The sequence below is a fragment of the Photobacterium sp. WH77 genome (assembly GCF_022014395.1).
Lineage (GTDB): Bacteria > Pseudomonadota > Gammaproteobacteria > Enterobacterales > Vibrionaceae > Photobacterium > Photobacterium arenosum.
On record NZ_JAKLTE010000025.1, the window covers coordinates 1 to 57,671 of the forward strand.

54 protein-coding genes and 1 pseudogene (1 of these 55 running past the window's edge) are annotated in these 57,671 nt (G+C 52.2%); 15 read left to right on the forward strand and 40 right to left on the reverse strand.

The annotated features are described in order from the left end of the window. Positions 1–533 precede the first annotated feature (533 nt). The 6 genes from cysQ to cysG are packed head-to-tail and all read right to left on the reverse strand — an operon-like array spanning position 534 to position 7,438. On the reverse strand, positions 534–1,277 hold the full coding sequence (cysQ, locus tag L6J37_RS18900; protein ID WP_192017799.1) for a 3'(2'),5'-bisphosphate nucleotidase CysQ: 744 nt from the start codon (positions 1,275–1,277) through the stop codon (positions 534–536). 15 nt (positions 1,278–1,292) lie between these two features. Beyond that, positions 1,293–1,910, reverse strand: a complete 618-nt coding sequence (cysC, locus tag L6J37_RS18905) for an adenylyl-sulfate kinase (RefSeq protein ID WP_192017798.1) — start codon at positions 1,908–1,910, stop codon at positions 1,293–1,295. Positions 1,911–1,934: 24 nt separating this feature from the next. Then, positions 1,935–3,662 carry an SLC13 family permease gene (locus L6J37_RS18910; protein ID WP_237796204.1) on the reverse strand — a complete coding sequence of 576 codons (1,728 nt, stop codon included), beginning with the start codon at positions 3,660–3,662 and terminating at the stop codon, positions 1,935–1,937. A gap of 5 nt (positions 3,663–3,667) precedes the next feature. Further along, the gene (gene cysN, locus L6J37_RS18915) at positions 3,668–5,092 is read right to left on the reverse strand and encodes a sulfate adenylyltransferase subunit CysN (protein WP_192017796.1); all 1,425 of its coding nucleotides are present in this window, start codon (positions 5,090–5,092) and stop codon (positions 3,668–3,670) included. 11 nt (positions 5,093–5,103) lie between these two features. Next, the gene (cysD, locus tag L6J37_RS18920; protein ID WP_192017795.1) at positions 5,104–6,012 is read right to left on the reverse strand and encodes a sulfate adenylyltransferase subunit CysD; all 909 of its coding nucleotides are present in this window, start codon (positions 6,010–6,012) and stop codon (positions 5,104–5,106) included. A 13-nt stretch (positions 6,013–6,025) separates the two neighbouring features. Then, a complete protein-coding gene (cysG, locus tag L6J37_RS18925; RefSeq protein ID WP_192017794.1) occupies positions 6,026–7,438 on the reverse strand; it encodes a siroheme synthase CysG in 1,413 nt (470 codons plus the stop codon). Between the two features lie 396 nt (positions 7,439–7,834). Here cysG and L6J37_RS18930 point away from each other — a divergent pair, with 396 nt between their 5' ends. The 3 genes from L6J37_RS18930 to L6J37_RS18940 all read left to right on the forward strand — a co-directional run bounded on the left by L6J37_RS18930 (position 7,835) and on the right by L6J37_RS18940 (position 11,001). Next, on the forward strand, positions 7,835–9,790 hold the full coding sequence (locus L6J37_RS18930; protein ID WP_237796205.1) for a bifunctional 2',3'-cyclic-nucleotide 2'-phosphodiesterase/3'-nucleotidase: 1,956 nt from the start codon (positions 7,835–7,837) through the stop codon (positions 9,788–9,790). 97 nt (positions 9,791–9,887) lie between these two features. Further along, positions 9,888–10,460 (forward strand): Crp/Fnr family transcriptional regulator, encoded by a 573-nt coding sequence (locus tag L6J37_RS18935; RefSeq protein WP_237796207.1) that lies wholly within the window; start codon positions 9,888–9,890, stop codon positions 10,458–10,460. Between the two features lie 76 nt (positions 10,461–10,536). Beyond that, positions 10,537–11,001, forward strand: a complete 465-nt coding sequence (locus tag L6J37_RS18940) for a GNAT family N-acetyltransferase (RefSeq protein WP_192017791.1) — start codon at positions 10,537–10,539, stop codon at positions 10,999–11,001. Positions 11,002–11,009: 8 nt separating this feature from the next. On the opposite strand, the gene L6J37_RS18945 is transcribed toward L6J37_RS18940, so the two are convergent. Then, entirely contained in the window at positions 11,010–11,717 is a 708-nt protein-coding gene (locus tag L6J37_RS18945; protein WP_237796209.1) for a LysM-like peptidoglycan-binding domain-containing protein, read from the reverse strand. Positions 11,718–11,854: 137 nt separating this feature from the next. Here L6J37_RS18945 and L6J37_RS18950 point away from each other — a divergent pair, with 137 nt between their 5' ends. Beyond that, positions 11,855–12,475: an FKBP-type peptidyl-prolyl cis-trans isomerase gene (locus tag L6J37_RS18950; RefSeq protein ID WP_192017789.1), complete on the forward strand. Its 621-nt coding sequence runs from the start codon at positions 11,855–11,857 to the stop codon at positions 12,473–12,475. A 173-nt stretch (positions 12,476–12,648) separates the two neighbouring features. Next, entirely contained in the window at positions 12,649–13,137 is a 489-nt protein-coding gene (locus tag L6J37_RS18955) for a DUF2780 domain-containing protein (RefSeq protein WP_237584192.1), read from the forward strand. Positions 13,138–13,280: 143 nt separating this feature from the next. Here the strand turns inward: L6J37_RS18955 and L6J37_RS18960 are convergent, their stop codons facing one another. The 7 genes from L6J37_RS18960 to dusA form a co-directional block, all read right to left on the reverse strand. Further along, positions 13,281–14,042, reverse strand: coding sequence for a phosphoadenylyl-sulfate reductase (locus tag L6J37_RS18960; RefSeq protein WP_237796211.1), 762 nt, complete (start codon positions 14,040–14,042; stop codon positions 13,281–13,283). Beyond that, positions 14,035–15,726 carry an assimilatory sulfite reductase (NADPH) hemoprotein subunit gene (cysI, locus tag L6J37_RS18965; protein ID WP_192017787.1) on the reverse strand — a complete coding sequence of 564 codons (1,692 nt, stop codon included), beginning with the start codon at positions 15,724–15,726 and terminating at the stop codon, positions 14,035–14,037. The genes L6J37_RS18960 and cysI overlap by 8 nt, the downstream gene beginning before the upstream one ends. Beyond that, the gene (locus L6J37_RS18970) at positions 15,726–17,546 is read right to left on the reverse strand and encodes an assimilatory sulfite reductase (NADPH) flavoprotein subunit (RefSeq protein WP_237796213.1); all 1,821 of its coding nucleotides are present in this window, start codon (positions 17,544–17,546) and stop codon (positions 15,726–15,728) included. Before L6J37_RS18970 ends, cysI begins: the two co-directional genes overlap by 1 nt. Before the next feature lie 166 nt (positions 17,547–17,712). After that, the gene (locus L6J37_RS18975) at positions 17,713–17,946 is read right to left on the reverse strand and encodes a thymidylate kinase (RefSeq protein WP_192017785.1); all 234 of its coding nucleotides are present in this window, start codon (positions 17,944–17,946) and stop codon (positions 17,713–17,715) included. 111 nt (positions 17,947–18,057) lie between these two features. Continuing rightward, complete coding sequence (locus tag L6J37_RS18980; protein ID WP_192017784.1) at positions 18,058–18,714, reverse strand: TIGR04219 family outer membrane beta-barrel protein; 657 nt, start codon at positions 18,712–18,714, stop codon at positions 18,058–18,060. Between the two features lie 129 nt (positions 18,715–18,843). Then, a complete protein-coding gene (gene pspG / locus L6J37_RS18985) occupies positions 18,844–19,095 on the reverse strand; it encodes an envelope stress response protein PspG (RefSeq protein WP_192017783.1) in 252 nt (83 codons plus the stop codon). Positions 19,096–19,316: 221 nt separating this feature from the next. Beyond that, positions 19,317–20,345: a tRNA dihydrouridine(20/20a) synthase DusA gene (gene dusA / locus L6J37_RS18990; protein WP_237796215.1), complete on the reverse strand. Its 1,029-nt coding sequence runs from the start codon at positions 20,343–20,345 to the stop codon at positions 19,317–19,319. A gap of 419 nt (positions 20,346–20,764) precedes the next feature. Between dusA and istA the strand changes: the two are divergent. The 3 genes and pseudogenes from istA (at position 20,765) to L6J37_RS19005 (ending at position 23,834) form a co-directional block, all read left to right on the forward strand. Continuing rightward, positions 20,765–22,305 (forward strand): annotated as a pseudogene (gene istA, locus L6J37_RS18995) (IS21 family transposase). A 9-nt stretch (positions 22,306–22,314) separates the two neighbouring features. Further along, on the forward strand, positions 22,315–23,070 hold the full coding sequence (gene istB, locus L6J37_RS19000) for an IS21-like element helper ATPase IstB (RefSeq protein ID WP_237796216.1): 756 nt from the start codon (positions 22,315–22,317) through the stop codon (positions 23,068–23,070). Positions 23,071–23,456: 386 nt separating this feature from the next. After that, positions 23,457–23,834: a hypothetical protein gene (locus tag L6J37_RS19005; RefSeq protein ID WP_237796217.1), complete on the forward strand. Its 378-nt coding sequence runs from the start codon at positions 23,457–23,459 to the stop codon at positions 23,832–23,834. Positions 23,835–23,922: 88 nt separating this feature from the next. Here L6J37_RS19005 and L6J37_RS19010 read toward each other — a convergent pair whose 3' ends face one another. Continuing rightward, on the reverse strand, positions 23,923–24,327 hold the full coding sequence (locus L6J37_RS19010) for a DUF3597 domain-containing protein (RefSeq protein ID WP_237796218.1): 405 nt from the start codon (positions 24,325–24,327) through the stop codon (positions 23,923–23,925). Positions 24,328–24,530: 203 nt separating this feature from the next. Beyond that, positions 24,531–26,102 (reverse strand): S8 family peptidase, encoded by a 1,572-nt coding sequence (locus L6J37_RS19015; RefSeq protein ID WP_237796219.1) that lies wholly within the window; start codon positions 26,100–26,102, stop codon positions 24,531–24,533. Between the two features lie 522 nt (positions 26,103–26,624). On the opposite strand from L6J37_RS19015, the gene ypfJ reads away from it, so the two are divergent. The 4 genes from ypfJ (at position 26,625) to L6J37_RS19035 (ending at position 29,273) form a co-directional block, all read left to right on the forward strand. Further along, complete coding sequence (gene ypfJ / locus L6J37_RS19020) at positions 26,625–27,518, forward strand: KPN_02809 family neutral zinc metallopeptidase (protein ID WP_192017368.1); 894 nt, start codon at positions 26,625–26,627, stop codon at positions 27,516–27,518. Between the two features lie 348 nt (positions 27,519–27,866). Then, a complete protein-coding gene (gene zur / locus L6J37_RS19025; RefSeq protein WP_192017367.1) occupies positions 27,867–28,313 on the forward strand; it encodes a zinc uptake transcriptional repressor Zur in 447 nt (148 codons plus the stop codon). Positions 28,314–28,349: 36 nt separating this feature from the next. Continuing rightward, positions 28,350–28,814: a chemotaxis protein CheX gene (locus L6J37_RS19030; RefSeq protein ID WP_027254037.1), complete on the forward strand. Its 465-nt coding sequence runs from the start codon at positions 28,350–28,352 to the stop codon at positions 28,812–28,814. Between the two features lie 249 nt (positions 28,815–29,063). Beyond that, on the forward strand, positions 29,064–29,273 hold the full coding sequence (locus L6J37_RS19035) for a cold-shock protein (protein ID WP_027254038.1): 210 nt from the start codon (positions 29,064–29,066) through the stop codon (positions 29,271–29,273). Positions 29,274–29,344: 71 nt separating this feature from the next. Here the strand turns inward: L6J37_RS19035 and pgi are convergent, their stop codons facing one another. Both pgi and L6J37_RS19045 read right to left on the reverse strand, forming a co-directional pair. Beyond that, positions 29,345–30,997 (reverse strand): glucose-6-phosphate isomerase, encoded by a 1,653-nt coding sequence (pgi, locus tag L6J37_RS19040; protein WP_237796220.1) that lies wholly within the window; start codon positions 30,995–30,997, stop codon positions 29,345–29,347. 376 nt (positions 30,998–31,373) lie between these two features. Further along, complete coding sequence (locus tag L6J37_RS19045; protein ID WP_192017365.1) at positions 31,374–31,859, reverse strand: MarR family winged helix-turn-helix transcriptional regulator; 486 nt, start codon at positions 31,857–31,859, stop codon at positions 31,374–31,376. A 158-nt stretch (positions 31,860–32,017) separates the two neighbouring features. Between L6J37_RS19045 and L6J37_RS19050 the strand changes: the two genes are divergently transcribed. Further along, positions 32,018–32,614, forward strand: coding sequence for an NADPH-dependent FMN reductase (locus L6J37_RS19050; protein WP_237796221.1), 597 nt, complete (start codon positions 32,018–32,020; stop codon positions 32,612–32,614). Between the two features lie 48 nt (positions 32,615–32,662). Here the strand turns inward: L6J37_RS19050 and L6J37_RS19055 are convergent, their stop codons facing one another. Continuing rightward, complete coding sequence (locus L6J37_RS19055; RefSeq protein WP_192017363.1) at positions 32,663–33,748, reverse strand: GNAT family N-acetyltransferase/peptidase C39 family protein; 1,086 nt, start codon at positions 33,746–33,748, stop codon at positions 32,663–32,665. Positions 33,749–33,823: 75 nt separating this feature from the next. Between L6J37_RS19055 and L6J37_RS19060 the strand changes: the two genes are divergently transcribed. Further along, entirely contained in the window at positions 33,824–35,290 is a 1,467-nt protein-coding gene (locus tag L6J37_RS19060; protein WP_192017362.1) for a RimK family protein, read from the forward strand. Positions 35,291–35,415: 125 nt separating this feature from the next. Here L6J37_RS19060 and L6J37_RS19065 read toward each other — a convergent pair whose 3' ends face one another. Genes L6J37_RS19065 through L6J37_RS19075 form a run of 3 tightly spaced genes read right to left on the reverse strand, consistent with a single transcriptional unit; the run spans position 35,416 to position 39,287 of the window. After that, a complete protein-coding gene (locus L6J37_RS19065; RefSeq protein ID WP_237796224.1) occupies positions 35,416–36,765 on the reverse strand; it encodes a BamA/TamA family outer membrane protein in 1,350 nt (449 codons plus the stop codon). Positions 36,766–36,781: 16 nt separating this feature from the next. After that, entirely contained in the window at positions 36,782–37,861 is a 1,080-nt protein-coding gene (gene alr / locus L6J37_RS19070) for an alanine racemase (RefSeq protein WP_237796226.1), read from the reverse strand. 25 nt (positions 37,862–37,886) lie between these two features. Beyond that, positions 37,887–39,287 carry a replicative DNA helicase gene (locus tag L6J37_RS19075; RefSeq protein WP_120513586.1) on the reverse strand — a complete coding sequence of 467 codons (1,401 nt, stop codon included), beginning with the start codon at positions 39,285–39,287 and terminating at the stop codon, positions 37,887–37,889. A 255-nt stretch (positions 39,288–39,542) separates the two neighbouring features. On the opposite strand from L6J37_RS19075, the gene L6J37_RS19080 reads away from it, so the two are divergent. Then, positions 39,543–40,310, forward strand: a complete 768-nt coding sequence (locus tag L6J37_RS19080) for a DUF481 domain-containing protein (RefSeq protein ID WP_237796228.1) — start codon at positions 39,543–39,545, stop codon at positions 40,308–40,310. Positions 40,311–40,428: 118 nt separating this feature from the next. On the opposite strand, the gene rplI is transcribed toward L6J37_RS19080, so the two are convergent. From rplI to L6J37_RS19170, 18 genes are all read right to left on the reverse strand, one after another. Continuing rightward, a complete protein-coding gene (gene rplI / locus L6J37_RS19085) occupies positions 40,429–40,881 on the reverse strand; it encodes a 50S ribosomal protein L9 (protein WP_192017359.1) in 453 nt (150 codons plus the stop codon). 36 nt (positions 40,882–40,917) lie between these two features. Then, on the reverse strand, positions 40,918–41,145 hold the full coding sequence (rpsR, locus tag L6J37_RS19090) for a 30S ribosomal protein S18 (RefSeq protein WP_002539422.1): 228 nt from the start codon (positions 41,143–41,145) through the stop codon (positions 40,918–40,920). 16 nt (positions 41,146–41,161) lie between these two features. Further along, positions 41,162–41,464, reverse strand: coding sequence for a primosomal replication protein N (gene priB / locus L6J37_RS19095; RefSeq protein WP_027254047.1), 303 nt, complete (start codon positions 41,462–41,464; stop codon positions 41,162–41,164). Between the two features lie 7 nt (positions 41,465–41,471). Beyond that, positions 41,472–41,861: a 30S ribosomal protein S6 gene (gene rpsF / locus L6J37_RS19100; RefSeq protein WP_192017358.1), complete on the reverse strand. Its 390-nt coding sequence runs from the start codon at positions 41,859–41,861 to the stop codon at positions 41,472–41,474. A 230-nt stretch (positions 41,862–42,091) separates the two neighbouring features. Continuing rightward, positions 42,092–42,829: a 23S rRNA (guanosine(2251)-2'-O)-methyltransferase RlmB gene (gene rlmB / locus L6J37_RS19105; protein WP_192017357.1), complete on the reverse strand. Its 738-nt coding sequence runs from the start codon at positions 42,827–42,829 to the stop codon at positions 42,092–42,094. Beyond that, positions 42,829–45,372 (reverse strand): ribonuclease R, encoded by a 2,544-nt coding sequence (rnr, locus tag L6J37_RS19110; RefSeq protein WP_237796229.1) that lies wholly within the window; start codon positions 45,370–45,372, stop codon positions 42,829–42,831. Before rnr ends, rlmB begins: the two co-directional genes overlap by 1 nt. A 260-nt stretch (positions 45,373–45,632) precedes the next feature. Next, positions 45,633–46,259, reverse strand: coding sequence for a flagellar protein MotX (gene motX / locus L6J37_RS19115; RefSeq protein WP_237796231.1), 627 nt, complete (start codon positions 46,257–46,259; stop codon positions 45,633–45,635). 192 nt (positions 46,260–46,451) lie between these two features. Next, positions 46,452–47,750 carry an adenylosuccinate synthase gene (locus L6J37_RS19120; protein ID WP_192017354.1) on the reverse strand — a complete coding sequence of 433 codons (1,299 nt, stop codon included), beginning with the start codon at positions 47,748–47,750 and terminating at the stop codon, positions 46,452–46,454. Positions 47,751–47,872: 122 nt separating this feature from the next. Next, positions 47,873–48,067: a DUF2065 domain-containing protein gene (locus L6J37_RS19125; RefSeq protein WP_192017353.1), complete on the reverse strand. Its 195-nt coding sequence runs from the start codon at positions 48,065–48,067 to the stop codon at positions 47,873–47,875. A gap of 92 nt (positions 48,068–48,159) precedes the next feature. Continuing rightward, complete coding sequence (gene hflC, locus L6J37_RS19130) at positions 48,160–49,158, reverse strand: protease modulator HflC (protein WP_192017352.1); 999 nt, start codon at positions 49,156–49,158, stop codon at positions 48,160–48,162. Between the two features lie 2 nt (positions 49,159–49,160). Next, positions 49,161–50,315, reverse strand: a complete 1,155-nt coding sequence (gene hflK / locus L6J37_RS19135; protein WP_192017351.1) for an FtsH protease activity modulator HflK — start codon at positions 50,313–50,315, stop codon at positions 49,161–49,163. 54 nt (positions 50,316–50,369) lie between these two features. Further along, positions 50,370–51,659: a ribosome rescue GTPase HflX gene (gene hflX / locus L6J37_RS19140; protein WP_192017350.1), complete on the reverse strand. Its 1,290-nt coding sequence runs from the start codon at positions 51,657–51,659 to the stop codon at positions 50,370–50,372. A 25-nt stretch (positions 51,660–51,684) separates the two neighbouring features. Continuing rightward, positions 51,685–51,951 carry an RNA chaperone Hfq gene (gene hfq, locus L6J37_RS19145; RefSeq protein WP_027254057.1) on the reverse strand — a complete coding sequence of 89 codons (267 nt, stop codon included), beginning with the start codon at positions 51,949–51,951 and terminating at the stop codon, positions 51,685–51,687. An 85-nt stretch (positions 51,952–52,036) separates the two neighbouring features. Further along, positions 52,037–52,972 carry a tRNA (adenosine(37)-N6)-dimethylallyltransferase MiaA gene (gene miaA / locus L6J37_RS19150; RefSeq protein ID WP_192017349.1) on the reverse strand — a complete coding sequence of 312 codons (936 nt, stop codon included), beginning with the start codon at positions 52,970–52,972 and terminating at the stop codon, positions 52,037–52,039. After that, positions 52,965–55,064, reverse strand: coding sequence for a DNA mismatch repair endonuclease MutL (gene mutL / locus L6J37_RS19155; RefSeq protein WP_237796232.1), 2,100 nt, complete (start codon positions 55,062–55,064; stop codon positions 52,965–52,967). Before mutL ends, miaA begins: the two co-directional genes overlap by 8 nt. Positions 55,065–55,078: 14 nt before the next feature. After that, complete coding sequence (locus tag L6J37_RS19160; RefSeq protein ID WP_442957020.1) at positions 55,079–56,791, reverse strand: N-acetylmuramoyl-L-alanine amidase; 1,713 nt, start codon at positions 56,789–56,791, stop codon at positions 55,079–55,081. 4 nt (positions 56,792–56,795) lie between these two features. Further along, positions 56,796–57,260, reverse strand: coding sequence for a tRNA (adenosine(37)-N6)-threonylcarbamoyltransferase complex ATPase subunit type 1 TsaE (tsaE, locus tag L6J37_RS19165; protein WP_192017346.1), 465 nt, complete (start codon positions 57,258–57,260; stop codon positions 56,796–56,798). 14 nt (positions 57,261–57,274) lie between these two features. Further along, a protein-coding gene (locus L6J37_RS19170) for an NAD(P)H-hydrate dehydratase (protein ID WP_237796234.1) crosses the window boundary here: on the reverse strand, positions 57,275–57,671 show its final stretch. The gene runs 1,109 nt beyond the window's last position; only the last 397 of its 1,506 coding nucleotides appear in the window; its start codon lies off the right edge, out of view; it ends in the stop codon at positions 57,275–57,277.

The following is a 57,671-nucleotide window of genomic DNA, read 5'->3' on the forward strand; positions in this document are numbered from 1 at the left end:
ACGTTGACTCAACGTTATGTCTCGTTGGTCAGGGCTGCGTATTCTACCCAGCATTTTCTCTCAGTCAAGCGTTATTTTAAAAACTTTCTCAAACACCTTCTTAACCAAGCACTCACCAAGGATAACTTCAGGTTTTAAACCTTTAGCACCTTTTACTCGGTGAGGGTGCGCATTTTACAAAAACAAAAACGAGTGTCAACCCTGTTTCTCTTTCTTTTTGCGCCACTTTCAGTTCACACAAGTTATTCACAAGTTACCAAGAACTTATTCAAACCCGTGTGTGCCCTGTCAGTGAGGCGGCATTATAGGGGGTTAGCTGAAAGCAGCAAGTGTTTTTTGGTGATTTTATTGCAACCGGCTACCTTTTACTCTGAAACTAATAAAAAACACAAAAAACAGCCAAAACAGGTATGGGACAGACACGATAAAGAAACAGAGACTCAAAGGAGAACGTAGAAACTGAGGAAACGATCAGCTCAAACCACTAGAGCAGAAGAGCAACCCGTCGGGTTACCCCGACGGCATAAAAGCATTTACTTACAGCTAACCAGGAAAGAAGGGTTCAGCAACTCTTCCCTATGATATTGCAGTGGCTCTTGATTAAATAAGGTAACGGATGCACCTGCACTTTCTGCTATACACTGACCGGCAGCGGTATCCCACATCATGGTTGGCCCTAAACGCGGGTAGAATTGTGCCCTTCCTTCTGCAACCAGACAAAATTTCAGGGATGACCCGACCTCAGTCATCTTGTGCTGACCCAACTTATTGAGAAAGTCAGCCATGTCCGGACTTGGATGAGAACGGCTCCCCACCACGGTCGGCACTGTTGCTTCTCTCACTCGGATTGGTTCCCGACCAGCCTTGGTTTGCAGCCAGGCTTTATTACCGTCTCCCAGCCAGGTTTTACCCAAAGCAGGAGCATGCACTATGGCAAGCACGGGCCTGCCTTCCTTAATCAAGGCAATGTTAACCGTAAACTCACCGTTTTTCCGAAGAAACTCTTTTGTTCCATCAAGCGGATCCACCAGCCAGAATGATTGCCAGTGCTGACGGTCACGCCATTCAGTATGAGCAGATTCCTCAGAGAGAATTGGGATATCGGGCGTAAGCTGTAATAAATGACGGACTATCACCGCATTGGCAGCCAGGTCAGCTTCAGTGACCGGGCTCTTGTCCGCTTTTTCTTCAACCCGGACATTGCTGTGATAACAGTCCATGATGGTTTGCCCTGCTTCCAGTGCAACCTGATAGAGAGACTCCAGTAGTGCGCTCACGCTGTACTCCTTGTCTTAAATAATGTGACGCTGTTTTAATGCTTCCACGCACAGAGTCACCAGCTCATCAACCGATGCGTTGCCCGCTTGCAGATGAATCTCTGGATTCGCCGGCGGCTGATATTCAGAATCAATGCCGGTAAAGTCTTTAATCTCTCCCGCTCTGGCTTTCTTATACAGGCCCTTAGGATCGCGCTTTTCACATTCTGCCAGAGGTGTATCCACGAAGACTTCAATGAACTCTCCCTCAGGCAGGAGTTCACGAACCAACTGACGCTCAGTTCTATGGGGAGAGATAAACGCGGTCAGCACAATGAGACCAGCATCAGCCATCAGCTTAGCCATTTCCCCGATACGTCGAATGTTTTCCTTACGATCCTCAGCAGAGAAACCCAGATCCTTGCACAGGCCATGGCGAACATTATCGCCATCCAGCAGATAAGTATGGAAGCCCTGTTCAGCCAGGCGATTTTCCAACGCCCCGGCCACCGTCGATTTGCCGGCACCGCTCAACCCGGTAAACCACAGCACGCAGGGTCTCTGATTTTTTAACTGAGCACGCTGTGCTTTATCGGTCTGGTGATTGTGCCAGACCACGTTTTCATTTTCATGGGGTTGAACGACAGCGGTCATTTTACACTCCGTTGCTATAACACATTAAAAAGGAAAGAACTGCGGGATCAGGGCTAATACAACCACTGAGTACATCACGGAAAACGGCAACCCGATCCGTAGATAATCTCGCAACTTATAGTTGCCTACGGTGTAAACGAGCAAATTCGTCTGATAACCATAAGGTGAAATAAAACTGGCACTGGCACCAAACAGCACCGCCATAATGAAGGGCATAGGATCGACCCCATAGCTCAGTGCCAGACTGTACGCTAAAGGGAAAGACAAGGCTGCCGCAGCATTGTTCGTCACCAGCTCAGTCATCAGCAAGGTCAACAGATACACGGCCACTAACCCGCCGTAGACGCCCCAGCCATTAAAGGATGTCATCATGATATTGCCCATCTGCTCAGACAGGCCGCTGGCAAGCATCAGTTGAGCCAGTGATAATGCCGAGCCAACAATCACCACTATATCAATTGGAAAACGGCGGCGAATTTCGGCAAAGCTGATGATACCGGTTGCCAGCAACAACAAAAGATAACCGGCCAGTCCTTTGATCAGAGGTAAAGCATCCAGCAGGCCCGCGGTAACCACAGCAACAAAACCGCCCAGCACGGCCATGCTCTTGGTGCTATCCAGCCGGGCGCTGGAGTCCAGACCATTGATCAGGACAAATTCACGATTTAACGTCTGCTTTTTCTCATGAAACGTTTTGCCGGGCACAATCACCAGAGTATCACCAGGATGCAGTTCAATATTACCCAGTCCGCCGGCCAGACGTTCATGGCCGCGACGGATCGCCACCACCACAGCATCAAAACGTTCGCGGAACTGCACGCTTTTCAGCGTTTTACCCCGAATACCGGCAGAATGACTGACCACCACTTCCATCATGGACTGCCCATTGAGGTGGTGCTGGCCAAATAACCTCAGTCCGTCGATTTCCTGTAAGGTCGTGACACTTTCGATATCGCCACAGAACAGCAGTCTGTCACCGGCCCGCAATACCGTCTCGGGACACACAGGTGCAATCGTCTTGCCGTCACGAATGATTTCTGCCAGAAACAAGCGGCGCAGTGCCCGTAAGCCATTTTCAGCAACCGACTTGCCAACCAGCGATGAGGTCGGCTCTATTTTGGCTTCCAGAAAGTAAGGCAGTTCATCCTGGCTGCTGTCATCGTAATTGGGTAGAAAGTGGCTGAGGGGGATCAAAAACACCAGCCCGACCAGCAACACCGCCAGTCCAATCATTGAAGGCGCAAAAAAGCCCAGGCTGGGTAACCCGGCATCTTCGACAAAGCTGTTTACAATCAGATTGGTCGAGGTACCAATCAGGGTCAGCGTACCGCCTAATATCGCGGTGTAGGACAGTGGTATTAACAAACGAGACGGCGCATGGCGCTGATTACGCTTTACTGCGCCAATCAAGGACACCACCACTGCCGTGTTATTGGTAAAGGAAGACAGGAAAGCCGTCGACAGGCCAAGCTTGGCCACCACAGACGTTTGTCCTCCCTGAGAAATTTGGCGCCCGACCCAACTGATCAGGCGCGTTTTTTCAAGAGCAATGGAAACAAGGATCAGCAGGACCAGGGTCAGCAACGACGCGTTGGTGAAGTTACCCGCCAAAGTTGACAGCTCTATCATCCCGGTTTGAAAACCAATAAAGGCTGTACCTGCAAACAGATAGGCAGGTTTGATTCTGGTGGTGATCAAACAGGTTATGATCACCACCAGCATCGCCAGTACCAGAGCTTGTTCCCATGCCATCGGCATTACCCCAGCAACTTACTGAGATCTTTGGCACCCCAGTGCGGGAAGTGCTTACGGACCAGCGCGTTGAGCTCAACCTCAAAGGCGCTGTATGCCTGCTGAGACGGGGCGGATTCCGTCAGCGCCTCACGCACCATGCCGGCACCCACAGTCACATTGGTCAGGCGGTCAATCAGAATAAAACCACCGGTATCGGCACAATTCTGGTATGAATCGATCGCGATAGACTCATTGAGCACCACTTCGCACAGTCCAATGCCGTTGAGAGGCAGCACATCGGTGGCAAAGGTGTCCAGGTTATTAATATCAACCTGATGGCGAATCGCACTAACCGAGCCGAGCGTTTTCTTGCCCGCCACTTTGATATCGTACTGACGACCGGTTTCCAGTGGTGCTTCAGCCATCCAGACAATGTCAGCCAGTAGCTGATTGCTGAGTGCAACGTCGTCACCAGCATGAACGATAGTGTCACCGCGGCTGATATCAATCTCATCGTTCAGGGTCAGCGTAATTGCCTGCCCGGAATGAGCCTGAGCCAGATCACCGTCGAAAGTCACAATACGGGCAACCGTTGACGATTTACCCGATGGCAACACTTTCACCGCATCTCCGACAGTCACAGTGCCCGAGGCCAGCGTGCCTGCAAAGCCGCGGAAGTCCAGATTCGGGCGATTAACATATTGCACAGGAAAGCGTAATTCACCGTCCACTTTTTTGTTGATTTCCACACTTTCCAGCAAAGACAGCAGCGGCTCGCCTTCATACCAGGGTGTCAGCTCACTGGCGGTGACAACATTGTCGCCTTCCAGTGCCGACAGCGGAACCAATTGGATATTGATGTCAGCATTGAGCTTTTTGGCAAACGCCAGATAATCATCCCGGATCTGCTCGAAGCGGGCCTGCTCAAAACCGACCAGATCCATCTTGTTGACGGCCACCACAAACTGGCGAATCCCCAGCAGGCTGGCAATGTAAGAGTGACGACGGGTCTGATCCAAAACGCCTTTACGGGCATCAATCAGAATCACAGCCACATCACAGGTAGAGGCGCCTGTCGCCATGTTGCGGGTGTACTGCTCATGCCCCGGGGTGTCGGCAATGATGAACTTGCGTTGCTGAGTCGAGAAATAACGGTAAGCCACATCAATAGTGATGCCCTGCTCACGTTCCGCTTGCAGACCGTCAACCAGCAAGGCCAGATCCGGCTTACTGCCAGTGGTGCCCACTTTCTGACTGTCAGCGTGAATAGCGGCCAGTTGATCTTCATAAATTTGCTGTGAATCGTGCAGCAGACGGCCAATCAGCGTACTTTTGCCGTCATCCACTGAACCACAGGTTAGGAACCGAAGCAGAGACTTGTTCTGGTGCTGATCCAGATAAGCTTCAATGCCCAGCTCAGCTACTTGTTGTTGAATTGCGCTGTTCATGTCCCGACTCCTTAGAAATAACCCTGACGTTTCTTCAATTCCATGGATCCCGACTGATCGTGGTCGATCGCCCGTCCCTGACGCTCACTGGAGGTAGCCACCAGCATTTCTTCAATGATCTCAGGCAAGGTTTTGGCCTCAGATTCAATTGCACCGGTCAGCGGGTAACAGCCCAAGGTACGGAAGCGTACGCTCTTGTGTTCAATTTGCTCACCCGGACGCAGCTTCATGCGGTCATCATCCACCATGATCAGCATGCCGTCGCGATCAACCACAGGACGTTCCTGTGACAGGTAGAGCGGCACAATATCGATGCCTTCCAGGTAGATGTATTGCCAGATATCCAGCTCGGTCCAGTTCGACAGCGGGAACACTCGGATGCTCTCGCCTTTGTTGATCTGGCCGTTATAGGTCTTCCACAACTCAGGGCGCTGGTTTTTCGGATCCCAGGTGTGGTTCTTGTCGCGGAAAGAATACACGCGCTCTTTGGCACGGGATTTCTCTTCGTCACGACGGGCGCCGCCGAATGCGGCGTCGAAACCGTACTGGTTCAGTGCCTGCTTCAGGCCCTGGGTTTTCATAATATCGGTATGCTTTGACGAGCCATGCTCGAACGGGCTGATACCCATCGCCATGCCTTCCGGGTTTTTATGCACCAGCAGGTCAAAACCGTATTTCTTCGCTGTCGCATCGCGAAATTCAATCATTTCGCGGAATTTCCAGTCGGTATCGACATGCAGCAGCGGAAAAGGAATTTTCCCCGGATAAAAGGCTTTACGGGCCAGATGCAGCATCACCGATGAATCTTTACCGATGGAGTACATCATCACAGGGTTATCAAACTCAGCGGCCACTTCACGGATGATATGAATACTCTCCGCTTCGAGCTGCTTAAGGTGGGTAAGGCGTTTCGGATCCATCTTTCTCTCCATGTTAAGCCAGGCTCACGACAGCGGGGTGTGGTTGCCCTTGTTGTTCCTGCTTTCCGAACCAATGTAATTTATCCGCAAGAGTCACCACTTCACCCACCACGATGAGTGACGGCGATTCTGCATTCTCTGCCAGTTGAGCCAGCTCGCTCAGTTGGCCTCTGAAGACTTTTTGCGATGCCTGCGTGCCGCGCTCGATAATCGCAATCGGCGTTTCTGCAGCGCGGCCATGCTGAATCAGTTGTTGCTGGATGTGGCTTGATTTCATCAGCCCCATGTAAATCACCAGCGTCTGCTTACCGCGTGCTAGTGTAGACCAGTCGAGATTGTCGCTGTCCGGCTTGGTATGACCGGTAATAAACATGGCACTTTGTGCATGATCTCTGTGTGTCAGGGGAATTCCGGCATAGGCCGTCGCGCCGGCTGCGGCGGTAATGCCCGGCACAACCTGGAACGGGATACCGGCATCAAACAGCACTTCCAGCTCTTCTGCTCCGCGGCCGAAAATGAAAGGATCACCGCCTTTCAGGCGAACCACCCGTTTGCCCTGACTGGCGTATTCCACCAGCAGGCGGTTAGTTTCTTCCTGCGGCACACTGTGATAACCGGCGCGTTTACCAACACAGACCAGCTCCGCATCACGGCGTACCAGATCCATGATGTCGTCCGATACCAGATAGTCATACAGCACCACATCGGCCTGCTGCATTAATTGCAATGCACGCAGGGTCAACAAACCGGCGTCGCCGGGACCGGAACCAATCAGTGCAACCTGGCCCTGGGTAGTCACCTGCTGGGACTGGCGAATCAATTCCTGCTCGGCTTCTTTATCTTGCCCGGCGGCAACCAGCTCGGCGAAACGGCCGTCAAATGCCTGCTCCCAGAACAGACGGCGGGCAGACAGGCTTTTCACCGTATTCTTCAGGCGATCGCGAAACTGGCCTGCCAGCGTCGCCATTTTACCAAGATGCTGAGGCAGCAAGGCTTCCAGCTTCTCACGGACCAGACGCGCCAGTACCGGCGCTTTGCCAGAAGATGAAATAGCCACAATAAGAGGAGAGCGATCAACAATCGATGGCACGATGAAACTGCAACGCTGGGTATCATCCACCACATTCACCAGCACCTGTCGCTGATTTGCCGACTGGTACACCAGAGCATTGATGGCTTTGCGATCGGTGGCAGCGATAGCCAGAAAGATACCGTCAAGGTGTTCTGGCATAAAATGCTCAGCAAGAAGAGTAATGTCACCGTTATCTGCCGCCTGCAGAAAATCGGCATTGAGCTCAGGAGCAATGACACGAACATCGGCACCGGCTTTAAGCAGCATCCGGGTTTTACGCCAGGCCACTTCTCCACCGCCTACTACCAGGCATGGGCGACGCTTTAAATCGGCAAAAATAGGTAAATAGTCCATAGTCACTGCTCTTACTCTCTGTACGTAACAGCACTATAGACGGGGCAAGTTATTACCTGAAATTCTAAAATTTCATTTTTTATTCCCAAAAGTTTAGCTTGGCTGACTTAACCACCTTGCGGGAACAATCCTTCCTGATATCTCAGCAAATCGCCCCTAACACCGTATAAAACAATCACTTTTCCGGTTTTTATCCATTAAAAATAGCTTATCTTATGCCTTTAAGATCTAACTCTTTCGCCCGTCCGCATACCTGAATACAGTGGCTCGAGAAAGAAACCTAATGCAGAGCAAGGAAGCGCACTCAGGTCACATATCTGACAAGCTCTTGCATTTCATTAACAGTATTTTTGCTACTTTTAGCGCGTAACTTACTCCATTAATGACGGTGAAATCATGTCTTTAAGAGCAAAACCACTTTCACTTGCCATACTGGGCGCACTGCTGGCAGCAGCAGACCCGGCACTGGCAGACACCATTCAACTGCGTATTCTTGAAACCACCGACATTCACGCCAATGTCATGGACTACGACTACTACAAGGATAAAGCCACCGAGAAAACCGGGCTGGTCCGTACCGCCACCTTAATCGAGCAAGCCAGGCGCGAAGTCACTAACAGTGTGCTGGTTGATAACGGCGATCTGATTCAGGGCAGCCCGATGGGTGACTACATGGCAGCGAAAGGTCTGGCAGACGGTGATGTTCACCCTGTCTATAAAGCCATGAACCCACTTGATTACGAAGTAGGCAACATAGGTAACCATGAATTCAATTACGGGCTGGATTTCCTGCAAGCGGCATTAAAAGGCGCAAACTTCCCCTATATCAATGCCAATGTCTACGACCTCAGTACGGGGGAAAACCTCTTTACCCCTTATCTGATTAAAACCTATCGCCTGAAAGATACCGACGGCACAGAGCATGAGGTAAAGATCGGCTACATCGGCTTTGTGCCGCCGCAAATCATGACCTGGGATAAAAAGAATCTGGAAGGCAAGGTGAACGCCAGAGACATCAAGCAAACCGCAGACTATTTCGTGCCTAAGATGAAAGCCGAAGGCGCCGATATCATAGTCGCGATTCCGCATTCAGGCGTGTCTGCCGATCCTTACCATGCCATGGCGGAAAACTCGGTTTATTACCTGACAGAAGTGAAAGGCATAGATGCAATCGCCTTCGGCCATGCCCACGCTGTCTTCCCGAGCCAAACCTTTGCCAACCTGCCCAATACGGACATAGAAAAAGGTACTATCAATGGTGTCGCGGCTGTGATGCCCGGCCGTTGGGGCGATCATCTGGGGGTGATCGATCTGGAGCTGACCCGGCAAGATGGCAAGTGGATGGTGACTGGGCGTCAAACCCAGGCTCGCCCGATATTTGCCGACGGCAAAGCGCAGGTAGCGGCGGACAGTAAACTGGTCGCAGCCGTGATGGAGGATCACAAGGGGACACGTGAATTTGTAAACCAGCCGATCGGTAAAGCCAGTGACGTGATGTACAGCTATCTTGCGCTGGTACAGGATGATCCGACCGTACAGATTGTGAACCTGGCACAGAAAGATTACGTGGAGCGCTTTATTCAGGGCGACCCGGATTTAGACGGCCTGCCGGTACTGTCGGCTGCCGCCCCGTTCAAGGCAGGCGGGCGGGCTAACGATCCGGGCAACTACACCGAAGTGGAAGCCGGCCAGCTGACCTTTCGTAACGCAGCCGACCTGTACCTGTATCCAAACACCCTGGTGGCGCTGAAAGTGACAGGTAAAGAAGTCAAAGAGTGGCTGGAGTGCTCTGCCGGACAATTTAACCAGATCGATCTCAGCTCAGGCGCGCCACAGTCACTGATCAACTGGGAAGACTTCCGCACCTATAACTTCGACGTGATTGACGGTGTTCAGTATCAGGTGGATGTCTCTCAGCCCGCCCGTTACGACGGTGACTGTAAGCTCATCAACCCGGCATCCGAACGGATCCAGCAATTAACCTATCAGGGCAAAGCCATAGATCCGGCCCAGCCCTTCATCATCGCAACTAACAATTACCGCGCTTACAGTGCCAAGTTTGCCGGGACGGGTGAGCAATTCATCGCCTTTGCAGCACCGGATGAAAACCGCACCGTGCTGGCCAGTTACATCAGCCGGGTAAGTAAAGACGACGGGCAAGTTGTACCGAGTGCCGACAATAACTGGCGCTTTGCCCCGCTCAGGAGCACAACGCAACTGGACATCCGTTTTGAGACCTCACCGAGCGACAAAGCGGCATCCTTTATCAAAGACAAAGGTCAGTATCCGATGAAACAAGTCAATACAGATGCTGCCGGCTTTGCAATTTACCGGATTGACCTGCAACACTGATTTCAAACCATACAAACGATATCCCAATACCGCGGCCTGTGGTCGTGGTATTTTTTGGTAAGCTAGATATAGATGACTTCAACAACGACAGAACACTATGACCTCACCACTCGCGCAATTTCTGACCCTGCACAGTGCCGATCAGGCCACTATCGATCAGGCACTGTCACTGGCCGAACCGTTAGAACTGCCTACCCGGCATGTGCTGATCAATCAGGGAGAACTGGCAACACAGGCGTATTTTCTGATTGATGGCCTGTGCCATGCCTGTTACATCACCGGAGACGGTAAAACCATCAGCAAAGATTTCTTCTGGGAACAGGATCTGCTGATTGGCTTTGAAAGCCTGCTGACCGACGAGGGATCGCCCTATCTGCTGGAAACCTTGTCACCCTGCCTGATCCAGACCCTACCAGCAGAGCTGATTCTTCGCTGGCGCGATGACCATCCAGCCCTGTATATGGCCCTGGCCGAGAGGCAATTGCTGTTCCGGGAACAAAAAGAGCAGTTCATGCGCCTGTACAGCCCGGCACGACGCTACGCCCTGTTCACTGACAGCATCGGTGAGCTGGCAACACACATCACTGCGCCACAACTGGCATCGTTTCTAAACCTGTCACTGAGCCAGCTGGACAGCCTGCAGCGTCATCTGGCCGCGTCAGGAAAATAAACGCCAGTTGCGATATCTCATCGCGCATTTTATGCTGGTACTCAGGTACAGAAGCCGTAGTAAAAGGACACAATCAATGCAGTGGCAATGCCTTCGTTTTGATCAGCTCAGCACTGATCAACTATATGACATCATGAAACTCAGGGTGGATGTGTTCGTGGTTGAACAGAACTGCCCGTATCCGGAACTCGACGGCCACGACAAAGCTCAGGGTGTGCATCATTTAGTCGCTTATGACAATGGCACTCTGATGGCTTATCTGCGGTTATTACCGCCAGGCACAACCTACGACAATGTCAGTATTGGACGGGTGATCACCGCTGAAGCAGCGCGCGGGAAAGGGATGGGAAGTGTCTTGCTCACCCATGGGCTGGCGTACGCAGAACAACTGTGGCCGGGGCAGGACATTGACATCGGCGCACAGTCGCACTTGCAGAGTTATTACGGGCGCTTTGGCTTTGAGCCAAGCTCTGACGAATACCTGGAAGACGGCATTCCACACATTGATATGCGGCTGACGAAAACTCCGGCAACCGCCTGATTAATCCATTACTTACCGCGGGCAAAACTACCGTCAGAGCGGCGGAAAAACATCACAGGATCGCCACCGCGGCTCTCAATCTGCAGGACATCCAGATCCCCATTGGCCAGTTGTTTGTAACGCAATAACTGGCCAGATTTAATGTAACTGAGGGGTTTGTCTTTACCTTCAATCGCAGCAATGGCGTACAGATCGGTCAGAGGTAACGACTTGGCACGAAAGATGGTCGCCAGGGTTTCGCCTTTTTTGACTTCATAATTTATCCAGTTTTCAGCAGAAGCTGGCTGCCGGGGCGTTGTCGTCGCTGAAGTTGACGAAGATGTCACCGCGGTTTGCGACGCCACAGATTTGATGATTGCCGGACGAGGCGGCGATGCCGGCTCTGGGCGCTGGTCGACAGGTAAACGCGCGGGCTCATCCAAGTTCAGCGCCACTTCCTGACGCACAGGCTCGCTGCCGGAGATAGTAGGTTCTGGCTCTGAAGCCGGCAGCAGGAACAGCACAACCACCACAGGGATCAGTACCAGTAAGGCTTTGCGATGAAACCCTGGTAACAGTTGCCAGTAGGGCTGCACCCTCAGTCGGGCCTTCTGCCATTGTGTCTGGCCTGCTTCACGCCAGTTCAGTTGGCTGAGCCGGGTTTTCCATTCCGTCAGCGACACCTGTGTCAGGGCCGGGGCCGATTTCTTCCGGTTACGGCGTTTCGCTTGTCCCATAACAACTACTCTCCATCACTCTGCGCCAAAACTTCAGGGTCACGCTTTGATGCGACCTCTGTTCACAAAAGTTTACCCCTGAGGGTTGAAACTGTTATCCTGCCCGCTTAATTCACTCGACATAAAGAGACGACACTATGTCTGACGTTAAACTAGATACAGTTGAAACTAAAGCGAGCTACGGTATTGGTCTGCAAATGGGCCAGCAACTGGCTCAAAGTGGCCTGGAAGGCCTGAACGTTGCTGCCATTGCCAAAGGCATCGCCACCTCGCTGACTGGCGACATGCCAGAAATCGCTGTAGACGACATCAACGACGCACTGCGTGATCTGCACACCCGCGCAGAAGAAGCTCGTCAAGTACAAGCTCAAGCTGCTGCTGCTGAAGGCGAAGCCTTCCTCAAAGATAACGCACTGCGCCCAGAAGTAACAGTAACCGAATCTGGTCTTCAGTACGAAGTTCTGGTTGAAGGTAACGGCGAAATCCCAACGTCTGACAAGCAAGTACGTGTTCACTACCACGGCCAACTGACTGACGGCACTGTATTCGACAGTTCAGTATCACGTGGTCAGCCAGCAGAATTCCCGGTCACCGGCGTTATCGCAGGTTGGGTAGAAGCTCTGCAAATGATGCCTGTCGGTTCTAAGTGGAAACTGTATATTCCACAAAACCTGGCATACGGTGAGCGTGGCGCTGGTGCTGCCATCCCACCTTTCGCTGCACTTGTTTTCGAAGTTGAGCTGCTGGACATCCTGTAAGTCCTGCCGCCCTTCTGAAAAACGGTGCTTCGGCACCGTTTTTTTGTCTCATATCAGCAACATACCCTGACAATAACCTGACAAACGCCCTCTTTTATCTTTTCCAGACTACGCTTAGAGTAGCTTACGGCTTCCCCACGGGAAAACCTCATAACGATTCTAAGGAGAACACTATGACCCGAGCTCTACTCCAACGCTGCTGGCTGGTTGCAATGCCATTACTGGCCAGTCTGGCCCTTAGCCCTGCCGCCCATGCTTTTAGCCTTTCCGACTTATTCGGCGGCGGTGACGATAAAATGGAAGCCCTGGCCGACAACCCCCTCGCCAGTATGCTGACCGATCAACTCGGTGTCAGCACCGAACAGGCAGCGGGCGGTGCCGGTGCACTGCTGTCCATGGCGGCCAGCCAGTTAAGCGGCGATCAGGCCACCGAGCTGACCAAGCTGATCCCAGGTTCAGAAAACCTGATGGACGCCATTCCTGCCGGACTGGGCGGCATGCTGAATAACATGGACGCGCTGGGTCCGGTCTTCACCGCATTAGGGTTAGATGCCGGCATGATCAGTCAGTTCGTTCCCATCATCACACAATTTCTGGGCACCCAGGGCGCCAGTGCCGGGCTGATTGATACCCTGACCAAAATCTGGACACCAGCCAGCTGACCAATAACCTGATACCGGGCAGCGAGCGTAACGATTTCACCTTTTTCGGCTGTCAGCCTCAGGTCAATTTTCTGATTACCAATAAAAAAACCTGACCGGTTTCCCGATCAGGTTTTTTATTTCCACAATGTAAAGCTGCCGGATTAGATGCCTGAACCGTCGCTCTCTGCATCATCCTCATGCAGACCACATTCCCGCTTCAGACCGAAGAAACGCGTTTCTTCTTCTTTCATGCCCGGTTCCCACTTCACTGTGGTGTGGACATCACCGACAGAACGATAGCCTTGGGCCAGCAATGGATGATAAGGCAAATCGTATTTCAGCAGGTATTCATCAATGTCCTGTTCTGACCAGTCGATCAGCGGCAAGAATTTGAATTTACCATTCTGAATAGCCAGTACCGGCAAGGTTGCACGGGAGGACGACTGCTCCCGGCGCAGGCCAGAGAACCAGGTTTTCACCTCCAGCTCTTCCAGTGCGCGGCGCATCGGCTCAACCTTGTTCATTTTGTTGTACTGCTTAATACCATCAACGCCCTGAGTCCACAGCTGGCCGTAGCGTGCTTCCTGCCAGGCCGGACTGAGCTCTGAGCGATACACCTTCAGATTCAGATCCAGCCGCTCGGTCAGAAAGTCGACAAACTGATAGGTTTCAGGGAACAGGTATCCCGTGTCCGTCAGAATCACAGGCACATTAGGTGACTCCTGAGTCACCAGATGCAGCATGACCGCAGACTGGATACCAAAGCTGGAAGCCAACGCAAAGTTGCCATCCAGAAATTCCAGCGCCCAGCGAACCCGCTCCTGGGCTGTCATCTGCTCCAGCTCGGCGTTAATTTCCGCCAGCCGAAGGATCTGCTCCACTTTGGTGGCACTCAGCAAATCCGCCAACGCATATTTAGGCATAAAAATCCCTCACAGAGACTTCAACAGGGGCAATAATTCCGCTACGGATAGTAAAGTCACCAAAGCCCTCACCGTCTTCACGCTCTTTCGCCCAGCGGCCCACCAGTTGATCCAGTTCCGTCATGATTTCATCAACAGTGATATTTTCACGGTACATCTTAGGAATGCGTGTCCCGTTAATATTGCCGCCAAGGTGCAGGTTATAACGACCCGGAGCTTTACCCACCAGACCAATTTCCGCCAGCATGGCGCGTCCGCAGCCATTCGGACAGCCGGTCACGCGCAAAATAACGTGCTCGTCTTTGTCCAGACCGTGTTTCTCCAGCAGACCTTCAAAATCGGTGACAAATTCCGGCAAGAAACGCTCGGCTTCTGCCATCGCCAGCGGACAGGTCGGTAGCGACACACACGCCATTGAATTCTGGCGCTGCACGCTGACAGCGTCATCAATCAAACCGTGCTCGCGGGCGATCTTTTCGATCGTCGCTTTATCTTCTTTGGCCACACCGGCAATGATCAGATTCTGGTTAGATGTCATGCGCAGATCCCCTTTGTGGATCTTGGCAATCTCAGCCACACCGGTTTTCAGCGGTTTACCCGGATAATCCAGAATTCGGCCGTTTTCGATGAACAGCGTCAGGTGGAATTTACCGTCGATGCCATCCACCCAGCCGATACGGTCACCGCGATCAGTGAACTCGTAAGGACGGCTGGCTTCGAAGGTAATGTCGGCACGTTTCTCAACTTCCGCCTTGAAGACATCAACACCCACACGGTCCAGGGTGTATTTGGTTTTCGCGTTCTTACGGTTAGAGCGGTTACCCCAGTCACGCTGAGTTGTCACCACTGCAGCTGCGACATCCAGCGTTTTGTCCAGTGGTACGAAACCAAAATCATCTGCACGACGCGGATAAGTCGCTGTATCACCGTGTGTCATGGCCAGACCGCCGCCCACCAGCACGTTAAAGCCAATTAGCTGACCGTTTTCGGCAATAGCGACAAAGTTCAGGTCATTCGCATGCACGTCCACATCATTTTGCGGCGGAATCACCACTGTGGTTTTGAATTTACGCGGCAGATAATTCGAGCCCAGGATCGGTTCCTGATCCTGATGCCCTTCCACTTTTTCGCCATCGAGCCAGATTTCCGCATAAGCACGAGTCTGAGGCAGCAGATGTTCACTGATCTTCTTCGCCCAGTCATACGCCTGCTGGTGCAATTCTGACTCCACCGGGTTAGAAGTACACAGCACGTTACGGTTTACGTCACCGGCGGTGGCAATCGAGTCAATGCCATACTCGTTCAGAGTCTGGTGCATCAGCTTAATATTCGGCTTCAGCACACCGTGGAACTGGAATGTCTGGCGGGTAGTCAGACGAATACTGCCGTACATGGTTTTGTCTTGCGCGAATTTATCAATCGCCAGCCATTGTTCCGGCGTGATGATGCCACCCGGCATACGGGCGCGCAGCATGACGTTCTGCAAAGGTTCCAGTTTCTGCTTCTGACGCTCCGGGCGGATATCGCGGTCATCCTGCTGATACATACCGTGGAAACGGATCAGCTGGAAGTTATCAGCCGTAAAGCCACCGGTAATACGATCCTGCAAATCCTGCTCAATGGTCCCGCGCAGAAAGTTACTCTCGCGTTTCAGGCGTTCGTTATCGGACAGTTTCTCAGTCATTAGTACACATCCTTCTGGTAGCGTTTGGCTTTACGCAAATCATTCAAATACAGCTCGGCATCTTCGCGGCTCTTGCCGCCCTGCTGCTCAACAACAGTGATCAGTGCGTCATGCACATCTTTTGCCATCCGGTTGGCATCACCACACACGTAAATATGTGCGCCGTCTTTCAGCCACTGCCAAACTTCTGCCGCATTTTCCAGAATACGGTGCTGGACATACACTTTCTCAGACTGATCGCGGCTGAAAGCCACATCCAGTCTGGTCAAAATGCCGTCTTTCAGGTACTTCTGCCACTCCACCTGATACAGGAAGTCCTGGGTAAAGGTGCGGTCACCAAAGAACAACCAGTTTTTGCCTTCAGCATCACGGTTATCACGCTCCTGCACAAAAGCGCGGAAAGGTGCGATACCTGTACCCGGACCAATCATGATCACCGGGGTATTATCATCGGCCGGCAGTTTGAAGTTATTGTTATCTTCAACAAACACACGAACATTCGCGCCTTCTTCCAGACGGTGCGACAGGAAGCTGGAAGCACCGCCAAAGCGGCTTTCTTCGCCCTGCTGATATTCCACCAGACCGACAGTCAGGTGCACTTCTTCACCCACTTCTTCCTGGCTGGACGCAATGGAGTACAGGCGCGGCGTCAAACGGCGCAGCAGGCCTTGTAACTGCTCAGTGCTCAGCTGGGTTTTCTTCTCGGCAAAGACATCAATCACCTGAGTGTTCGCCGCGTACTCACGCAGCTTGTCTTTGTCTTCCACCAGCTTCTGCAGCTTCTTACTGCCAGACAGTTCAGCGAACTTGGTCACCAGCTGCGGGTTAGAAGCGGTAATTTCGTATTTGTGAATCAGCGCGTCTTTCAGGCTGTAGGCTTGGCCGTCCACCTCAACGCTTTCATCACCGGACAGACCCACTTTCGCTGCCAGCGCTTCAGCCAGGGCAGGATCATTGTCATACCAGACGCCCAGCGCATCGCCCGGCTGATAAGTCAGGCCGGATTCACCGAGATCGATTTCCACATGGCGGACATCTTTACCGGAATCACGACCGGTAATTTTCTGGCTGACCAGCAGCTCTGCCGCATACGGATTTTGCTTATTGTACTGAGACACAGCCGCCGTCGCGTTTTGCGCCACGTGCAGCTGAACCACTTCGGCATCATTGCCGCCCAGCAGTTCTTCCTTGATGGTCTCCAGCGCTTTAGCGCGCCACTCGGCGGCCGGGGCATCATAATCAACATCACAGTCGATACGATCCACAAAAGGTTTGGCACCCAGCTTACTGAGGTAGCTGTCAAAATCTTTGGCAGTCTGGCAGAAGAATTCATAACTGGAATCCCCCAGGCCCAGCACGGCATAGCTCAGATTCGGCAGCTTAGGCGCACGCTTGGACTGCAGGAATTCATGCAGCTCCATGGCGTCATCCGGCGCTTCACCCTCACCGTGGGTTGAAGCCACTATGATCACATGGGTTTCCTTGGCCAGGTTCTTGCCTTTGTAATCGCCAGAGGCAAACACGTCAGCCTGGATACCAGCCGCAACCGCTTCTTCCTTCAGCGCCTGAGCAACGCCTTTGGCGTTACCCGTCTGCGAAGCATAAATAATGGTAAGTTTGCCAGCCGGTTTCGCTGCCACAGCGGCGATGGGCTGACCGGCAGGCTGATGGCCCGCCGTTTGGGTTTGACTTAATCCCCAGAAATAACCGCTAATCCACGCCAGTTGCTGTGGTGACAGCTCTGCGACTGTCTGTTGCAGCTGACCGATCTGCTGATCATTGAGAGGGCTGGCTAAAGCCGAGAGTTCCTTAAGTAACATGACACGACGATCCCTTTACATTGCGTAAGGGTAGATTAGCTACTCGACGAAATAACAAGAAAGAATAGATAAGAATGTTTTATAACTTTTTGGAAGAGAAAAGCAGGAGGTAAGAAAATTAAGCGGCACAAAGACGCCCAATCCGGGGGATCAGGCGCCACGGCATTCAGAAATGATCGGCAATACGTACCTGATGAAAACCCACTTCAAAAGCACGCTCAGTGGCAGTGTCTATGTCCCGGTAGCACTTTTCACTGCCTGAGCCGTCAGTCAGGGTGACAAAGCCACCACGGCGATGACGAAATTCGACCACCCAGCCGTTGGCCTGTAGTGAAGGTTCAATCACAGCTTCCACTATTTCGCTTTCCGCATACAAACGCTGTAACTCGGTAATTGTCATCTGCCTGATTCCTGCATCAATGCCCACTTTAAAAATGGCCTATAACTCAGCAAACAGGCAACAAAAAAGCCATGCGTTTAGCATGGCTTTAGTTCAGCAGTGATAGGCCAATCAGAAATCGACTTCAACACCGGCAAAAAATCCGTCCAGCTTCACTTTGCTGCCGGCAGGATTATTGATCGCATCAAAATCGTAGTCCATCACACGGTATCCGCCACGCAGATTCAGGTTGGCCGCCACCAAAGGAATGGTGAACTTCATACCTGCTTTAGCATCAAGCGTGCTGGTATCATCGAAGCTGCCAACGTTACCTTCTACAAATACCGCCAGCGGTGTCATAGGAATACCGACTTCAACATTACCGTAAATCGCCGGCTGCCACTCATCATCAAACGTCTGCATGTGACCTTGCGCGTTATACTCGCCGTCGCCGAATTTAATCAGAGACACACCCACATCCACGGCTACCAGATCGTTATCCAGAATCTCGTAATACAGAGTAAAGTCTGTTTGTTTAAATGCCACCGCATCCGCTTCTACATTGGCATAAGCAATACGTGCGTTTGGAATCAGTGGAATAAAATGTTCAAACGAGGCATAAAAAGATGGAATGGTTTTATCGCCACCGTCTACTGCATCGTTAATTTCAGCGCTGCTCATCCAGGCATCCGCGCCTACTGTGCCGCCCAGCAACATATCAGCCTGAGCAGGTACCGCTGCTGCAATTGCCACTGCTACGGCCACTGCTGAAAGCATGTTTTTTTTCATTTCTGAGTCTCCGCTCTTTATCATTGTGCTTTGATTTTTCTGCGCCAGACTATACCAGATGCAATGTAAGAAAACTGCATTTCATCGCCGGGAATCAGGGATTTGGCTCAAGCTCACTTTTTGAACACGCTAATATTTGCGTCTATGCATATCACGTGGCCGCGACGAGCGAATCGACGACTCGCGACGGGCTCCGCGGTACAGCCAGACAGCAACCGCAATCAAAATAATCCATGGCAGCAGTTTAATCACCACACCTAATAAACCCGCCAGCGCCATTACTGCAAAACCGGCCGCTATCGCGATAACCATACCCATCAGGCTGATCCCTGTCATAACCAGCACACCGGCAAACACCAGTAAAAATAAAAACTCTACCATTCCAATCTCTCCAGTCACATCATAGGTAACAGAACCCGTTCTGCCCCTTCCTGCTTCACTGCAGCTTAACTGCAGGTTTCGGGCCAACATTCAGCTACCAAACAAATACTTATTTTTCAGAAAGATACAAAAACGCCGCGTTATCAGCTCGCGGCGTTACAGGCTAAGTTAGCAAATTTGACGATAACGAGTGGTTAAACTCACTATATCTTGCAGGCTAATCACACATCCAGATGGGCGGGAATCTTATCCAGCGCTTGCTGAACCACTTCTATGCCCGAACCCGGCTTGTGGGCATTTTCGCTGATGTGCCGGCGCCACTGGCGTGCGCCCGGCATATTCTGGAACAACCCCAGCATATGCCGGGTAATGTGACCCAGATACGAACCGTTCGCCAGCTGACGCTCAATATATGGATACATAGCTTCAACCACCTCGCGGCGTTTTTTGACAGGACGCGCACTGCCGAATAACTGCTGATCCAGCTCCGCCAGCATATACGGATTCTGATACGCTTCGCGCCCGACCATCACCCCATCAAGGTGGGTCAGGTGTGCTTCGATCTCGGCCAGCGTTTTCACCCCGCCGTTAATCGCCATGGTCAGGTGCGGAAAATCTTTCTTCAGCTGGTAGACACGCGGGTAATCCAGCGGCGGAATTTCACGGTTTTCTTTCGGGCTCAGGCCGCTCAGCCAGGCTTTACGGGCATGAATGGTGAAATTATCGCAGCCGCCTTTTTCAGACACAGTACCAACGAAATCTGCCAGGAACTGATAGGAATCCTGCTCATCGATACCAATCCGGGTTTTCACCGTTACGGGAATATCCACCACTTCACGCATGGCCGACACGCACAAAGCTACCAGATCCGCCTCGCCCATCAGGCACGCACCAAAACGGCCGTTCTGCACACGATCCGACGGACATCCGACATTCAGGTTCACTTCATCGTACCCGCGCTCCTGCGCCAGCTTGGCACAATGCGCCAGATCCGCCGGATTCGAACCGCCCAGCTGCAACGCCACCGGATGCTCTTCCTCGTTAAAGCTCAGAAAATCACCCTTACCATGAATGATTGCCCCGGTCGTCACCATCTCGGTGTACAGCAAGGCGTGCTGCGACAACAGACGATGGAAATAACGGCAGTGACGATCCGTCCAATCCAACATGGGGGCCACAGAAAAGCGGCATGAGGGGTGATCGCCAGCGAGGCCGCGATTTTCCTGAGTATTTTCAGTGTGTAGCGTCATTCTGAATTTCCTGTCACTTCAATTGAAATTGCCCGAATTCCGTTCACTGTACCCTCGCAGTCCCCTTCCAGAGCAGGACAATCTCGCCTCATTCATCGTCGAAAACGACATCGAAAGCGACAACAGGCGGTACAAAGCAACTATCTTCGTTAAAAAGCAGGGGCGTATTATACATGCAGAATACAAAATGATCAGGAAAAAGGCTGTAGACATGCCCGTGCGTATTCCGGTCCATGCTGAACACTCATTCCGGTCCAATGTGAACACCCATTCTGGTTTAACGTGAACACCCATTCCGGACTCAAGATGAACGCTTTTGCTCACCTTTCCGGAATCACTGTTCACGTTCCGCCGGAATCCCTTTCAACGTATTGATCTTCAACTTATTTGGTAACCTGTTTCCTATTTGGAGCAGGACTATGCCAGCAAAGAGGATTGCAATGCGTAAAATTCGAGACGTACTCAGGCTGAAACTGGATGCCAGGTTGTCGATTCGGCAAATCAGCGCGAGCACAAAAGTCAGCGTTGGTGCTATCCAGAAACTGCTCCAGAAAGCGCAAACTCTGAACCTGACTTGGCCGCTTCCCGACTCACTGACAGATGAGCAACTGGCCCACTATTTTATCCCGCAGCCGATACGCGGGCCTCGTGCCGATATCAGGTTCCCGACTGGCCTGCTGTCCATCAAGAGCTGAAACACAAGGGGATCACCAAGCAACTGCTGTGGGAAGAATATACCCAGCAATACCCCAACCGCTGCTACAGCTACTCACAGTTCTGTGACCGTTACCTTCACTGGAATAAGCAGCAAAGACGCACCATGAGACAGCTGCATAAAGCCGGGGAAACGTGCTTTATCGACTACTGCGGCCAGACGGTTCCCATTATCTGCCAGAGCACCGGTGAAGTCCGGCATGCCCAGGTGTTCGTAGCGGTTCTCGGTGCATCCAACTATACCTATGCGGAAGCCACAGAGTCCCAGTCATTACCGGACTGGCTGCAAAGCCATGTTCGGGCATTCGAGTTCTTCGGTGGTACACCGGAGATGTTGATCCCCGACAACCTGCGCAGTGGCGTCAGCAAGGCATGTCGTTATGATCCGGAACTCAACCCAAGCTATCAGCAGCTTGCTGAACACTACCAAATCGCCGTCATGCCAGCTCGCCCTTATAAGCCCAAGGATAAAGCCAAGGCTGAAGTAGGTGTGCAAGTCGTCGAACGCTGGATCCTGGCTCGCCTGCGCCACCACAGCTTCTTCTCACTGGCTGAGTTAAACCAGTGCATCATGGCGTTGCTTGAAGAGTTGAACCAGAAGCCGTTCAAACAGTTGCCGGGCAACCGCAAGGAAGCCTTCGAAAAGTTAGACCAGCCAGCACTCAAGCCCTTGCCGTGCATGCCTTACCGCTATGTAGCTATCAAGCAGGTAAAGGTAAATATCGACTATCACATCCAGTATGAACATCACCACTACTCAGTTCCGCATCAGTATGTTGGTGAGAAGTTAGAGCTGCATGCCGGAGACCGGTTAGTCCAGCTCTATTATCGTCAACAGCTCGTCGCCTCCCATCCCCGAAAACGCTATCCCGGGATAACAACCGATGAAAGTCATATGCCAAAACGCCATCAGAAGCATCAGTAATGGACGCCCGGTCGCCTCAAACAATGGGCCAGCGCCATCGGGCCAGATACCCTGCAATGGGTCAGCGAACGTATGGAAGAAAAAGCCCACCCGGAACAAGCCTACCGTCTGTGTCTCGGGCTACTGAATTTAAGCCGGCAGTATCCAGCCCAAAGGCTGAATACCAGCTGTAAACTTGCCAACCAGAAAGGCCTGGTCAAGCTTCGGCAAATCAAGTCAATCCTGGCGAGCAACCGTGATCAGCTCCCCGAGCAGGGAGATGGCAACTCATGCTTGCCCCAAGATCACGAGAATATCCGCGGGCCCCATACCTTCCACTAGGAGAAAGCAATGACACAGCAAACACTCAACCGGTTACGGGAGCTAAAGCTCAGCGGGATGGCCGAAGCACTGGAGCGGCAGCAAGAACAGCCAGGCACTTATGAAGCTCTCGCGTTCACCGAGCGGCTGAGCTTGTTGGTCGAACAAGAGCAGTCAGTTCGGCAGCAACGCCAGCATGAGCGGCTGATCCGGCAAGCCAAGTTCAAACTTAATGCTACTGTTCAGGAGATAGACTACCAGCACCCTCGCAATATCGAACGTTCACGCATCGCTCGGCTAGCGCAACGGGACTGGCTTGACCGAAGGCAGAACCTGTTGATCACCGGACCATGCGGCAGTGGTAAGACTTATCTCGGCTGCGCTCTTGGCCATAACGCCTGCCAGCAAGGGTTCAGCGTTCGTTACTACCGGACTTCAAGGCTGTTGCTGGCCCTGACCCAGTCAAAAGCAGACGGCACCTACCATAAGCTACTGACCCAGCTTGCCAAGGTGCACTTGTTGATCCTGGATGACTGGGGACTTGAACCGTTGAAAGTCGGGCAGCGCAACGACCTGATGGAAATCATGGATGATCGCTATGGTCAGGCTTCAACAGTGTTAATCAGTCAGTTACCGACTGATCAGTGGTACGCACAAATCGGTGACAACACATTGGCAGATGCCATCTTAGATCGCCTGATGCACAATGCTCACAGGCTGCAACTGAAGGGAGAATCAATGCGGAAAAAGTTAGGAACGTTGACGGAAGATGAACACTTAAGCTAAAAACAACTGTCGTGATACGTTGAAAAAGTTAAGTGTTCATGTTCAGCCGGAATAAGTGTTCAACTTCGTCGGAATACGCAGCCCGCACTGACCATCGATAAGTACGTGGGTTACGCCATGCAGCAAAAAGAAGAAACGAGCTGAGATTTCAACATAACCCGCGTATCAGATCAGCTTAGGGATTGAAATCTTGCGTTACCGCGGCCAATACTGGGGAGAGGCCAGCCGTCGGCTGTTGCTGTATTTCTATTACGCCGGTTTTGTTTGTTTATAAACTTACGTGTGATTTCACACAATCGGTAGTGCCTTTTTCAAAATCCTTTCTATTGTTGTTATTGCATATGATGTGCACATAAACACAAACAACAACATCAAGGAAATTCAACATGGCTGGACAAATTACATTTTGGGAAGGAAATGGCGGCACTCAGGATCAAGTGGGTAATACGCTAAACGGCGGTCAAAACTATAATATCGACTGTAAAAGTGGTGATCATGGTTTTTCAAATGACGAAGCACGTTCCCTGAAACTTCAAAATATTCCAAGCGGCATTACCGTCATCAAGGTCTACGATAGCCCATCGGCGTCTGAAAGCGATGACTGGGCTCGTGTTACTGTAATGGGTCCGGTTGATGAGGCAATTGTTGGCACTTTCAACTCCGATGGAAGCTATGCTGACGGAAAGGTGAAATGCGACAGCACGTACATCAATGGCCTGGATGGTAAAATTTCGAAAATCATGATTGATTACATTGATATGTAATAACGGTTCAGCTTTTGTGCGTTTTATTTCGTTTCACCACAAGCCCCTACTCTCAGGGGCTTTTTATCCACAGCAGTAACAGCAAATGTCACAGCAATTCATCCGGCACTTTACCGCCGTTGTCGGCCAGTTTCTGCAGCACGGTTTTATGCAGCCACATATTCATTTGGGCGGAGTCGGCCATTTTGTCTGCGGGGCAGCCCAGTTCAGTCGCCAGTTCTTTGCGGGCCGACAGGCTGCTGTCGAGGCCCAGCAGTTTCAGCAGATCGACAATAGAGGTTTTCCAGTTCAGTGCTTCCGGATGGTCAGCCGCCATAGCTTCCAGTTTGGCAACCACATCCACAGTTTCCATGGCCGGAGCGGCTGGCTCAGCCGGAGACGCGGGTGCAGGCGTTTCATCGGGGGCAAATGTGACGTTGGAAGATGGCGTTGGTGTCTGGGGTGATTTTTTTCCAAAGCCAAGCTTGTTGAGAATATCGTTGAACAAACCCATTACGGCTCCTTAACCGGTGTTGGCCGGATTGCGAATGACAGGCAAAACAGAGCGGCAGAAGTGCTCGCTCAGCTTCATTAAAGCTAGTCGGGTTATCCGGTGCAGAGCGTCGCATTTCAACGACTGAATAAAGGTTAACAAAAAACGCCCTGAACTGTCCTTGTCCGGGGCGCGGCAGTCATCAATTTATCGGCGATAACGATTCAGAAGCTAGCCTGCAGCGACAGGCTGCCATAGGCGTTATAGCCGTTCAGCATGATGTGGTAGCGACCAGACTGAGTGGGGGTGATAGAGCAGGTTTCGCTGTTACCCGCACGGTAAGGCCGGCAATCCCAGCTGGATTTGGTGGCTTTCTGCCCGAGGCGAACATACAGATCGGCATCCCCCGTTCCGCCATAGGTACGGACAGTTAAGGTACGCCCTGCCGGCACATCAATGTAGTAATGCTGCTCACTACCGGACGTCCCGTTCAGGCCACTTTGCACTTTACCGTTTTCCAGTTTGCCGTCTGACGGTGTACCCGGATCGCCGCCGCCATTATCTGTACCGCTGTAAGCCAGCAGATTAAGGCTATTGCGTGAATCACTCACTTTACCTGTAGTGCCGCGCTGGGCCAGTAACTGACTGACCTGAGAAGGGGTCAGGTTCGGATACTCATCGAGATACAGCGCAGCGACCCCGGCAACGTGCGGTGTGGCCATCGAGGTTCCGCTGATGGTTTTGTAGCTGCCGTCATACCAGGCGGAGGTAATGGAGGATCCCGGCGCAAAAATGTCGACACAGCTGCCCCAGTTAGAAAAGCTGGAACGCTGATCAGAACTGGTTGTCGAGCCGACAGTGATACCATTTGCCACCCTGGCGGGTGAGACATTGCAAGCATCCTGATTCTCATTTCCCGCTGCCAGCATAAAGCTGACGCCTGAATTCACCGCGCTGTTGATGGCGCTGTCCAGTGCGGTCGAAATACCGCCGCCCAGGCTCATATTCGCCACAGAAGGACCAGTGGCATTCTGCTTCACCCAGTCAACACCGGCAATCACCCCTGATGTGGTGCCCGAGCCATTACAGCTCAGTACCCGCACCCCGACCAGGCTGACGTTCTTCGCCACACCGTAGCGCGTACCGCCAATGGTGCCGGCAACATGCGTACCGTGACCATTACAGTCGGTGGCATTGCTGTCGTTATCGACGAAATCATAGCCGGAACGGGCACGACCGCCGAACTCGGCATGGGTGGTGGTGACACCGGTATCAATGACGTACGCCGTCACGCCTGCGCCGTTATATTGGGTGACAAAATTACCGTCCAGCGGCAGGTTGCGCTGATCCACACGATCCAGGCCCCAGGTGGCATTGGTCTGCTGGGCATCAAAAGCTTCAGGGAAAACCGGATCAAGTGAAATCCGCTGATCCTGCTCTATGTAGTCAACCTGATTGTCCTGACGAAGTGTATTGAGTTGCTCTGCCGTCAGCTCAGCGACAAAGCCGCTCAGGGCAGAATCAAACACCCTTTCAGCAGTCACAGCATGAAGTGTACTGATAGACTCGACAGTACGAGCCACAAACTCGACACGCGCGGCGATATCATTGGCGATATACGCCGGTTCTTTTAACACCACAATATACTGATTGGCGACGGCCTTCTCAGGTGCCGCGGTGATCAGCCTGGCCTGTGACTCCGAACTTACTGCAAACTGCGAGTCTTCAGCCTGAATGGCAGCACTGGCTAATACCAGCGCAGACGTGATACAGCAACCTAGCATTGTCTTAAACATTGTTAGTCCTTTTTTATGTTTGTCCGTTACTTGGAATTGCCTACCCCTCACATCAGGCACAGTTAAAACCTATACGCAACTACGCCCTTATACATAAGATGAAAACACCAAATTTTATTAATGAAACAGAGAGATGCGTGGTTACATACAAGTTGAGACTCATAGCAAGGCATAAGTAACCTGCTGTTTTTATATCGCTATCTGGCCACTATGATGGGCTTAACCTGATAACTGAAGGATGTAAACAAATCCGAACAGGTAAAAAACCTGCTGATCACTTCTTATATTTCATCAAGTTAAAATCATCACAATAAAAATCAGTCATAAGATTGCAGAGACCAGGCTTTACAGCAGACCAAAATGCTGATTTTTCACGGATTTGCAAAGCAGAAGATCTCGGCTAACTGAAAAGCGTGTTGTGCTGCTGAATGAAAATGCCTCCCGTCTCAGGGTGTAACAGGAAAAAAGGGCACTTTTCGTTCAGACTTGTTGAGAACCTCTTCACGACTCAGGGGAAAACCTATGCGCTGGCGCAAGACCAAACAAAGTACCAACATTGATGACAGACGCGGTCAGGGGCCAGCTCACTCCGGGATGGCGGTCGCTGGATTACTGCGTTTTCTCCCTTTCCTGCTCAAAACCAAAGTAGGTAAACTTATTCTGGTTGTCGGCGGGATATACTTGGCTTATCAGTATTTTACCGGTGGATCCGGAATGATGGACGTTCAGCCCGGTTCCGGGGCGATGCAGCAACAGGAAGGCGCACAAACCGGTGGCTTACCGGCCAGTGACGAAGAGGCTCAGTTTGTCGCGGCGATTCTGGGCACCACAGAAACCGTGTGGAGCAAGCTGTTCGACGGCCAGTATCCCGAACCGCAGCTGGTGCTGTACAACAATATCACCCAGACAGGCTGTGGCATGGGTCAGGCACAGTCCGGGCCATTTTATTGTCCTGCCGACAGCAAGGTGTATCTGGATCTCAGCTTTATGGATGAGCTGAAAAAACTGGGGGCGCCCGGTGATTTTGCTTTTGCCTATGTGATAGCGCACGAGGTGGGTCATCATGTGCAAAACGTGCTGGGCACCAACAAGCAGGTCGCTCAAATGCAGCAGCAGGCCAGCGAAACCGATGCCAATCGCTTAAGCGTGATGCTTGAGCTACAGGCCGACTGCTATGCCGGTGTCTGGGGCTACTATGTTCACAATGACATGCAGTTGCTGGAGCCCGGCGACATTGAAGAAGGGCTGAAAGCCGCCAGTTCCGTGGGTGACGACAGGCTGCAGGAAATGGCAGGTCAGGCCGTACAGCCAGATGCCTTTACTCACGGTACCTCTGAGCAGCGGGCAAGTTGGTTTCGCAAAGGGTTCGAATCCGGCAATCCCAAAGATTGTGACACTTTCCAGAATCTGCAATAGCTCTTATCCGGGGCCAGAGCGACGTTGGCCCTGAAAAGATCACCCGGCCCTTTAAGTCCTGCTTGCCATTTAGTGGTTTCTGCATACACTTTGCCTCGCATTGTTCAGGACAACAGCAATGGCAGATGACTGCCGGCGCTGAAAGCACCATGTCCTGAATAGGCGGCATTTTTTGACTTACAAACCAGTCAATGAATCAATCGTTCATACCGTCAGCGACTTAACCGCTGATGCGAATGTGATCAGTTACACGAAAATTTTGTCCATCCGTAATGGATTATGTCTCTCAGAGCTAGGTTTTTGAAATGCTATGATAGACTATGACGCTAGTCGCTTTTTTGAGGAAGTATGGCAAATCATATGCAACTGCTGAATCAGGCCCAAACACTCTGTGATCAACGTGGAGTCCGGCTGACCCCGCAACGCCAGAAAGTACTGGAGCTGATTGTTGAACGCCAAAGTTCAATCAGCGCCTACGAGCTGCTTGATTTGCTTCGGGAAACTGAACCTCAGGCCAAGCCTCCCACTGTGTACCGCGCACTCGACTTTCTGCTGGCCCAGGGCTTTGTCCATAAAGTCGAGTCGACAAACAGTTATATCGCCTGCAATCTGTTGGACCATGCCTCTCATTGTTCACAGCTATTAATTTGCGATGAATGCAGTCATGTGGAGGAATGTCACGACGATGAATTGGCTAAAATGCTAAAACTAAAGGCACAACAACAGGGCTTTCAGATTTCTCACCATGTGGTTGAAAGCCACGGTGTGTGCCAAGCATGCCAACATAAGAAGTAGTCCGTTTCTGAACAACAACAAGGCAATCCAGATCCTATGCGAGCAGAATTTGTAAACCCGTTTCTGGCCTCTCTGCTGAATGTGCTCAAGACCATGGCGTCAATGGAGCTGGCCCCGCAAAAACCTCTGCTGAAAAAAGATGAAGTCGCCCGAGGTGATGTATCTGGCCTGATTGGTATGATTGGTCCGCAGACCAGAGGCTCGATGTCCATTACCTTTGATGAAGGCCTCGCGCTGGAAATCATGCAGCGCATGCTGGGCGAGCGGCCAAATGGCATCAATGATGAAGTGACCGATATGGTTGGCGAGATCACCAATATGGTCACAGGTGGTGCTAAACGTATTCTGTCTGAAAAAGGCTATGACTTTGAAATGGCCACCCCCGCAGTTGTGTCAGGCCGCGGCCACACCATCACACACAAGAGTGAAGGGGCGATCATCATCATGCCGTTTGAATCTGAATACGGCAAAGCCTTCATCGAAATCAGCTTCGACCGCTAACGCTTTCAAACACCACTTCTTTTTCTGCAGGCCAGTGCAAACTGGCCTGACCTATTGCCGTGACTATGCTTAACCCTTTCACTCTTTTTGCATAAATAACGCATAAATCATTGCCCCGCATTCCGGTTACGATCTAGACTGGAAATGCTATTTAGGTATCTACTCACCTATAAAGATACCTGTTAATAGCATTCGTGTTGCCTGCCTTCGGGTAACGCAAGGAATAGATTACAAAGGAAAGATCGTCAAATGAGCAAACTGACAGGAACCGTTAAATGGTTCAACGATGATAAAGGTTTTGGTTTTATCTCTGCTGCTGATGGCAAAGATGTATTTGTTCACTTCAGCGCCATTCAGGCTCAGGGACGTCGTACCCTGAGAGAAGGCCAAAACGTTGAGTTTATCGTTACTGACGGCCAGAAAGGCCCACAAGCCAGCGAAGTGGTCGCCCTGTCTTAACCGTAAGGCATACCGCAGCTAAGAAAAACGCCGCAAAAGCGGCGTTTTATCATTTCAGGCTTTCGTCAAGATTACTGACGCCATTGCTTAAAGGTATTGATCAGGCCATTGGTCGAGCTGTCATGGCTGCTCACCGCTGCGTTGTCCGCCAGCTCCGGCAGGATCTGATTGGCCAGCTGTTTACCCAGCTCAACGCCCCACTGATCGAAGCTGTAGATATTCCAAATCACGCCCTGGGTGAAGATCTTATGCTCATACATCGCGATCAGCGCACCCAAGATATACGGGGTCACTTGCTTAACCAGAATGGAGTTGGTCGGACGGTTACCTTCGAACACTTTAAAAGGCGCCAGCTCTGCGGCTTCCTCCGGCGTTTTACCTGCCGCGGTGAATTCCGCTTCCACCTGCTCGCGGGTTTTACCAAATGCCAGCGCTTCGGTCTGTGCAAAGAAATTTGCCATCAGTTTAGGGTGGTGATCACCCAACTGATTGTGGCTGATTGCCGGGGCAATAAAATCACACGGGATCAGCTTAGTGCCCTGATGGATCAACTGATAAAACGCATGCTGACCATTAGTGCCCGGTTCGCCCCAGATAATTGGTCCGGTCTGATAATCCACAGGATTACCGCCGCGGTCGACATACTTACCGTTCGATTCCATGTTGCCTTGCTGGAAGTAAGCCGCAAAACGGTGCATATACTGATCGTACGGTAAAATGGCTTCGGATTCGGCACCGAAGAAGTTGTTATACCACAGGCCAATCAGCGCCAGAATGACCGGCACATTCTCGGTCAGCGGCGCTTGTGCAAAATGCTTATCCATCGCATGCGCACCGGCCAGCAGTTCTTCGAAACGCTCGTAACCCACAGCCAGGCAGATCGACAAACCAATCGCTGACCACAGTGAATAACGCCCGCCGACCCAGTCCCAGAATTCGAACATATTGTCGGTATCAATACCAAAGGCAGACACCGCACCGGCATTGGTCGACAGGGCGGCAAAGTGCTTCGCTACATGCGCTGGATCTTTGGCCTCAGCCAGGAACCAGTCACGCGCCGAGTGGGCGTTGGTCATGGTTTCCTGAGTGGTGAAGGTTTTTGACGCCACCAGGAACAGAGTCGTTTCCGGGTTCAGCCCCTTCAGGGTTTCAGCAATATGGGTGCCGTCTACATTAGAGACAAAATGCAGGTTGAGACGGGTTTTGTACGGCGCCAGTGCTTCTGACACCATGTAAGGACCCAGATCAGAGCCACCGATGCCGATATTGACCACATCTGTGATGGCTTTGCCTGTATACCCTTTCCAGTCACCGCCAATAATACGGTCGGAGAACTGCTGCATTTTCGCCAGCACGGCATTCACATGCGGCATTACATCTTCGCCGTCCACCAGCACTGGCGTATTGCTGCGGTTACGCAGCGCGACATGCAGTACGGCGCGGTCTTCGGTGCGGTTAATTTTTTCACCGTTGAACATAGACGCAATGGCGGTTTTCAGCTCGGTCTGTTCAGCCAGATCAAACAGCTTGGCCAGCGTTTCTTCAGTGATAAGGTTCTTTGAATAATCCAGCAGGATATCGTTGCCGAACGCCGCGGAAAACGTCTCGAAACGTGATGAGTCTTTAGCAAACAGCTCGCTGAGCTGAAGATCCTGTGCCTGTTCAAAATGGGCAGTCAGTGCCTGCCAGGCAGTTGTTTGCGTGGGGTTAATGTTTTTCAACATAATGACGTTCCTGATGTGTTATTTTTTCACTACAGCACAACCGGTGGTGCGGCAGTGAATGTCCAATTCAACGGCGTTTGCACAGCCAAACTGGCCATAAGCATGGCGATATTTTGGTAATTTTACAACTTATTGTTAATTATGCCGTCGCTACCGCCCTACCTGCCTTGCTCCAGGTCACGCTTTCGGTGAATCATGCATAGCCGCTAAACTATAGGAAATTATCCTGCAGTTCGAAAGAAACCAAGAGATAAAATCGACAGAAAGCATGTAACTCAGTAGTACCAATCTGAACTTCGGTCTGATTTCCCTAACATTACTGATGAAATTGAACAACAGATTGTTGAATAAATCATAGCCCTATCTGGCTGAAGGATCAGGACTCATTGCTCAGTAGCCAGGCTCTCAGCAGCGCAGCCAGTTGCTGTCGCTGTTCTTGTGTCAGCGGATCAAGAATGGCTTTCTCATTAACGACATGCGCTTCAACAGCCTGGTCAATTAAAGCCCGGCCTTTCTCTGTCAGCGCCACACTGCAGCTTCGTCTGTCTTCGGGGCTGGCTATGCGTTCAATCAACCCGCGCTTGGCCAACTGCTCAATGCGGGTACTCATGGCACCGGATGACAGCATCAGGGTCTGGTAAAGTTCGGTCGGGGTCAGAGGGGTATTACAACGCCTCAATGTTGCCAGGATATCAAACTCAATCGCACTTAAATCATAGTTTTTAAACGTCTTATTTATTTTCTTGTCGATCAGTCTGCTCATGCGGCTTATGCGGCCAATCACGGCCATTGGCGAACAATCCAGATCAGGGCGTTGCTGTTGCCATTGTGTCAGTAACCTGTCTACATGATCGTGATGCATATAATTCTCTCAAGCTATTTTTTCAAAAAGATACTTGATAAAAAGATTTCTCAGGCGTACCTTTCATTATATATCTTTCACAAAAGATACTTACATAAAAGTTTTATCATTATAGCACTGAATCAATCGGCAACCTCTCAGCGATAAGGAAAAGCATTATGAAACTCAGCATTATTTCAGGCAGTCATCGTGAACAATCACACAGCGTGAAGGCGGCAGCCTATTTACAGGCACTGGCTCATGGCCAAGGGTTCGAGGAAGCAGAGATCATGGATTTAAGTACCCTTAATCTGCCGCTCTGGAACGAAGGGGTCTGGAGTGGCAGTGAGGAATGGAGTGGCTGGCGAGCACTCGCTGAAGAACTGAAAACATCGGACGCTGTGGTACTGATCACACCGGAATGGCATGGCATGGCAACCCCGGCCCTCAAAAACTTCCTGTTGCTGTGCACGTCGGCAGAACTGGGTCACAAACCCGTACTGCTGGCCAGTGTTTCCGCAAGCGTGAACGGTGTCTACCCTATCAGTGAGCTGCGCATGACAGGCAGTAAGAACAACCATGCGTGCTTCATTCCGGATCATTTGATCTTCCGCGACTGTGAGACTCTGCTGACAGCGGACAAGGCCGTCAGCGATGAGCGGTTCGACAGCCGGGCGAGATATACCATCAAATCTCTGGCAGCCTACGCCAGAGCCTTAGCCCCGGTGCGAGAAGAACTGCAACAAGGGATGAAAGATTTCCCGTTCGGCATGTAGCAATCAGCATCATGCCCCTGGCTGTGATGCCCCAGAGGACACGGCCCGCTAGGACTTGATCACCACACAGGCCGTCTGTTTCTGGCGGCCAAAGCCGAGGATCTGGCTCAGCCCGGCTTTATTGAGCGGAATATGGGCGCGATGGCTGCTGTCCGCCTTGTCTTCGGCGAAAGGGTCATGAAAGAAAAAGAACTGTTCGCTGACGCCGCTCAGCACAATCCAGTGTGGCTCTTTGCAGCCGTTGAAACGATAGGTGCTGATCAGCATCAGCAAACAGTACCCTTGCTTCAGCCAGTCTTCAATCTGACTAACCGCCGGCATGGCATCCACCACAGGCACACCGGCCTCATCCATCTGCTGACAAAAATCCTGATGGACCAGCTCGATAATGTCCTTTTTCCTGGGATCGCGAACACTGTCTATAAAAGGCGTTGACAGAGACTGAGCCCACAATTCCACTTTGCACCCGCGCCGGTTTGCCGCCAATGCCAACCCGTGTCCGCTGCACCCACCGTGCCCCGAGGCCATGAAGATAGTGGTAGCCTCCCGCCACAGCTGCATCTCGGTCTGCCGGCTGGGTTGAAAAGCTGGATCCAGATAAGACAGACTCATCATTAAGCAGGCCGGACCACAGGTGAATGGCGTGGTCTGCACATACAAAGGGAGTGGCAGCAAATGCTTAGCTTCCATAGGGCTCAGGCGTTTTTGCATCCTGACGCCATCGGCCAGATCATCGTAATAATGGATTAAAATTTTTAATGGTTTATAACCGCATTTTTCATAAAGATTTCGCGCCGCGAGATTGTCATTACGCACTTCCAGCCTTAATGTATTGAAACCGTTTTCCAGTGCCGCCGCTTCACAGGCAGACAGTAACTGCTGAGCAATGTGCCTGCCTCGATAAACGGGATCGACGGCAAGGGAATACAACCGCGCCAGCTGGGTACCCCGGTGAAATAACACCAGCCCATAGCCAGCTATCCGGCCTTCATCTTCCGCGACAAACAGCACGCTCTGGGGTGATTTAATAAACCGCCGCATCTGACGGGGTGAAATTCGATCCCCATCAAAAAGCTGAGCCTCCAGAGCATTTAAACTATCTAGATCATAAAGCTGTGCAATACGGACTATCATGGACTTATTCACGCTTGAGTGGACTAGTTCGATTTAATCCCAAAATTAGCCGTAAGGCTATAGGTGAAGAAAAAGATGACAAAAGTCCTCATTATTACCGACAACGACAGTGACTGGCGGCAGTATTTTCCCTCTGACAGGGTTGTCACTGTCGACACATATTTGCAGCAGGGCGCGTTTTGTGAAAACAAAGCCACTCAGGTCATAAACCTGTGTCGCGACTACGGTTACATGAGCAGCGGTTATTACTGCTCGCTGATGGCTGAAGCCCGCGGGCACAGGGTCATTCCCCGTGTGATGACGATTAATGACTTATCTCAGCCCTTCCTGTTGTCGGTACCGTCAGACCAGCTGGAAAAAGCCTTTGCGCACCAGTTGCAGTCGTCTGGGGATCAGCTCGAAGAAAAAATTTATTTTGGTCAGTCCAAAGTGCCCGGCTTTGAAAAAATGGCGCGCCGCCTGTTCGAGCACTTTATGGTGCCTGTGATTAAGGTCATTATCCGCCGCTCCGATTCGCACTGGCAGGTAGAGCAGATCACGCCGTTCCCGTTTCAGGATTTGACGGATCCTGAACAGGATTTGTTTGCCGATGCACTGGAACGTTTTTCTAACAAGGTATGGCGCTCACCCAAGCCCAGCAAGAATGCACGCTACGATCTGGCGCTGCTGGTCGATCCATACGAAAAGATGCCGCCGTCAGACAGTGCGGCACTGCACAATTTCAAGAAAGCCGCCAAGCGTCTGGGCATGCGGCTGCAGGCCATTACGCCGGATGACCTGTCGCGGCTGGGCGAATTTGATGGCCTGTTCATTCGTGCCACCACCAATATCGGTAACTTCACTTACCGTTTTGCCAAAACGGCGGAGAAGCTGGGCCTGATCGTGATGGACGATCCGGAGTCGATCATGAAATGCACCAACAAGGTGTTTCTCACCGAATTGTTGCGGTTGCATAAAGTCCCGACCCCGAAAAGTGTGGTGCTGAAAAGCTTCGATCCTAACTGGCTCGAACAGGCCGAAAACGACATAGGTTTTCCTATGGTGCTCAAAGTGCCGGACGGTGCTTTTTCCGTCGGCGTGGTGAAAGTCAAAAGCCGGGAAGAGCTGCTGACCCAAATGGATACCCTGTTTGCGCGCAGTACGCTGATTCTGGCTCAAGAGTTCCTGCCGACAGATTTTGACTGGCGGATTGGTATCCTCAACCGTCAGCCGCTGTTTGCTTGTAAATACTATATGAGCCGCGGCCACTGGCAGATTTACCAGCACCATAACAGCGGCCGGGTGACCTCGGGCGGCTTTGAAACGCTGGATTTGAAGCAGGTGCCGAAGAACGTTATCGAGGTTGCACTCAAAGCGGCCAACCAGATTGGCTCTGGTCTGTACGGCGTTGATCTGAAGGAAGTGAATGGCCAGGTGGTGGTGATAGAAGTGAACGACAACCCGAGTATCGATCATAAAGTCGAGGATGCTTTCCTTGGCGATCTGCTCTACGACCGGGTGATGACAGAGTTTCTGCGCCGTATTCAGCTGCGCGGCTTTTGAGTCTGCGCCCCAGTCACCCCCTCCTAGCCTCCCCCTTGAAAAGGGGGAGGGACTGATTGAGTTTGCTGCAAGTCTTGCGTTCGTCCTCCCCTTGGCAAGGAGGACGAACAGCTAAAGCACCGCTCTCAGAATGGCTGATTCACCATGACGTTGAAACTACTTTCCTCTTCACCCCATGCCATTTCAGCCCGTACCACCACCCCTTCTACCTGAAAGCGCACTGCGCCTCCGGCACTCCAGCGCATGTTCTGGTTCAGTTCAGCAAGATCAAACTCGTCAGCCACCCGCCCCAAATCGGTAAACAGCACCCATTGCCACCAGGGAACATCATACCAGTCAAACACCGGCCAGCCGCTCAGCGGTTGCCACTCGGGCATGACCCGGTATTCCATGCTGTAACTGAGCGCACTGCGATCAGAAAAACGCCCGCCGGGATAACTGCGCAGGCGAAACAGACCGCCAAGGCTGGCACGGGCAAACTCTGGCGGCCTGTGATAACGGGTTTGCCCCTGCACCTGCTCACTCTGATCCCAGCTCGGCACATCCGACAAATAGGCATTAAAGGCAATCACCTGCTGCTCAAACCAATCACCGCCCGGCCCTATGTCCCAAAACCAGCTCTGACTGAGCTCCCACTGCCACCAGCTTTCACGATCGCTGCTGCCGGGATCTATGGTCACCGTCAGCAGGCTGTGCGATCCCTGGCTGGGGTTATGTTCGCTGTTGAGATTATCCCACTCCAGACGGGTTTCCAGCGCCCAGACCTCGTCAGTATCGGCAAATTCCGTGTCCGGCAAAGGCGGGGAGTCGTGAAAGCGGCGGCTCTGGTAATAAGGGCGAAATTCAATGGACGTGATCCCGCTTTGCCACGGCGTACTGCCGGTCAGCGGGCGTTCCAGCGCCAGAGCAGCCAGAGGGTTGGCCGTTGCAGAGCCCAATGGAAAGATATAACGGGCAAACATCCGGTATCTGGCATCATAGGCATTGGCATTGAAGGCATCCAGGGCGCTTGAATCATTGCTGGCCGCCTCTCCGAGATAAAAATCGGTATGCTGAAAATCGGCGTTGTAGATCTCGGCACCTAACAGCCAGCGGCTGTCGTTGCTGATGCGGAAGTTATCGCCGCGTATATAGGTCAGCCAGGTTCCCTTGTTCCCTTTCAGGCCGGCCCCGAACAGTGAGGCCTGTGGCTGAAAAGCGCCTTTGACCACTCCGGCCATGCCTAAAGCAAAACCGATGTTGTCGGTATAAAAAGCAAAGGGCACCACGGCATAATCTTTTGCCCAATTCAGTTCGCCCTCGTCATCATAACCGCCGGTATTGATCTTAATACCGTCATCAGAGGCACAGGCAACCGCAGGATAGCCCGCCCAGAGCAAGGCTGAAAACAACCAAGCCGTGGCATTGACCACGGCTTGTCTGGGATGGCGGATACTTGTACGGGATAATGCCCGACGATATAAGGGTGTCAGCATAACAGTTTCTTCATTGTCAGCGGTACGCCATAGCCACACGCGATGTCAGCTTGGTGACCAGTTCGTACGCTATGGTACCAACATGATCGGCCACCACCTCGGCAGGTAATCCCTGTCCCCATAATACTGCTTCATCGCCCACCCGATCAGTGGCATCCGGCCCCAGATCGACCGTCAGCATATCCATAGAGACCCGGCCTGCAATCGGCACCCAGCGGCCGTTAATCAGTACAGGCGTACCGTTCGGCGCGGTGCGCGGATAGCCGTCGCCATAACCTATGGCCACCACGCCGACTTTGGTATCCCGCTCGCTGACCCAGGTGCCGCCATAACCGACCGCTTCCCCTTGCCTGAGTGTCCGCACCGCAATCACACTGGAGGTCAGTGTCATCACAGGTTGCATACCAAAGGCCTCGGCAGAGTGCGTCTTATCAGCGAACGGCGAAATGCCGTACATAATAATGCCGGGACGAATCCACTCCAGGTGGCTGTCCGGCCAGGCCAGAATACCCGCAGAATTGGCCAGAGAGCGCTCGCCACGGCAACCTTGCGTCAGGGACATAAAAGTTTGGATCTGACTGTCTGTCACCGGGCTGTTCAGCTCATCGGCACAGGCAAAGTGGCTCATATACCGCAGCGGCTGTGCCACATTCTGGCTGGCATGCAGGCGCTCGACAAAAGCCTGGAACTCTTCCGGACGCACGCCGAGACGATGCATGCCGCTGTCAATTTTGAGCCAGACTTTCACCGGCGTCTCCAGCACTGCCTGCTCCAGGGCTTCCAACTGCTCTATGGTGTGGACCACGGTCTGAATATTATTGGTCACCAGCACAGGTAAATCTGATGGCGAATAAAAGCCTTCCATCAGAAGAATAGGCTTTACCACGCCACAGGCGCGCAACGAGAGGGCTTCCTCTATCCTCGCGACGCCAAAACCGTCTGCATCCGGCAGCCCGGTAGCAACCTGCTCCAGACCGTGCCCGTAACCATTGGCCTTGACCATGGCGAGCAACTTGCAGCCGGGCGCCTGTTGTCTGATCAGACTCATGTTCTGGCGCAAAGCCCGGGTATCAATATAGGCGGTAGCTGCTTTCATTTATTGTCCTGCTGCTGGGTTAACGCTAATACTCATCATCAAAAGCCGGGCCGGCATAGTTATCAAAGCGGGAAAACTGACCCTGGAAAGTCAGGCGCACGCTACCGATGGGACCATTACGCTGCTTACCTATGATGATTTCTGCAATGCCTTTCAGTGCACTGTCTTCGTGATATACCTCATCACGGTAGATGAACATGATCAAGTCCGCATCCTGCTCGATGGCACCGGATTCACGCAAGTCTGAGTTTACCGGACGCTTGTCGGCACGCTGTTCCAGCGAGCGGTTAAGCTGAGACAGCGCCACCACAGGCACATTCAGCTCTTTCGCCAGGGCTTTCAGCGAGCGGGAGATCTCGGCAATTTCCAGCGTACGGTTATCCTGCAAGCCAGGCACCCGCATCAGCTGAAGGTAATCGACCATGATCATGCTAAGACCGCCATGTTCACGGGCAATACGGCGGGCACGAGAGCGGACATCTGTCGGGGTCAGGCCAGAACTGTCATCAATGTACATGTTCTTCTTTTCCATCAGTATACCCATGGTCGACGAAATACGCGCCCAGTCTTCATCATCCAGCTGTCCGGTACGGATCTTGGTCTGGTCTACCCGCGACAGCGACGCCAACATACGCATCATGATTTGTTCGGCGGGCATCTCCAGCGAGAAAATCAGCACAGGTTTTTCCTGCTCCATGGCTGCGTTTTCACACAGGTTCATCGCAAACGTCGTTTTACCCATAGACGGACGGGCTGCCACTATGATCAGATCCGATCCCTGCAGGCCAGCAGTTTTCTTATTCAGATCAGTAAAGCCGGTCGAGACCCCGGTGACACCATCCTGAGGCGACTGATACAGCAGTTCGATACGTTCCAGGGTTTTTTCCAGTATGGTATCGACATTTTGCGGGCCTTCATTTTCATTGGTACGCTGCTCGGCAATGGCAAACACTTTGCTCTCGGCCATATCGAGCAGATCGACGCTGGTTCTGCCCTGAGGATCATAACCGGCGTCGGCAATCTCGTTAGCGACCCCTATCATGTCGCGGATCAGCGCACGCTCCCTGACAATCTCAGCATAGGCGGTAATATTGGCCGCAGACGGCGTGTTCTTGGCTAACTCGGCCAGGTAGGCAAAGCCACCGACATCATCAAGCTGATCATGCAGCTCAAGACGTTCTGACAGGGTGATCAGATCCAGCGGCTGGCCGGATTCCAGCAACCCGGCGGCAGACTCAAAAATCATCCGGTGCGGACGGCTGTAAAAATCACGCGCGACCACTTTTTCTGCAACGCTGTCCCAGCGCTCATTATCCAGCAACAGGCCGCCAAGCACTGACTGTTCCGCCTCCAGCGAATGAGGCGGCATTTTGAGCGCATCCATCTGACTGTCTTTGGGACGATTGGGTTTACTTTTCTCTGCCATAACCACTTGCACGTTTGACCTGAATCCGGCCTGTTAGTATACCTGAACATTCCTGCGAGCTGGCAGCCATCCAGACAAAAAAGACCCGGTAATAGCTGCGCTGCCCAATCTTACGGCACTTCAGCAAAATTTATGTCTAATAGCGCAACATCCTGACGATCATCTGACATTATTCAGCTACACTGCGCCGCCTACACCTTTTCTGCACTTTTTTGTGCAAGCCGTCGTTTCTTGTGTCTGTAGTTGGGAGGGCACGTGGCAAATAAATGCATACTGCTTCCTGTGCTGACATCCGGCCTGCTCATGATGGCTGCGGCCAGTGCAGACGAAGTGCCAGAGCTCCCGCCGATCACCTCGCCCTGGTCCAGTGAACTGGAGCTGGGATACCAGTCGCTTTCCGGCAACTCGAATTCCAAATCGCTCAATACCCGGCTGGGGCTGACCTATGTCAAAGATCAGTTTCGTCAGCAGATCGAAGCCAAATACCTGCTGGCAGAAGAAGACGGTGAGGAAGAAAAACGCAAAGGCCAGCTCGAATTACAGAGCGACTTCATCATTAATGAGCGGGCATATGTGCTGGGCAATACCAGCTATATCGACGATAAATACGGCCCCTATTTCAGGGATTTCACCCTGGCAACCGGTATCGGCTACCGGGTCATCCGGCTGGAAAACATGATGATGGAAATAGAAGCCGGACCGGGTTACCGCCATCAGGAACCCAACATAGACGAAATTGACGATGACGACATCATAGTGCCTGAAACCGTCGATGAGCTGATCCTGCGTGGCAGTACCCGCTGGATCTGGAAACCGTCCAAAGATGTCGAGCTGAATATCCGGCTGACAGGCATAGCCGGTAACAGTAACAGCACGCTGGAAACCCAGGTGTCTCTCACCAGTGCTATCTCAGAACATATCGCTATCAAGCTCAGCAACACTCAGAAGTTCAACAGCTGGGTACCGGACGGCCTGCAAAAGCGCGACGGCACCATGACAATCAACCTGCTATTTCATTACTGAGCAGCGTCATTACTGATCTTTGTCATTACTAAGCTGCGCCATCCTGCCGACAGCCCTTTCTCCAGACATAAAAAAACCAGCCCTAAGGCTGGTTTTTTCGCAGAAGTGCAGGTGCTGATTACTCAGCAGCAACAACTTCCAGCTTAACTGTTGCAAATACGTCAGAGTGCAGCTGCAGGCTGATCTCATATTCGCCAGTTGTGCGCAGAGCACCTTCTGGCAGACGTACTTCGCTTTTCGCTACTTCAACGCCAGCAGCAGTTACTGCATCAGCGATATCACGAGTACCGATTGAACCGAACAGTTTGCCTTCGTCACCCGCTTTAGAAGCAATAACTACAGCTTCCAGAGCGTTAACTTTCTCAGCGCGAGCTTGAGCAGCAGTCAGTTGCTCTGCAACTTTTGCTTCCAGCTCAGCACGACGAGTTTCAAACATTTCAACGTTAGATTTGGTAGCCATAACTGCTTTACCCTGAGGGATCAGGAAGTTACGAGCATAACCAGCTTTAACGCTTACCTGATCACCAAGGCTGCCCAGGTTACCGATTTTATCAAGTAGAATAACTTGCATTATCTTGTCCTCTTAAACTTAATTAAACCGGGCCTATTACTGATGCTTGTCAGTATATGGCAGCAGAGCCAGGTAACGTGAACGCTTGATAGCGCGAGCCAGCTGACGCTGGTACTTAGCGCGAGTACCTGTGATACGGCTTGGTACGATTTTACCAGCTTCAGTGATGTAGTTTTTCAGAGTTGCTACATCTTTGTAGTCAATCTCTTGTACGCCTTCTGCAGTAAAACGGCAGAACTTACGACGACGGAAGAAACGTGCCATGGGCTTATCTCCTGAACTAAATTTTTTCAATATGATCGGCATGCAACACTAACTTACCTATGCCATTCCGGCCGGTTTGCCACGAGATAAATCCCCCGGCTTTAATGTTGCTTCCGACAGCTAAATCATGAGTGAGTAATTGCTGACCTTTACCGCTGACCACCACGTTGATGTAACAATACACCTGCCGTGTTAAGTCCGCTTCCACCTGGTTGGAACGATGCTCAAGCACAAAATGGCAATGAGGAACGCCCGCCGGGGACTGGCTTCGTTTGGGATGCTTGGCAACAGTGCCAGACAGCTCCAGACGATTGGTCATTCAATGATTACTCAGCGTCGGCCATTAGACCTTCAGATTGTGCATCTGCACGATCTTCACGACGTGGGGCACGCTCTTCTTTAGCCTTCATCATTGGAGATGGCTCAGTGATAGCGCCTTTAGTGCGCATGATCATGTTACGGATCACAGCATCGTTAAAGCGGAAGCTTGACTCCAGCTCGTCGACCACAGACTGCTCAGCTTCAACGTTCATCAGAACGTAGTGTGCTTTGTGCAGTTTGTTGATTGGGTAAGCCAGTTGACGACGACCCCAATCTTCCAGACGGTGGATTTGACCGCCAGAATCTTTGATAGCACCGGTGTAACGCTCGACCATGCCAGCAACTTGCTCGCTTTGATCAGGGTGCACCATAAATACGATTTCGTAATGACGCATGGGTTGCTCCTTACGGATTATTCAGCTTCCCTGTTCAGCTCGGTTATCCTGGGGAAGCAAGGAACGAAAAAATAAAACCGAGAATTTAGGCGCGAGATAGTACAGAATTACACCGCTCAGCGCAACTAAAAGAACAGCGATATCGCCCTGTCCTGGCGTTTATTTTCACTGCAGACAGAAATGCCACCCGAGCGGATGGCATTTCATTTGATTTAGCAGGTATTTTTGTTTTAGTCCTGACGCTGGCGCACCGCTTCAAACAGGCAGATACCCGTTGCAACCGACACATTCAGGCTGGAGACAGTGCCCGCCATCGGGATCTTAATCAGATCATCACAGGTCTCGCGGGTCAGACGGCGCATCCCTTCCCCTTCCGCGCCCATCACTATGGCCAGTGGCCCGGTCAGTTTACTTTGATAGAGGTCATGAGTCGCTTCACCGGCGGTCCCCACAATCCAAATCCCTTTGTCCTGCAAGGCACGCATTGTGCGGGCCAGATTGGTCACCCGAATCAGCGGCACCACTTCAGCAGCGCCACAGGCCACTTTAGACGCGGTTGCGTTCAACTGGGCGGCCCTGTCTTTCGGCACGATAATCGCCACCACACCGGCGGCATCGGCATTTCGCAGACACGCGCCCAGGTTATGCGGATCGGTCACGCCATCCAGTATCAGCAACAGTGGATTGTCTTTACCTTCAAGCAGGTCATCCAGATCCTGTTCATTGTACTGTTTACCCGGTTTTACCCGCGCCACAATACCCTGATGGCTGCCGCCGTCGGCTTTATCGTCCAGAGCCTTACGGCCGGTCTGCTGGATAGTCACCCCTAATCGCTGCAATTCGTTCAGCAGCGGCAATACCCGCTCGTCCTGACGCCCTTTCAGCACAAAGACTTCAATGAAGCGTGCCGGGTCGGAACCCAGCACAGCGCTGACGGCATGAATGCCGAAAATCATATCATTACGCATTACTTAGTCTTCTTCGCCGCTCGTTCTTTCTTACCGGCCCGCGGCTTGCGCGCCTTGACCGATTTCTTTTTCGCCTTGTCTTTTTTCTTGGCTTTTTTGCCTTTCTTGTCGTCTTCGCTGCCAGGCTTGGCTATCACACCGGCTTTCAGCTGCTGACGGACAGAAGTGCGCTCTTTCTTCGCTTCCGCTTTGTGCTCCTGCTGCGCTTCACCGTTTTCAACGCGGTACGCTTTCAGGTTCTGACGCTGCAAGCCTTCTGCTTTGCGCATCCGTTGCTGCTTCTCACGGGTTTGCGCGGTTTTACCTGGTCGGCGGGACTTTCTGCCACCGCCCACCAGTTCGAAATCAATCTGGCGGTCGTTGAGGTTAATCGCCGCGACTTTCACCTGGACAGTGTCACCCAGGCGGTAAATTTTGCCGGAGGCATCCCCCACCAGGCGCTGACCGATAGGATCGAACTGGTAGTAATCGTTATCAAGATTTGAGATGTGCACCAGGCCGTCAATATTAAGCTCATTGAGGCGGACAAAGAAGCCAAAGCCCGTCACATTGGCAATCACGCCTTCGAACTCATCACCGACATGGTCCTGCATGTATTCACATTTCAGCCAGTCAGCCACATCACGCGTGGCATCATCGGCACGACGCTCTGTCATTGAGCATTGCTCGCCCAGCACATCCATGTCGTCGAAGGAATAGTGGTAGCCGCCGGTCGGTGTCCAGCGATCTTTGTGAGTGCCGTTCTCTTTGGCAACCAGATATTTGATGGCACGATGCAGAGCCAAATCAGGATAACGGCGGATCGGCGAGGTAAAGTGCGCATACGAGTTGAGGGCCAGACCGAAGTGACCCAGGTTTTCCGCCTGATACACTGCCTGCTTCATGGAACGCAACAGCATGGTCTGGATCAGTTCTTTGTCCGGGCGATTCTGGATCGCCGCTGCCAGGTGAGCATAATCACTCGGGGCAGGCTCCAGGCCACCGGTCAGATTCAGGCCCAGCTCGCCGAGGAAATCCCGGAAACCTGTCAGGCGTTCTTCGCCCGGGGTATCATGCACCCGGTACAGCGCAGGCTCTTTGGCTTTTTCTACCAGCTTGGCAGAAGCCACATTGGCCATGATCATACATTCTTCGATGATCTTGTGGGCATCGTTACGCTCTGACGGCACAATACGGTCAATCTTACGATCCGCATTGAAAATGAACTGGGTTTCCAGCGTTTCAAACTCAATAGCACCGCGCTGTTCACGCGCAAGTTTGAGCACTTTGTACATGCTGTACAGCTCTTCCAGGTGCGGAACCAGAGGCGCATAACGCTGGCGCAGATCCTCGTCCCCTTCCAGCACCTTGCTGACTTTAGTGTACGTCAGACGGGCATGAGAGTTCATCACAGCTTCGTAATGCCGGTAGCCGGACAGTTTGCCGGCCGCCGAAATAGTCATCTCACAGACCATGCACAGGCGATCAACCTGAGGGTTGAGCGAGCACAGGCCGTTCGACAGCACTTCAGGCAACATAGGGATCACCTGAGCCGGGAAGTAAACCGAGTTACCGCGGTTTATCGCTTCTTTATCCAGTGCGCTGTCAGGGCGCACATAGTAGCTGACATCGGCGATAGCCACCCATAAACGCCAGCCACCTGATTTTTTCTTTTCACAGAACACAGCGTCATCGAAGTCGCGGGCGTCCTCGCCGTCGATAGTCACCAGCGGCAAATCCCGCAGATCAACACGGCCTTTCTTGGCGTCTTCCGGCACGTCTTCTTTCAGTGTCTCGACCTGCTTCTCAACCTCTGCCGGCCAGACATGGGGAATATCGTAGGTACGCAGGGCAATTTCAATTTCCATGCCCGGTGCCATGTTCTCGCCCAACACTTCCACAATTTTACCGACAGCATTGTACTGACGGGTGGCGCGCTGGGTGATTTCCACCACAACTACGTTACCCATGCGGGCACCCTGACGCACTTCCTGAGGGATCACGATATCCTGCGAGATCCGTGAATCATCCGGTACGACAAAGCCCATACCGTCTTCAATAAAATAGCGACCGACAATCTGGCCGCTGTATTCCTGCAGCACACGGACAATCCGCCCTTCACGGCGGCCGCGTTTATCGACGCCAGCCACCTGAACCAGAACGTAATCACCATGGATAACACCGCGCATCTGATGAGACGGCAACAGCAGGTCATCTTGACGGGCCATGCCGCTGCCTTCAGGGCGCACAAAGCCAAAGCCGTCTTTATGGCCAATGACATGGCCTTTAATCAAATCCAGCCTTTCCGGCAATGCGTAACACTGGCGGCGGGTGTACACCAGCTGGCCGTCGCGCTCCATGGCGCGTAATCGGCGGCGAAGGCCTTCGTACTGGTCTTCGCCCTGCAATTTCAGCTCGGTAAACAGCTGATCGCGATTAACAGGTGTACTAAAGCCGCGAACCACTTCCAGAATGAATTCACGGCTTGGGATTGGGTTTTCGTAGTTTTGAGCTTCCCGCTCGCGGAAAGGATCGACGGGTAAATCAGTTGTACCTTTGGACATAAAATAATCCGTATTGGCAGCCAGATACCCTAAGTATATCCCTGCCATCAATAATTAGTTGGGAGCAGGTCAAATTCCGCTCCAATAAATGAAGATAATATCTGCGTGTGAATCAGTCGCTTACACGCTTTTTTTTGTGAGCCTGCCTGTCACTGGCAGCTCAAGCAACGCGACAAGATAAATGCCGCTCAGATCACATTCTAAGCGCTAACTGCCTGAAAAGATACCGCAGGCCAAAAATCACCACGGCAAGAGGGAGGTTACCAGAAGCTCTCTCGTCGCTTCGCGCGAGCAATCACATTGGAAGGCATACGCAGCTCTAAATTGCGACGTAAGTGAGCAATCTTTTTGTGGGTCCGGCCGTCAGCCGTCACTGACTGATACAGCCAGCGGTAAGCATCTTCGTAATCCAGCGGGCTGCCATAATCATTGAGCAGCAATTCGGCAAGCTGAATGCGTGCTGCCAAATGGCCCATCGCCGCCGCTTCGCGCAAATAAGGAATCGCACGTTCCCGATCCTGTTGCACCAGTGTGCCCCTGGCATAATAACGGCCCAGCTGTTCCAGCGCTGAAGGCAGGCCCTGACGAGCCGCTGTTTCCATGTAATAGAGGCCCAGTTCAACGTCACGCTGCACACACACGCCCCAAGCCAGCATATCGCCATACAGAAACTGATACGCCGGCAGCTCAACACGCTCTGCCCGTACTTCAATATCCTGCACCAACTGGCACTCATCGGCTTTCACGCGCTGTAACTGCTGGTTGCTCTCAAACAGATGGATCAGCTCCGCTTCTGAATACAAAGGCACAGCATCCCCAACATCTGTAATCGCTTTAACCGGCATCGCCGCCATTAAAGCTGAAAGCACTATTGCACGCAGAACCATTCCGCTCTCTCTTTACATTGAAACATTACGACTGGACTCAGCCACATTTCTTCGCTGAAAACGATAAAAAACCTGGCGGTATGAACCTTATCGACCAGAGGCAAACAGACTTTAGTCAAAATTTCAGAAAGCGAACAACAAAAAGCCAACCCTAGGGTTGGCTTTTGAGCATCAGGTCAAATCGCTCAGCAATCAGCTTGCGTACGGATGCACCTTGATGATGGTTTCGTTACGATCAGGGCCGGTTGAGATCAAATCGACAGGTACACCTGTCAGCTCTTCCAGACGCGCGATGTAATTCAGTGCCGCCTGCGGCAACTCTTCCAGTGTTTTCACACCGAAGGTAGTCTCAGTCCAGCCTGGCATAGTTTCGTAGATAGGCTCTACGTCTTCGAATGCATCAGCCGCCATTGGAGACACAGTCAGGATCTTGCCATCCGGCAGTTTGTAACCGGTACAGATCTTGATTTCTTCCAGACCATCCAGAACATCCAGCTTAGTCAGACAGAAACCGGACACTGAGTTGATTTGCACAGCACGGCGCATTGCAACGGCATCAAACCAGCCACAACGACGCTTACGGCCTGTGGTTGCACCAAACTCATTACCTTTCACACCCAGGTGCTCACCGACTGCATCATCAAGCTCAGTCGGGAACGGGCCAGCACCAACACGTGTGCAGTACGCTTTGGCGATGCCCAGAATGTAACCCAGGTAGCGAGGACCAAAGCCAGAACCGGCAGCAACACCGCCCGCCGTCGTGTTAGAAGAAGTCACATACGGGTAAGTACCGTGATCGATGTCCAGCAGTGTGCCTTGTGCACCTTCGAACATGATCTTGTCGCCACGCTTGCGTGCGTCATCCAGCTCCTGGGTTACATCAATAACCATAGATGTCAGGATGTCCGCCTGAGCCAGCACAGTTTCCAGTACTTCTTCGTAGCTTACAGGCTCAACATTGTAATAATGCTCCAGCTGGAAGTTATGGTAAGCCATCACTTCCTTAAGCTTCTCGGCAAATGCCTCTTTATCGAACAAATCGCCAACACGCAGACCGCGACGAGCAACTTTATCTTCATAGGCAGGACCGATACCACGGCCAGTCGTACCGATTGCTTTCTTACCACGAGCCAGCTCACGAGCCTGGTCCAGCGCAATGTGATACGGAAGAATTAGCGGACAAGCTTCTGACAGGTATAAACGCTCACGAACTGGAATACCACGCGCTTCCAGTGGCTCCATTTCTTTCAGCAGAGCATCAGGAGAAAGGACGACACCGTTACCGATAATGCATTTCACGTTGTTACGCAGGATGCCTGAAGGGATTAAGTGCAGGACAGTTTTTTCACCATCTATGACAAGGGTGTGACCTGCGTTGTGACCGCCCTGGTAGCGAACCACATATTGTGCATCTTCAGTCAGCAGATCAACGATCTTGCCCTTACCTTCGTCACCCCACTGGGTGCCGAGAACGACTACATTGTTTGCCATCTTTCTTCGTCTATCAGTAGTTAAAAATGGATTCTAGCACCTTACAAATTTGCTTGCAGTCATTTTTTGACCATGACCCAGAAAATCGAAAGGCAGGCTTCACGAATACCCTACGTCAGGATTTACAGCTGGGTGAACATGATATAAGCAATAACGCTGCCAGCGACGACTAAACAACCACCTATACGGCGTAATGTCTGATCATCCTGGCTGCTCAACTGACTGATCAGTTCGCGCCAGCCCCTGGGTGCCAGTAATGGCCCCAAACCTTCCAGAATCAGTACCAGCCCGACGGCCAGCCAGAATGTTTGACTCATCGTTTTACCCCGCTATCGGCTCATAATCTCCAGGTCTCAGACAAAAAAAAGACAAGGCCAACGCCTTGTCTTTTTGTCAGCACTGAACCCTCTTAGTTCAGGCCGTCCGACCCTTTCATGTATTTGAAGAAGTCACTGTTTGGATCAACCACCAGAATATCCTGCTTGGAACTGAAGCTGTTTTCGTACGCTTTCAAAGAACGCAGGAAGTTATAAAACTCCGGATCTTTGTTAAACGCAGTCGCATAGATATCTGCAGCTTTCGCTTCAGCATCACCGCGCTGGATGCGGGCAATACGTTCTGCTTCAGAAATAATCTTGGCGACTTCCAGCTCAGACTGAGCACGGATAACCTCGGCTTTTTCACGGCCCTGAGAACGGTGCTTACGAGCAACCGATTCACGTTCGGCACGCATACGGCGATAGATAGACTCGCTGATCTCATCCGGCAGGTTGATTTTCTTCATCCGGAAATCAACCACTTCGATACCAAGGTCACGGGCACTGATCTGAGTTTCTGCCAGTACATCTGCCATGATCTTGTCACGCTCGCCTTCCAGCTCTCGCTTGGGGGCCACTTCCTGCACAATTTCAGATGCAATGGCCACGCTTTCATCAACGGGTGCAGCAGCGCCGGCATCCACGTTGTTGCCACGATCCGGACCAGACACTATCTGTTTGATCTCTTTGGCACCGATCTGAGCACGCAGACTGTCGACAACCTTACGTTTCAGCAGCCCTTCCGCCGTTGCGGTATTACCGCCACCGGTGGTCAGGTAATACTGACCAAAGTCCTGAATACGCCACTTTACATAAGTGTCGATGATCACGTCTTTTTTCTCAGAAGTGACAAAACGGTCAGCCTGATCATCCATGGTCTGAATACGGGCATCCAGTTTACGAACACGGTCAAATACCGGTACTTTAAAGTGCAGGCCCGGCTCATACACACGTGTCATGTTGCTAACGTCATCTTTAATGATTCGACCGAAACGAACCACAATTCCACGCTCGCCCTCTTTGACGACGAAGACGGACATCAACACCAGAGCGATGAGAATGACTACGAGCGGGATAATTAACTTACGCATAATTAATATCTCCCCTGACGACCAGAGTCAGCACGCGGTGCCGCTGGAGTAGGATTCGCATTTTCCGTCTTCTCCAGCTCAATACCGTACGAGCTGGATGGGCTCATTTGCTGCTTACTGCCTTCAGACTGATTCATCAGCTTGTCCAAAGGCAGATATAACAGATTGCCACCAGATTTCGAGTCCACCATCACCTTGCTGGTGTTGGAGTAAACGCGTTCCATAGTGTCCAGATACAAGCGATTACGGGTTACTTCTTTCGCTACGTTGTACTCAGGTAACAGTTTCTCAAATTGAGCCACTTCACCCAGTGCGCCGTTAACCACTTTCTCGGTATAACCTTCCGCTTCTTTCTTCAGACGTTCAGCACGACCTGTCGCTTTCGGCAAAATATCGTTGCTGTATGCTTCCGCTTCGCGCACAAAGCGCTCCTCATCCTCACGGGCTGCAATCGCATCATCAAATGCATCTTTCACAGCTTCCGGCGGACGGGCTGACTGGAAGTTCACGTCCACCACCAGAATACCCATGTCATATTTATCGGTAATCTTATCGATATCAGTCTGGGTATTGGCACGAATCGTCTGACGGCCACGGGTCAGGGCTTCATCCATAGTGGAGTCACCGATCACCGCACGCAGTGCAGAATCCGTCGCCTGGCGCAGACTGTCGTCCGCATTGGTCACACTGAACAGATACTTCTGTGCGTCAGACACCCTGTACTGCACTTCCATTTCAACTCTCAGTACGTTTTCATCCTTCGTCAGCATCAGACCTGAGCTGCGCAGAGAACGAATCGCCTGTACGTTGACCAGCTCAACATCATCGATGAAGGTAGGTTTCCAGTTCAGACCAGGATCGACCATTTCATAGAATTTACCAAACCGAAGTACGACGCCACGCTCAGCTTCGCCAACAGTGTAAAACCCAGAAAATCCCCAAATCGCAGCCGCGATAACAGCAATGACACCTAAGCCGACAGCACCGCCGCCGCTCGAAGGTCCACGCTTATTCCCAAAAATACCACCAAACTTACGACTCAGTTTTGCAAACACTTCATCGAGATCAGGCGGCCCTTGTTCACGACCACCACGATTATTGTTCCCCCAAGGGTCCTTATCGCGGCCACCGTTGTTTCCAGGCTCATTCCACGCCATTATAGAACTCCATCAATATGATATGACGACAGTTTTTATTACTCTAGCAGTCCATCAGGCAAGGATAAAGTCATCCAGCCCCTGGTGCTCTCTTTTTTGCAGTCGAGCCCATTCTGCGATGGGTAAACGTACATCCAGTATCAGGTTACCATTTTCTTCATACTCTTCCCTGACAATCGCCCCAAGCTGATAAAACTTGCTCCGGAAGCGACCGATCACTGCCGGCGGCAGACGCAGAGTATGGGTGACCATAGTCCCGGACAGCCGTTCCGTCAGTGCCGTGAAAAGCACATCAATACCTGTCCCTTCACGGGCAGAAACCCAGATCCGCCGTGGAATACCGTCTTCGTCGCGCTCAATACGCGGCTCAGCCTCTTCCAGGTTGTCGATCTTATTCATGACCACCAATACCGGGACATCACCGGCGTCGATCTCTTCCAGTACCGTGTTGACCGCATCGATATTTTCCCGATAACGCTCATCACTGGCATCCACCACATGTAACAACAACGCGGCTTCCTGGGTTTCTTTCAGCGTGGCTTTAAACGCAGCCACCAGATCATGAGGAAGATGGCGGATAAATCCGACCGTATCGGCCAGGATACTGGTCCCCACATCGTCCACATCGATTTTCCGCAACGTCGGATCCAAGGTGGCGAACAGCTGATCCGCAGCATATACCCCGGCATCAGTTACCCGGTTAAACAGGGTAGACTTACCGGCGTTGGTATAACCGACTAACGAAATTGTCGGAATATCTGCCCGACTTCTGGCTCGGCGGCCCTGATCCCGCTGTTTGGATACCTTATCCAAGCGACGCAGAATCGCCTTGATCCTTTCGCGCAGTAAACGACGGTCAGTTTCAAGCTGAGTTTCACCCGGTCCGCGCAGACCTATCCCGCCCTTCTGTCGTTCAAGGTGGGTCCAGCCTCGGATCAAACGGGTAGAAATATGACGTAACTGCGCCAGCTCGACTTGCAACTTACCCTCATGGGTACGCGCACGCTGAGCGAAGATATCCAAGATCAATCCGGTTCTGTCCAGAACCCGGCATTTGCACAGCCGCTCCAGGTTTCGCTCCTGGGCAGGCGAGAGTGAATGGTTAAAAATGACGATCTCGGCGTTTTCCGCCCTGACCGCATCGGCAATTTCCTGTGCTTTACCTTCTCCCACGTAATACTTAGGGTGGGGAGACTGTCTGCTGCCTGTAATCACACGCAGCTTATTGACTCCCGCCGAGGAGACCAGCATTTCAAACTCGCTGAGATCTTCCCATTCCCCTTCTTGCGTGAAGTTGATATGAACAAGAATTGCCTGTTCACCGGCTTCATAACGGTCAAACAAGCAATCAACTCCTTATCGAAGAATATTATTCTTCTGTTTTTTCCTGACCACGTTCTGTTGTCGGACGATCACCTGAATGGTGATGATTTACCGGGCGAGCCGGTACGACAGTAGAAATAGCGTGCTTGTACACCATTTGGTTGACAGTGTTTTTCAGCAGGATAACGAACTGGTCAAATGACTCAATCTGTCCCTGGAGCTTAATACCATTGACCAAGTAAATAGAAACCGGGATTCTTTCACGACGCAGCGCATTCAAAAACGGGTCTTGTAGAGATTGCCCCTTAGCCATTCTTTCTTTTCCTTATTTGTTTGTAGTTGTATGTTTCAATGAACAAAAAAACAATACGCAAAGCAGAGATGAGTATACACGTTAATCAAACCTCACGGCTAACGGAGTTTGTGACTGTTTGTAACGCTTTCTCTACATCACTGCTATCCAACCAAGTCAGCGCTTTCCAGCTGCGAAGCCAGGTAATTTGCCGCTTGGCTAACTGACGGGTTGCACAGATTCCGCGAAAAACCGCTTCATCCAAGGTGCAATTTCCGTCAAAGTAATCCCACATCTGTCGGTATCCAACACAGCGCACTGACGGGAGATCCGGATGCAGATCCCCCCGCTCATACAAGGCTCGAACTTCCTGTTCAAAGCCTGCTTTGATCATCTTGTCAAAACGCTGTTCGATCCTCTGATGCAGAATAGCCCTATCCATGGGTGTTATCGCAAATTGGTGTACCTGGTAAGGTAATGTTTCCCCCTGCGTTTGGGTCAACTCAGTTAAAGTTTTACCTGAAATTCGGAAAACTTCCAATGCCCGCGACAATCGTTGTGGATCATTTGGATGGATCCGTGTCGCAGAGACGGGATCAATTTGTTGTAATTCTTCATGTAAAGCCAGCCAACCCTGTTCCTGGGCTTGTTGCTCAATCTCAGCACGAATAGCCGGATCAGCCTGCGGGAGTGGCGAAAGCCCCTCCAGCAATGCCTTAAAGTAGAGCATAGTGCCGCCAACCAATAATGGAATGCGACCAGCCGCCACGATATCTGCCATTTCTTTAAGGGCATCTTCGCGAAAATCGGCGGCTGAATAACTTTGTGACGGATCACGAATATCGATCAGCCGATGCGGTGCCTGAGCCAGCTCAGCAGCATCCGGCTTCGCGGTACCAATGTCCATATCACGATAAATCAGTGCAGAGTCCACACTGATTAATTCAACAGGCAACTGCTGACGCAAACGGATTGCCAGGTCGGTTTTTCCCGACGCGGTAGGCCCCATCAGAAAAATGGCCTGTGGAAGAGATTTAGTCATGTTTAAACGCTTCTAATGCCGGCTGCAAATCGACCGGACGCAGCAGCCGGGAATAATAAGATTCCAGGGTACTCCCCCAGAGTTGTTCGAGCTCACCCAGCAAAGTAATGGCCTGTGACAGGCTGAAGCGTTCACTGTGAGCCGACAGTTCGGCCGACAGCCAATCCAGCAAAGCTTCCCAGTAATCAGTATGACTCAGTTGTTCCCCGGCCTCTGACAGCGTGCAGAGTTGATCCAGTAACGCAGGGATCAGCAATTGCAGGTTCTGCTGGCGAAGCGGCAGGCTCACCGCCAGGATCACCAGTTTATCCTGCCCTTTTGCCCGGATCTGGATACCCAGTTTCTGCAGGACCGCGCTGTGCTGTCCGGCACTTTGGCTTAACCGCCGTGTAGTTGGGATCACCAGCGGGATCAGCAATGGCTGAGGTTTAAGGCCGTCATGACGGGCAAATTCCAGTTGCCCTTTGATGCGCAGCTGATCTGCCTCTGTGAGCGATAACAAAGCCACATCAGTGCCATGGCTGACCAGCAGATAGCGCTCTGCAATTACGGTCAGCGCTTTACCCAGTCCATGCTCCGGCTGGCTGTTGAGTACCGGAGCGCGTTTGACCGGTTCCGGCGTTTCACGCCAGACGTTGGCAAGTTGTACACTCTGCGGCTGGCGTGGCATCTGCTCAGGTTCTGCCGATGCGACAGGTGTTTGCATCAATGCCTGATAGGCCGCAACTTCCGTTTTGGAAGGCGATTCTCCGCCATGCTGACGAGGCGAGTGGCTCCGGGTACTGGCAGCAGGACGGGACGACACCGGGGCAACAGCGGCCCTCTCCTGCTCTGGACGACCGGCTGGGCGGGCTGAGGTAACAGACTCATCGCTCTGTCGCCATTCTTTTGCCGGCGCTTGTCGCGGATAGGCCGGGGTATTGGCAATAGCATCCAGTGCGTTGGAAGAAGAGACGCGCGAGCTATCGGTGTCTTGTGCCGGATCCGGCTGCCTGCTGAGCGGTGCCGGTTCCTTGATCTGGTAAGCATCCGGCTGGGCGGCATCACCGCGGGCCGATGCTCGTTCTGGTGCCGAGTACAGGCTGCTTTCAGCTCCACTCTGCTGCAATGCACTTTGCACGCCCTGATAGATAAAATCATGCACCAGACGGGCATGGTGAAAGCGTACCTCGTGCTTGGCCGGGTGAACGTTAACATCCACCTGGTGCGGGTCGACCTCAATGAACAGCACGTAAGCCGCGTACTGCTCTGCGGCCAGGGCGCCTTCAAAGGCCTGACGGATAGCATGATTGATCAGCTTATCCTTCATCATCCGGCCATTGACGTAACAGTACTGAATATCGTTCTGTGCCCGCGCCCCTTGCGGGGTGCAGATCCAGCCTGACAGGCGCAGGTCGCCGTGACCCAGCTCCAGTGACAGCGCATGTTGCAGAAAACCCTGCCCGCACACGGCGGCCAGCCGGCGCTCTTTTTGCGCCTGTGTCTCTGCAGCGCGATACTGACGGATCAGTTTACCGTTGTGGCGCAGCAGTATACTGGCATCGAACCGGCTCAGTGCAATACGCTTGAGCAGTTCATCAATATGGGCAAATTCGGTTTTTTCGGTACGGAGAAATTTACGGCGAGCCGGGGTATTGAAAAACAGATCCAGTACTTCCACTGTCGTCCCGACCGGGTGAGCGGCCGGTTTAAGCTGCACCGTCATTTCACGCCCTTCAGCATAGGCCGACCAGGCTTCCGGCTGCGCATCGGTACGGGATGTCAGCGTCAGACGGGATACCGAGCTGATACTCGCCAGTGCCTCCCCCCTGAAGCCAAGGCTGGCGATAGCTTCCAGATCATCCAGAGTCGTGATTTTTGACGTAGCGTGACGGCTGAGCGCGAGTTGCAGCTCTTCTTTCACTATTCCGACTCCGTTATCACGGATGCGAATGGTGCGGCTGCCGCCTTTATCAATGTCGATTTCAATACGGGTTGCGCCAGCATCCAGACTGTTTTCCACCAGCTCTTTCACCACAGAAGCAGGGCGTTCCACTACTTCACCAGCGGCGATCTGGTTAGCCAGCCTGGCAGGTAATATCTGAATGGGCATAATCAGGTCTGCAATTAAGTGCTTGGAATTTTAAGTTTCTGGCCCACCGCCAGTGTATCTGAGCTTAGCTGATTCGCTTGCCGGATACTACTGACGCTGACCCCATAATGGGTTGCAATTTTACCGAGGAATTCACCGCGGCGTACAGTATGCTCAACCAGCTTGCGCTGAACCGGAATGTTCAGCTTCTGGCCGACGGCCAGTTCATCTGATCGCAAAGCGTTAGCCTGCCGAATACTGTCGACTGTCACTTTATACCGGCTGGCGATCTTACCCAAAAATTCGCCCCGCTGCACGGTATGCACCACGGTGCTGTGCGTGATGCTGGCCACGGCAGCACTGCTGTTAGTGGTGCCGCTGTTGTGGCTGGCCGTTTTACCGGCAGGAATTCGCAATATCTGGCCCACTTTCACCACATTGGATGACAACTGGTTCATCTGACGGATTGCCTGGACAGACGAGTTGTATTTATCGGCGATCACGCTCAATGACTCGCCGCTGGCGACTTTGTGCTTAATACCGTGCTTGCGGGCGGCAAATAAGGTCCCTTCCGGTGGTTTATCATTGAAATAAGCCAACACTCCCTTATACACCGCCTCTGAGAGCTTGTTCTGGTGGCTGGTGCTGTTGAGCAAACGTTCTTCGCGCGGATTGGTGATAAATCCGGTTTCAACCAGCAGTGAAGGGATATCCGGTGATTTCAGTACCGCCAGACTGGCATGCTCGGGTTTCGACTTATGCAGCTTAGTCACTTTAGCCATTTCGTTCAGTACCCGGCTGGCAACGTCATACCCTTCTTTTTGTGAATGACTGAACTGCAAATCCAGCACCGCCATACTCAGGTACTGATCGTCCTGACCGCCGGACAGCACATCGCCGCCGCCCAGCAATTCAGACTGCTTCTCTTGCTGTTCGAGCCAGCGGCCGATTTCTGTATTGGCGCGGCGGGTATTCAATACCCAGACAGACGCCCCTTGCGGCTGCGGTTTATGAAAACCGTCCGCATGGATAGAAACCAGTAAATGCGCTTTGTTCTTGCGGGCAATTTCAGAGCGTTTGTTCAGATTGACGAAGTAATCCCCCCGACGGGTCATGACCGCTTTCATGCCTGGTGTAGCGTTAATGCGATCAGCCACCTTACGCGCAATGGTCAAAGTGACATTTTTTTCATATTTCCGGCTCGGGCCGATAGAACCGGGGTCTTCCCCGCCATGGCCGGCATCGATGGCCACGATAATATCGTCATTACCGTAAGGCAGGTGAATGCTGTCGACCGCTTTTGCCTTGCTGCCCGTGTCCGCCGATTTGACGGTTTCGGTTTTGGCGGCATGCGGCAGATCCAGCACCAGACGGTGACTGTAATGGCCATCCGGAGTCGGTGGCAGTTTGAAAATCTTGGGGGATGTGGTGGAGCGGGTCTCAAACACCAGACGGGATGTCCCGGTTTCCGGCGGGCTGCTGCTGCGAATTTTCGTCAATACATCACTGTCTTTGACCAAAACCGGTAACGACGATTTCAACGAAGTATCCTTCAGATCAATCACCAGACGATCAGGTTTAGTCAGCGTAAAATAGGTAAAAGTCGGCTCTTCCTCCATGTCCAGCACGACCCGGGTTTCATCCGGGGCTGGCCATACACGAATCCCTTCTACTTCATTCGCCAGAGCTGAGCCGCTCACTATCCCGGCAAGAAAAACCGTCAAAGAAAAACTTCTGCGCCACCCCATTGAATCAACTCTGCTCCAGTTTCTTTAACAATGCCATCCCGTAGCCGTTGTTCGCCGTCACTTCAACCTGACGGTGCTGATCTACGTAGCGAAGTTCAATATCCAGATCCGGCGCCGGCAATAATCCTGTGCCTTTTTCCGGCCATTCAACCAGACAGATGGCATCCGAAGTGAAATAGTCACGGATCCCCATAAATTCCAGCTCTTCCGGATCTGCCAGACGGTAAAGATCAAAATGGTAAACCTGCCAGGGCGGCAGTTCATAAGGTTCCACCAGGGTATAGGTCGGGCTTTTTACATTGCCCTGATGACCCAGCGCACGGATAAAGCCCCGGCAAAAGGTTGTTTTACCTGCACCTAAATCACCGTGAAGGTAAATCGTCGTCTGCCGCTCACAGGCCTGAGCCAATTGTTGACCAAAAGCCACCGTTGCCGCTTCATCGGCCAACACAATATTCAATGTCTGCATTGTTGTCGTTATCTTTATCTTAGATTTATCAATTGTCGAATATACGCAAAGAGATCACCAGCCAGCAAGCCACGTTCCCCTGACTCTGCAGCCAGATCTGCTGCCCGGCTATGAATCCACACACCAGCCCGGCCCGCTTGCGATAGCGTCAGCCCCTGCGCCAGCAGTCCACCAATGAGTCCTGCCAGCACATCCCCCATTCCACCCGTCGCCATGCCGGGGTTTCCGGCCAGACAGACATAATGCTGCCGGCCATCATACACCACAGTACCGGCTCCTTTCAGCACTACGACCCCGCCATAGCGCTGCTGGATCTGTTCAGCGGCAGCAAAACGATCGGCTTCGACCTCTGCAACGGTCAGATTGAGTAATCGGGCTGCCTCACCAGGATGAGGCGTCAAAATGCGGTTC

What these genes read in the sequence shown, in the direction of transcription:
- cysC (WP_192017798.1), bottom strand. Translation starts at nt 1,910, where the DNA reads ATGACCGCTGTCGTTCAACCCCATGAAAATGAAAACGTGGTCTGGCAC.
- L6J37_RS18910 (WP_237796204.1), bottom strand. Translation starts at nt 3,662, where the DNA reads ATGGCATGGGAACAAGCTCTGGTACTGGCGATGCTGGTGGTGATCATA.
- cysN (WP_192017796.1), bottom strand. Translation starts at nt 5,092, where the DNA reads ATGAACAGCGCAATTCAACAACAAGTAGCTGAGCTGGGCATTGAAGCT.
- cysD (WP_192017795.1), bottom strand. Translation starts at nt 6,012, where the DNA reads ATGGATCCGAAACGCCTTACCCACCTTAAGCAGCTCGAAGCGGAGAGT.
- cysG (WP_192017794.1), bottom strand. Translation starts at nt 7,438, where the DNA reads ATGGACTATTTACCTATTTTTGCCGATTTAAAGCGTCGCCCATGCCTG.
- L6J37_RS18930 (WP_237796205.1), top strand. Translation starts at nt 7,835, where the DNA reads ATGTCTTTAAGAGCAAAACCACTTTCACTTGCCATACTGGGCGCACTG.
- L6J37_RS18935 (WP_237796207.1), top strand. Translation starts at nt 9,888, where the DNA reads ATGACCTCACCACTCGCGCAATTTCTGACCCTGCACAGTGCCGATCAG.
- L6J37_RS18940 (WP_192017791.1), top strand. Translation starts at nt 10,537, where the DNA reads ATGCAGTGGCAATGCCTTCGTTTTGATCAGCTCAGCACTGATCAACTA.
- L6J37_RS18945 (WP_237796209.1), bottom strand. Translation starts at nt 11,717, where the DNA reads ATGGGACAAGCGAAACGCCGTAACCGGAAGAAATCGGCCCCGGCCCTG.
- L6J37_RS18950 (WP_192017789.1), top strand. Translation starts at nt 11,855, where the DNA reads ATGTCTGACGTTAAACTAGATACAGTTGAAACTAAAGCGAGCTACGGT.
- L6J37_RS18955 (WP_237584192.1), top strand. Translation starts at nt 12,649, where the DNA reads ATGACCCGAGCTCTACTCCAACGCTGCTGGCTGGTTGCAATGCCATTA.
- L6J37_RS18960 (WP_237796211.1), bottom strand. Translation starts at nt 14,042, where the DNA reads ATGCCTAAATATGCGTTGGCGGATTTGCTGAGTGCCACCAAAGTGGAG.
- cysI (WP_192017787.1), bottom strand. Translation starts at nt 15,726, where the DNA reads ATGACTGAGAAACTGTCCGATAACGAACGCCTGAAACGCGAGAGTAAC.
- L6J37_RS18970 (WP_237796213.1), bottom strand. Translation starts at nt 17,546, where the DNA reads ATGTTACTTAAGGAACTCTCGGCTTTAGCCAGCCCTCTCAATGATCAG.
- L6J37_RS18975 (WP_192017785.1), bottom strand. Translation starts at nt 17,946, where the DNA reads ATGACAATTACCGAGTTACAGCGTTTGTATGCGGAAAGCGAAATAGTG.
- L6J37_RS18980 (WP_192017784.1), bottom strand. Translation starts at nt 18,714, where the DNA reads ATGAAAAAAAACATGCTTTCAGCAGTGGCCGTAGCAGTGGCAATTGCA.
- pspG (WP_192017783.1), bottom strand. Translation starts at nt 19,095, where the DNA reads ATGGTAGAGTTTTTATTTTTACTGGTGTTTGCCGGTGTGCTGGTTATG.
- dusA (WP_237796215.1), bottom strand. Translation starts at nt 20,345, where the DNA reads ATGACGCTACACACTGAAAATACTCAGGAAAATCGCGGCCTCGCTGGC.
- istB (WP_237796216.1), top strand. Translation starts at nt 22,315, where the DNA reads ATGACACAGCAAACACTCAACCGGTTACGGGAGCTAAAGCTCAGCGGG.
- L6J37_RS19005 (WP_237796217.1), top strand. Translation starts at nt 23,457, where the DNA reads ATGGCTGGACAAATTACATTTTGGGAAGGAAATGGCGGCACTCAGGAT.
- L6J37_RS19010 (WP_237796218.1), bottom strand. Translation starts at nt 24,327, where the DNA reads ATGGGTTTGTTCAACGATATTCTCAACAAGCTTGGCTTTGGAAAAAAA.
- L6J37_RS19015 (WP_237796219.1), bottom strand. Translation starts at nt 26,102, where the DNA reads ATGTTTAAGACAATGCTAGGTTGCTGTATCACGTCTGCGCTGGTATTA.
- ypfJ (WP_192017368.1), top strand. Translation starts at nt 26,625, where the DNA reads ATGCGCTGGCGCAAGACCAAACAAAGTACCAACATTGATGACAGACGC.
- zur (WP_192017367.1), top strand. Translation starts at nt 27,867, where the DNA reads ATGGCAAATCATATGCAACTGCTGAATCAGGCCCAAACACTCTGTGAT.
- L6J37_RS19030 (WP_027254037.1), top strand. Translation starts at nt 28,350, where the DNA reads ATGCGAGCAGAATTTGTAAACCCGTTTCTGGCCTCTCTGCTGAATGTG.
- L6J37_RS19035 (WP_027254038.1), top strand. Translation starts at nt 29,064, where the DNA reads ATGAGCAAACTGACAGGAACCGTTAAATGGTTCAACGATGATAAAGGT.
- pgi (WP_237796220.1), bottom strand. Translation starts at nt 30,997, where the DNA reads ATGTTGAAAAACATTAACCCCACGCAAACAACTGCCTGGCAGGCACTG.
- L6J37_RS19045 (WP_192017365.1), bottom strand. Translation starts at nt 31,859, where the DNA reads ATGCATCACGATCATGTAGACAGGTTACTGACACAATGGCAACAGCAA.
- L6J37_RS19050 (WP_237796221.1), top strand. Translation starts at nt 32,018, where the DNA reads ATGAAACTCAGCATTATTTCAGGCAGTCATCGTGAACAATCACACAGC.
- L6J37_RS19055 (WP_192017363.1), bottom strand. Translation starts at nt 33,748, where the DNA reads ATGATAGTCCGTATTGCACAGCTTTATGATCTAGATAGTTTAAATGCT.
- L6J37_RS19060 (WP_192017362.1), top strand. Translation starts at nt 33,824, where the DNA reads ATGACAAAAGTCCTCATTATTACCGACAACGACAGTGACTGGCGGCAG.
- L6J37_RS19065 (WP_237796224.1), bottom strand. Translation starts at nt 36,765, where the DNA reads ATGCTGACACCCTTATATCGTCGGGCATTATCCCGTACAAGTATCCGC.
- alr (WP_237796226.1), bottom strand. Translation starts at nt 37,861, where the DNA reads ATGAAAGCAGCTACCGCCTATATTGATACCCGGGCTTTGCGCCAGAAC.
- L6J37_RS19075 (WP_120513586.1), bottom strand. Translation starts at nt 39,287, where the DNA reads ATGGCAGAGAAAAGTAAACCCAATCGTCCCAAAGACAGTCAGATGGAT.
- rplI (WP_192017359.1), bottom strand. Translation starts at nt 40,881, where the DNA reads ATGCAAGTTATTCTACTTGATAAAATCGGTAACCTGGGCAGCCTTGGT.
- rpsR (WP_002539422.1), bottom strand. Translation starts at nt 41,145, where the DNA reads ATGGCACGTTTCTTCCGTCGTCGTAAGTTCTGCCGTTTTACTGCAGAA.
- priB (WP_027254047.1), bottom strand. Translation starts at nt 41,464, where the DNA reads ATGACCAATCGTCTGGAGCTGTCTGGCACTGTTGCCAAGCATCCCAAA.
- rpsF (WP_192017358.1), bottom strand. Translation starts at nt 41,861, where the DNA reads ATGCGTCATTACGAAATCGTATTTATGGTGCACCCTGATCAAAGCGAG.
- rlmB (WP_192017357.1), bottom strand. Translation starts at nt 42,829, where the DNA reads ATGCGTAATGATATGATTTTCGGCATTCATGCCGTCAGCGCTGTGCTG.
- rnr (WP_237796229.1), bottom strand. Translation starts at nt 45,372, where the DNA reads ATGTCCAAAGGTACAACTGATTTACCCGTCGATCCTTTCCGCGAGCGG.
- motX (WP_237796231.1), bottom strand. Translation starts at nt 46,259, where the DNA reads ATGGTTCTGCGTGCAATAGTGCTTTCAGCTTTAATGGCGGCGATGCCG.
- L6J37_RS19120 (WP_192017354.1), bottom strand. Translation starts at nt 47,750, where the DNA reads ATGGCAAACAATGTAGTCGTTCTCGGCACCCAGTGGGGTGACGAAGGT.
- L6J37_RS19125 (WP_192017353.1), bottom strand. Translation starts at nt 48,067, where the DNA reads ATGAGTCAAACATTCTGGCTGGCCGTCGGGCTGGTACTGATTCTGGAA.
- hflC (WP_192017352.1), bottom strand. Translation starts at nt 49,158, where the DNA reads ATGCGTAAGTTAATTATCCCGCTCGTAGTCATTCTCATCGCTCTGGTG.
- hflK (WP_192017351.1), bottom strand. Translation starts at nt 50,315, where the DNA reads ATGGCGTGGAATGAGCCTGGAAACAACGGTGGCCGCGATAAGGACCCT.
- hfq (WP_027254057.1), bottom strand. Translation starts at nt 51,951, where the DNA reads ATGGCTAAGGGGCAATCTCTACAAGACCCGTTTTTGAATGCGCTGCGT.
- miaA (WP_192017349.1), bottom strand. Translation starts at nt 52,972, where the DNA reads ATGACTAAATCTCTTCCACAGGCCATTTTTCTGATGGGGCCTACCGCG.
- mutL (WP_237796232.1), bottom strand. Translation starts at nt 55,064, where the DNA reads ATGCCCATTCAGATATTACCTGCCAGGCTGGCTAACCAGATCGCCGCT.
- L6J37_RS19160 (WP_442957020.1), bottom strand. Translation starts at nt 56,791, where the DNA reads ATGGGGTGGCGCAGAAGTTTTTCTTTGACGGTTTTTCTTGCCGGGATA.
- tsaE (WP_192017346.1), bottom strand. Translation starts at nt 57,260, where the DNA reads ATGCAGACATTGAATATTGTGTTGGCCGATGAAGCGGCAACGGTGGCT.